Origin of the sequence: Fredinandcohnia onubensis (assembly GCF_002734215.1) — a bacterium.
GTDB classification, from domain to species: domain Bacteria; phylum Bacillota; class Bacilli; order Bacillales; family Bacillaceae_L; genus Ferdinandcohnia; species Ferdinandcohnia onubensis.
On record NZ_NSEB01000007.1, the window covers coordinates 115,343 to 173,013 of the forward strand.

Here is a 57,671-nt window from a genome sequence, read left to right on the forward strand (position 1 = left end):
CAACATTTGCATCAGGGTTATCAACTTTTATTTCTTCGATAAAGTCATAAACAATATTTGCAATTTGTTTACGTTGAACTTCACTACCATATACCGGCGGTTGTGTTGAACCGAATAATGGAGTGTCTCCAGATTTGGAGTTCCAGTGGTTAACAATAACCACTACCTCTTCACCTTTGAAGGTAAATTGTGCTGCTAAAGGTTTACGGCTGTTATCAAATGCTGCATTTGTAGGATCAATTCGTCCAGGGTTACGTGTCAATTTACCATCTTCATAACCAACAGCTGTTGTTGCATCACCAGCCGGAATGTCTTCTGGTAAAGAAACACGTTCTGGATTATATAAGAATCCAACACGGATGTTTGCATTTGGTGCTCCACCATCTTGGTTATTAACAGGATCAATATTTAAATATTGATATTCAGGACCACCCGCAGCAACAATTGCTTGAATCAAACGTTCATAACTTTCGTTAGCGGCTGAATCTCCAGCACTTTGTCCATTGTTATCTTGAACCTCAGTTACCCCGATGATGTCAGGACTCTTCATGTCTTGAACAAAAGCTCTAGCCAATTTTTGAGCTTTATCGGCTGATGTTTCTTTCGTATTATTTGAGAAGTTTTCTAGATTGTAAGAAGCAATTGTTAGTTTATCTTCTTCTTTAACAATCGTTGTTGTCTCAGGTTCTGCATTACCCTTAACATGGTTTGATTGCATGTCTTCTAAATCAACATAAATCTTATAGTTTTGGAAGCCATAGTTTACTACACCTGTGATTGGTCCAGTAAATTTGTCTCCTGTTGCTACCTCGAAATCTCTAGCTGCATTGTTATCGTACATTTTAAACTGGATACGATCCGGATTCGCATTGTCTTCAGTTAGTAATACTCCACCATGAAGGGTATCCGTTTTTCTGTTTTCTAGAACCGTAATCAAATCTCCGTGCTCTTGAGGTGCAACAGCCTTAACTGTTCCAACTTCAACAAGCATTCCTTCTATACTTTCCCAGAAATCAATTGCATCTTCTTCTGGGTCAAACTCACCGAAACTATCATTATCAATAACTTGATTTGGTAGGTTTTCACTCGTAATTTCTACTGGAGTAGGAAGTTCTGCATTGTTTTCAATAACATTTACTAAACCGCCCTGGTCATCACGTGCATTAATTTGTGTAACGGATAAATCTGTCTCTTTTTTTGTGTCATAGTACCCATCGATATAATACTCGTCGACTGTACCAGTTACACTTACTAGATTACCAACTTCCACATTTGCTTGGTTTCCTGTATAAACAACGATCCCTTCAGATGTCTTAGGATTGTTATCCTTTTTGTCATCTGGAGTTTGCATATGGAAGTAGTTACCACTACCTATTTTGTAGGTATATGTTACAATACCCTCAACATTTTCAACTTTTACACCATTTAATGCAGATTCATGAGATTCTCCTTGAATATCATGGATATTGATTTCTTCAGCATCGTATACTGTATAAGTAAATTCTTTTATGTCACTAGTTGTAAAACCATCTTTTACAGCAATGGCTTTAATGGTTACATCTTCATCAACTGTAATTGGTTCACTATATTTTTGACCATTTTCTACTGTTGGTTCAGTACCATCTGTTGTAAAGTAAATCTCTGCATCCGCAGTTGAAGTAGATAACGTTACTTGAGTACCCGCAGGAATTGTACCTGATGGTTGAGATGCTCTAACTGGTTGAACTTTTGAAGCATCTTCTACAATATCAGCTTGTCCACGTGGGATGATTTGCCAATCACTATTAAATTGTTGAACAATTCCAGTGATCGAATCATATGTATTCCCTTGAGTTAATCCTAAGTTATTATTTTCATCGCGAACAATAAATTCGTTCCCGGTTTCATCTACAGCTTTATAGTTTGAAGGATTTCCGGAAACTGTTACATTTTTAACAGTAACTAGTTCTGATTCATTTGCTTCATTTATATCAGCGCCTGTCACAATAGCTGGTTCTGGTACACCAATTTGAGTAGCTTCTCCTACAAGACTTGCATTATTAAGTTGTAAAAGACCATTATAATCACCTAATGTTCCAGTAACAGTAATTTCATCACCCAATTCGACAGCTAGTGAAGTGGGTCTAACAGCAATTCCAGCTGTTTCGTCTTGAATATGGATTGTATTTTTTAATTTTGCTGTCACTGTACCTTTAACAGATACTGACCCATTACCTTGGGTGCGAGCTTCAGCAATTGTGATTACAGTTGGTTGCTCTGGTTCTGGGTCTACATTTCCTTCACCTTTGTGAGAACCTAAAAATGAAAATGTATCCTGGGGATGGTTGTCCCATTCGATAGAAGGATCAAAAGCATCATCATGCACTTTATCCCCAGTGAGGATTGAGTCTTTTCTTACCAGAGTTTGTTCAGAAGTCACTCCGCCCCAATTAGTACCAGGGTCATGTCCTACTTGTCCAAATGAATCAATAATTTCACCATTCTTCTTTAAAACAAGTGAGTCATCTCCATTGAAATTTGCGACACTATGTTTTATATCTGTAACTGCTAATATTTCAGGACCTGCACTAGAATTTGCAATTACATAGACATCGCCACTCATAAGAGTTCCTGCTAGTTTTAAAGTTGTACCAGCTGCACTGGCTCCATTTGAATATAGTTCTAGTGTGTATGTTGATAAGTCAACATCAGCACCAGTCCCATTATAAATCTCAATTGCTTTGTTAAAACCACTACCTTCGATATATTCAGAAATAAATAAATCTTCGGCAGTTACTTCTGCTGCATTAGCAGCAGGTACAAAATTTAATAGAGTAGTAGGCACTATTAAACTAAAAACGAATAATAACGACAGTAGTTTTCTTACTATGCCTTTTTTCACAGTTTTCTCCCCTCACTTAGTAAATTAGTAGAATATGGTACGCCTACAGAATACTGGGAAAGGGGTATTTGGTCAATAAAATTTACGAAAATTAAACAAAAGTATTACAAAATATTAGTATAATACACGAACAATAGGTAAATAGTCATAGTCTAATGTTAATATTTTTTCTTTAGATAAGCACACAACACAAAAAACGACTACAAATGAAAAAAGTAGCCGTTTTTTTTACCATATAAAATGTAAACTCAAAATTTGTTTTACCTTAACCAACTAAATTTTCATATGTTTTTTGCAAATGGCTTTTATCAATCTTTCCCACATGTGTTTTAGGGATCTCCTCCACAAAGATAAACTCTTTTGGTACCTTATATTTGCCTATCTTTTCTTGACAGAACTCTATTAATTCATTTTTTGAAACCTGTTGGTCTGGCATTAAAGAGACCACAGCAATCACCATCTCTCCCCATTTTTGATGAGGTACACCAATAACAGCAACCTCATTAATAGCAGGATGCTTGCTAATGCATTGTTCAACCTCAAGTGGGTACACATTCTCTCCACCTGTGATAATCATTTCTTTCTTACGCCCCACAATATAGTGATAGCCTTCTTCATCACATCTCGCTAAATCCCCTGTGTGCAACCACCCATCTTTGTACACTTCCTTTGTTGCATCCGGATTATTCCAATAATGATGGAATACATGCTTTCCACGAATCAATAGCTCTCCAACTTCACCAGCCTTTGCACCATGTCCTTCAGCTGTCATAATCTTCACTTCATTAAAAAACATGGCCTTTCCAACTGACCCTCTTCGAAACCTTGATATTTTCGGATCAATAAAGAAATTATTTGGCCCCGCCTCTGTTAGACCATAACCTTCTTTAAACGATAATCCCTTTTCTTCAAAGGCCTGATAAATTTCGAGTGGGCAAGGCGCTCCCCCAGATAGAAAGGTATGCATGGTTGGAAATGTCATATTTTTGAAGGATGGGGTGTTAACCATCATATGGTACATCGTTGGAACGAGTAAAACGATTGTACATCCTTCTTGATTAATAAGTTGAATGGCACGTTTAGGCTCAAAGTTTTTTGCTATTACAACCTTGCCCCCCATCATTAAAATAGGAATGGATAACGCATTAAGACCTCCAGTATGGAACATCGGCATATAGGTTAATGTCACATCTTCTGCTGACAAATTCCAGCTCACAATAGTATTTAACCCATTCCACAAAATAGATTGATGAGATAGGACAACTCCTTTCGGTTTTCCTGTTGTTCCACCTGTATAAATGATCGCCAATGGATCTTCTTCTAGAATGCACTCCTCTGGTTCAAATGTGGTACTTACTACATTGACAATCCGATGATATTCATCAGAATCAACTTTTAAGATTTCCCTAGATGCATTCCCCTGCAATAAAGCCTCAAATTGGCTTGAAAATGCAACCAGTTTTGGTGACGAATTTGAAATTATATAATCGATTTCTTCACTCGATAAGCGCCAATTTAACGGCACAAAGATTGCCCCAATTTTTCCACATGCAAATAGCAAATCGAAATAACTAACATCATTCGGAGATATTAGTGCTACACGATCTCCCTTCTTAATGCCAATTGTTTTTAAAAAACAAGCGATACTTTCCGCACGTTTGTTCAGTTCCTGAAAGGTATATCGGCTGCCAGTTTCTCCATCCACGACAGCAATCGAATCAGGTGATAGTCGAGCCCGATTTGCAATCCAATCCAGTTCCCACCTCACAACTATCTCTCCTTACGTCTTCTTAATTCTACTCTTACTATAGAAGACAGGAGTTACATGGTAGTTACATGAGTGAAGTTATGAAAAAAAGAGTGGGGCTCCCACTCTTTTCGTTACATCATAATCCCACCATCAACATGCAAGGTTGTTCCGTTCACATAATCGGCTTCATCGGAGGATAAAAATAAATACGCATTGGCGATATCCGATGGTTTCCCTAGTTTTTGAAGTGGAATCATTTGCTTTAATTGATTGATAACTTTTTCAGGCACGGTTGCAACCATTCCTGTTTCAATAAATCCTGGTACAACTGCATTGACGTTGATTCCTTTTCTGCCGAGCTCTTTTGCCCATGTTTTCGTCATCCCGACCACTGCAGCCTTAGATGCTGCATAATTTGTTTGCCCAACATTTCCATATACCCCCGTTACAGAAGAGGTACTAACAATTTTTCCTTTACCATTTGCAATAAGATGTGGAACCACTGCTTGTGTACAATTGAAAACGCCTGTTAAATTCACATCAATAACCTTTTGAAAGTCCTCCTGAGAAAGCTTTGTCAGCATCGCATCACGAGTAATTCCGGCATTGTTTATTAAAATATCAATCTTTCCAAATCGCTCCATTACTGCAGCAACCATTTGGTCGACACTGTTTCTATCTGCAACATCTACTTGAAAGAACTCAACATCTGCACCTTGTTCTTTTAATTCCTCTGCTCTCTTTGCACCTGTTGTGTCATAGTCTGTTAACGCAACCTTTGCACCTTCTCGGACAAACGTGATAGCAGCCTCTAGCCCAAGTCCGTTAGCTGCTCCTGTGATAATAGCTACCTTGTCTTTTAATCTCATTTTGCAGGCTCCTCTTGCTTCATAAATTTATGCATTTCACTTAACAATAAGTCTAGATTATCGATTAACGGTGAGTGGCCACAATCCTCAAGTTCAACAAATGTGGCGTTATCCCCTAAATCCTCCATAATTTCCTTTGCCATATTTTCTAATACAACATAATCCCTGTCACCACGCATTACTAGCACTGGGATATTAATACGTTCTACCTGTCCTGTCCCCTCCGTTAAGCCATTGTGATGATGACTAATATTAAATGTATTTAATGAAAAATAAACTTCAGCAAGATTTCGCTGTGTTATCATATCCTCCAGATACTCATCATAATGAGCTTCTTCAGGTTGTCTTTTGGTGTAAATGGCAGCATTCCAAATTGCTTTTAATGTGTCTTTATCTCGATTGTTATAGGCGGTTTGGATTGGGATTGTGCGTGCTAAATCTTGATGAATGTCATCCATCGTCTTTAAACGATATGAAAAATCCATCTTCCCATCAGCACTTAAGCCAAAGAACGGAAACCCCCTCGTTGATGCTGATGCCAACAGTACTAACTTCGAGCAAAGTCTAGGATGGTCTGCGGCAAACTGCATTCCTACAGCACCACCAGTTGACCAACCAACCATTATAAAGTCTGACAAGCCTAATACGTCAACGAATAGCTTAATATCATCAGAAAAGTCCTTTATTGACTGAACTTTTTTGTGGTAAGTTGAAATACCAAAGCCTCTCATATCAACTGCATAGACTTTGTAATCGCTATCAAGATTTTCAATAACAACATCCCAGTGCTTTGATGAGGACATGTTCCCGTGAACAAGTAGTACAATTTTATCCCCACCCTCACGTTCCCGATATCCTAACGTTTCTCCATTTGCTAGATTGACAGTTTTCAGTTCGATTGCTGGCATGAACGATCCCCCCATTTTATTGCCGTGGCCCCCCACGCATATCCAATTCCTGCACTCACTAACACAACAAGATCTCCTTCTTTTATTTTACCTTTTTTTTCCGCAATTTCCAAAGAAAGAATTTGATCTATTTGACCGATATGCCCATATTCATTTAAATAGATTGATTGTTCCTCAGATAGGCCTAATTCCTTTAACACGTAATCATGGGCTGATTTCTTCATGTGGAGAATACCTAAATAATTAATATCTTTCTCTGTATATCCACTTTTTTCTACTGCCATTCGAATAACCTTAAGAAAGTTTTGCATGGACTTTTCTTCAAGACGTTGCTTCATCCCTTCTGGATCAAGGACATCCAGCATGTTTAATTTTTGCTCAAGTGCCTCTTTTGTGATTGGATTTTTTGTTCCCCCTGCTACCACAACAACGTCCTCGGAAAATGCACCATCGGTTATAATATGACTATCAAGGACGTGATTTTTTTGTACACCTCTTTGTAAAAGAATGGCACCTCCACCAGCTCCTAGATTATACATAAAGCGCGTTCTCGGATTCTCGTAATCAATGAAATCTACATTACGATAACCACCTGCAAGTAAAACCGTTTTAATAGAGTCATCCGACTTCATCATATTCTTAGCCACTTTTAAAGCCATGATTGTCGTACCACAGCGCATCGCAACGTCAAATCCCCAAGCATTAACCGCACCAAGCTCTTGTTGCATCTTAATCGCAGCTGTCCACAAGGGAAATTCCTTATGTTCTTCGCCGATATAAATGATTAAATCGATATCCAGTGGATCGATCTTTGCTTTGTTTATAGCTTCTCTTGCTGCTTTTATTCCCATTTCACACGTATGGTCATCAGGTCCGGGAATTGGCTTTTTCAATATGCCCAGTTTCTTTTCAACAATTTCCTTGGGTATCCCGCTCATTCGTGAAATGTCTTCTCCAGTTAGAAAATCATTTGGAATGTAAATTCCTGTACTTATAATTCCAACTGATTGCAAAGTCAATGTGAGTCACTCCTCTATTACACGTTTCATGTACTGAACAGCATCATCTAAATCTGTAACAACTACTTCATCTTCCCCTTGAACATGGCTTACCTTTATCCGCCATTGCTTTTTCATTGTCTCACTATCAACATGAATTAAGGCACAACGGACAACGAATGAAGTTATGGTTTGATTCTCATTCATGACCCTCTCTCCTTAGCCAGCTATTTTTTCTTTATCGACGTCTTTCGTTTTATTACTACCTCTTCTTTTATAAAACCACGACTTTACAGTTCCGACGATTCCCATTGGGAAGAACATAACGGCTAAAATATATAAAATGCCAAAGAAGATCATCCATCGTTCAAAAATCCAATGAACCTTTGCAAGTCCTGTTAGCCAATGGTGGGCAAATTCAATTAGTCCCGCTCCAATGATGGCCCCAACAAGCGTCCCTACTCCACCAATGATTGTCATGAGAAGAGCATCCAGTGTCACATCGAGCGCGAATACAGAAGTATTTACAAAACGTAGTGTAAGAACATACATCGAACCAGAAACACTTGCGATAACACCAGCTACAATACTTGCAATGATTTTATAATGAATCACATTGTAGCCTAGTGACTCTGTCCGTGGCTCATTTTCCCGGATAGCTTGGAGAACTCTCCCTAGTGGAGATTCTGTAAATCTCTTTAACACTAAAAAAACAACAATCATAAGGATCAATGTAATAAAATAAAGAGTCATCCGGTCTTTAAAGACATCAGGGATGCGAAAAGTAAATCCGTCATTCCCCCTTGTCAACGACCTCCATTTTTCTGCAGCTACTAAAAACAATCCTGAGAACGCCAACGTCAGCATCGCATAAAAGTGACTCTTTAACCGTAGTGAGAGTAAACCGACAACATAACTTAAAATGGCTGCCAGAATCATTCCAACAATAATCGATAGTAAAAATATAGGAACTGTTGGTTCAAAGCGATCTAAAAGAATTCCTGTCGAATAGGCACCTATTCCAAAAAACATGGCATGCCCGAATGAAACAATCCCTGTAAAACCTAGTAAGATATCATAGCTCATTGCAAAGACAGCAAAAATAAAAATTTGTGTAAATAAAATTAATATACTTCTAGTATCATTGATAAATGGATAGCATAGAAGGAACACAGCTGCTGCAATGTAGATAATATTAGCCTTTGAAGAACCAGTAAGAAGCTTCATTTCCTCACCCCTTTGCACCGAATAATCCTTGTGGTCTAAAAATTAATACAACAGCCATTAGAAGCATATTTACTGCTAGTGATAATTCTGGGACGTAGTAGGCCATGAAGGATCCCGATAACCCTACTAGGATTGCTGCAAACAGGGAGCCTGTAATACTTCCCATACCACCAATAACAACGACAATAAACGCGAGTATTGCAAATTCCATTCCCATCTCTGCATAAATTTGGCCGGAATATGGTCCTAGTAATACACCACCAAGTGCTGCCATAGCTGCACCTACCATAAAGACAAGCATAAAAATCCTTTTAATATTGATTCCAAGTGATTGAACCATTTCTTTGTTAATTACACCGGCACGAACAATTAATCCAATTTTTGTATTTTTAAGGATATAGTAAATGAGGAAGAAAACTAGAAATCCAACCAATATGATAAACAAGCGGTATTTGATTAAAATAACCCCGCCAAACTCCCAGCTCCCGCTTAAATATTCAGGGGTTTTCGCACTCAATTGGTTCGGTCCCCAAACGACCTTCAACATTTCAGAAAGAACGATCATAACCCCTAGCGTAATCAAAATTTGCTGAACATGATTTCCATATACAGGAGTAACAATGAATTTTTCCATAAGTAAACCTAAAATAAGGCCTGTAATCAGGGCAGTCATAATTCCGGCTACAAAGCTTCCAGTTTGCCCATATGACCAAACTCCTGCATATGCTCCCCAGGCAAACAAACCTCCATGTGCAAAGTTTAGGACATCCATAAGACCAAAAATCAAGGTTAACCCTGCCGCAAGTAGGAAAACTAACATACCTGTAGCAAGGCCGTTAATCGTTAAATTGATGATTGCTTCCACAAATTTTTCCTCCTTTCACCCATGAGTCCTACTACGCAATTCCTAAATATTGTTTACGGAGTTTTTCATTTTCTTTTAACTCCTTCATTTCACCACGATGTACGGTCCTTCCATCGTCAATAATGAAAAAGCGATCTCCGATCGTACTTGCCATGATAAAGTTTTGCTCCACGAGCACAATTGTCGTTTTTGACTTCATTTCTTGAATGGATTCCATTACTTTTTCAACAACAATTGGTGCTAGTCCCTTACTTGGTTCGTCAATGAGCAATAAGTCATTGTTATTGACATATGCTCTAGCAATTGAGAGCATTTGTTTTTGTCCACCACTGAGGTTTCCGCCCTTTCTTTTCCAGAACTTCTTCAAATCAGGAAACAGATTTAAAATATAATCTAGACGTTCCTTCGTTTCTTCGTTTTCCTTTTTGATTGCAACTTTCATATTTTCTTCTACAGTCAACTCTCCGAATATCCCTTGGTCCTCAGGGACATAGCCAATGCCTTTTGTGGCAATATGGTAGGTTGCTAGACCTGAAATGTTCTCACCATTAAATACGATTTTTCCTTTAGCCGGTGGATTAAGGCCCATAATCGATCTTAAGGTAGTTGTTTTGCCGGCACCATTTCTGCCTAATAGTACGGTAACCTCTCCTTTTTTAGCCTCAAATGAAACGCCTTGAAGTATATGAAATTGATCTATATAGGTTTCTATTCCCTCTACCTTAAGATGCAGTGTCATCGTACAAACCTCCTAAATACGCTGATTGAACTGTTTCATTGTTCATGATTTCTTCCGGTGTTCCATCAGCAAGCAATCTGCCGTTAAATAAGACCATCACACTATCAGAAAGATCAAGAATCATATCCATTTTGTGTTCAATCAAAATGATGGTACGATTCCCTTCCTCCTTAATTTTCTTGATGACCTCAAGAATTGCAGGAACCTCCTCAAGTGACATTCCAGCAGTTGGCTCATCAAGTAACAGAACCTCAGTCTCCAATGCCAACAACATGGCTATTTCTAACTTGCGTTTTTCACCATGTGCAAGGTTTTTAGCGATTGCATCGGCTTTATTATCAAGAAGAACAAGCGATAAAATCTGTAATGCCTTTTCTTCGAATTGTCGATATTTACGAAAATGCTTAAACATTTGGTAGCGAACACCAGATTCCGATTGAACGGCTAATCGTACGTTTTCTAATACCGTCAGATTTGGAAAAACATTTGTTATTTGAAAGGATCGACCGATTCCTTTACGTGTACGTGCTGTTGGAGATAATTTTGTAATATCTTCTCCTTGTAAGAATACTTGGCCAGCAGTCGGTGTAAGCTGACCACTTAATAAATTGAAAAAAGTTGTTTTGCCTGCACCATTGGGGCCAATAATTGATTTGAAGTGGTTCGGAGGAACTGAAAAATTCACATTATCAACAGCTACATGCCCTCCAAAAGCGATTGTCAGGTCTTTCGTTTCAATAATATTCATCACGAATGTTCACCTCTTTTTTCTAAAAGTAAGCTTCGGTAGTAATCCTACCGAAGCTTATAGTTCAAATTAGTTACGAACTGGTGGAGCTGTTTCCTCTGGGCTTAACTCTCTTATTAAGACTGGAACTGGATAATCTACACCATCAACCTTTTCCAGGCGAATCGCATATAAAGTTTGAAGAGCTTGGTGATCTTCTTCACGGAATGTCATTTTTCCTTTCGGTGTATCAAAGCTCATTCCTTCCATTGCTTCGATTAGCTTATCTGCATTCGTGTCGCCATCTGTCTTCTTAATCGCTTCCACAATTGCTAACGCAGCCGTCATTCCTCCTGGAGTAAATAAGTCAGGAACCTCACCATTGAACTTTTCTTTGTGTTTTTCTACTAACCAATCGTTAATCTCATTCTTTGGAAGCTGATGATAGTAAACGGTGAATCCTTCCATTCCAACTAATGCTTCCATTGTTGCAAGTGCTGGGATATCTGGAGCACCTGTGGAAATTTTAATACCATTTTCTTGGACCTTCATATCTGCGATTTGGTTCCAAGGTGAATTTGCACCTGCCCACACAACAAATAAATAATCAGGTTTTGCTTCAATAATCTTTTGAATATTTGAAGTAAAGTCAGTTGCTGCAGGATCTGCATATTCTTCATGGATAATCTCAGCACCTAAATCTTCAGCGGCTTCCTTAAAGGCTGCAACTCCATCTCGACCGAAAGCATAATCTGGTGCAAGGGTTGCAATTTTAACCCCTTCTTTTGCAATTGCTGCCGCACCTGCAACCGCATCCTGTGATGAATTACGTGCAGTTCTAAATATATACTCATTCCAATCTGCACCTGTAATACTGTCTGCTGCAGCTGGTTCAACAATCATAATCTTTTCATATTCTTCAGCTAATGGAAGAACTGCTAATGTATCTGCTGAACTTGATGATCCAACTAAGAAGTCAACTCCGTCTTCTTCAATTAATTTTGTTGCTTTTTGAATGGCAACTTCTGGTTTTGTCTCTGTATCCTCTACAAAGAATTCGATTTTTTGACCATTTACTTCCATCGTCCCGTCTGTAGCGTACTCGAGGCCGAGTTCAAATCCTTGTGTTGATTGCTTGCCGTAGGATTCAAGCCCACCACTTAGTGAAGCAAGCACACCAATTTTAATTGGATCCTTTGATTCTTCTGCTGGTTTGTCTGAATCACCTGAACTTGGATTCTCTTCTTCTGTAGTTGATGATCCTGAGCTACATGCTGCAGCAATTACCATTAGCATGGCAAGCATGCTTAAAAAAAGCATTTTACGAAATGAGAACTTCTTCATTTTTCCTTCCCCCTTATGTTCGTTGAAACTGTGAAACCTTTGCATTCATCGTACTTGAGGATAGTTACAACTGAGTTACAAAATCAATTTAGAATTTTTCAGACACCCTTCCATTGAATAACAGTAGCAGCCCATGTATAACCCGTTCCGGCACTTACTGCAACCGCAATGTCCCCTTCAGATAATTTACCTTGCTCTTTAGCAAAATGAAGTCCAATACACGGGTCTAGTGCTGACATATGTCCATGATGATCTAAATAAATTGTATTCTCTTCTGGTATTTGTAATGTTTGAAGTAGTTCTCTAAACATGGAGCGTTTCGTATGGAGTGGTAGAAGAACTTTAACATCTTGAGGTGAATAGCCGCTTTTCTGCAATGAATTTCGAATCACTTTTTCGAAATTGGGAATGGATACAGGGTCAAGTCTCTCCTTCATGCTGGATGGATCATGTACATCGATATAATGTTGCCTATTTACTACGGTTTCAATGCTTGGAAAAAGCTTAGAACCTCCAGCAGGTACCCGAACATCCTCATAAAATGAACCATCGGTGATTATCGAGCTTTCCAGAATTTCACTTAAAGTGGAATTTTTCTTAACGAGTACAGCTGCCCCACCATCACCAAAATTAAACATAAACCTGGAACGGGGGTTTTCGTAATCAATGATTTGTGATTCCTTACAACCTCCCACTAGTAAAATATTTTCTATAGTTTTATCAGATGTAAGCATATCCTTTGCCACTTTTAAAGCAATTGGAAAACAAGAGCTCACATTCATTAATTCAAATGCATATGCGTTTTTCGTTCCTAATTCAAATTGAAGCTTTGGAGCACATGACCAGACTAAATAATCCTTATGTGGACTACCAAAATAGATAACAACATCAATTGATAATGGATCTATTTTAGAAAGTAGTTGCTTTGCAGCCTCAATTCCAAGGTCAGTAGCCTGCATTGTATCGTCGGACACATGCTTTTGATACAACCCGAATTTCTCAATGATAACCTGTTCAGGAATTCCGGTTTTTTTACACAATTCCTCTGCTGTTTCAATTCCTTTTGGAAAATATACACTTGTCGCTTCAATTCCAACATTTATCATACTAATCCCCCTTCTGATGGAGCCATCTTAAATGCTGCCCCAGTGAATACAAGTTCCTTTTTTATGAATTAACTAGCTGGTTCTTCTGAATTTTCCCTGTCGCATTCCTTGGTAGTTTTTCGATAAACTCTATTTTTTGGGGAATCTTGTATCTTGCCAAAAATAGTTTGCAATATTCGATAATTTCCTCTTCAGTTAGTAAACTCTCTTTCTTTTTTACAACAAAGGCTACTGGAGTTTCTCCCCATTTCGCATCAACAACTCCTACCACTGCTACCTCTACAACATCTGCTAACTGACCAATTATTTGTTCAAGTTCCAATGGGTAAATGTTTTCTCCACCGGAAATAATCATTTCTTTTTTCCTTCCTACTATATACAAAAATCCCTCTTCATCAACCCTTGCCAAATCTCCTGTATATAGCCATCCATCCTGAAGGGCTTCAGCTGTTGCTACTGGTTTATTCCAGTATTCTTTCATTACATTTGGACCACGGACAATGAGTTCTCCAATGTCTCCCCTTTTAACAATATCCCCCTCTGAATCTATTAATTTATAATCACAAAACATAACAGGCTTTCCAATAGACCCGATCTTCCGTTTAGCATCCTCTTTAGAAAGCATAAATAATGTTGGTGATGTTTCAGTCATCCCAAATCCCTGACCAAACAATAACCCCTTTTCAAAAAAGGCCTGAATTAGTTCATGAGGACATGGTGCACCACCGTTATAAAACCATCGTACAGATTGCAAATTGGTCTTTTCAAATGAAGGACTATGCAAAATGGCCTGATGAATTGTAGGAACACCCATTACAATTGTCACTTGATGCTGCTCAATCATCAATAATGCCTTCTCCGAATCAAATTTCCCCTCAGGTAAAATTATGGTCCCACCAGTAAAGAGTGTCGGAAATGCAAATAAACCAATTCCACCAATATGAAAAAGTGGAAGTAACACAAGTGAACGGTCATTTGATGTGATATCGATTGCAGTACAATTATTGATGGCATTCCAAAACATATTATCCTGTGTTATAACCGCTCCCTTAGGCTTACCGGTTGTTCCCGAAGTATAACAAATAAGAAAGGGAGCGCTTTCATTAATCATTAAAGAAAGGTCTTTATTTCTATCTTCGAGATTCCTTACGCTTTCAATAGTAATTATTTCTTTCAATTTACTTTTCTTCTGTAACGAAATAGCTGTACTTTTAAAGTTATTTTCTAAAAATAGAACCTCTGTCCCACTATCATTTAATTGGTACAAAAGCTCATTTTCCGTTAAACGAATGTTAAGAGGGACAGCGATACATTCTAGTTTTGCTATTGCAAATAATAAAACAATATATTCATATCTATTATGGGATAAAATCGCAATGCGTTCTCCTGCCTTTATAGATAAATCTTGTCTTAAGAAAGTAGCTAACTTGTCTACATCTTGTTTCAAAGCTTTATAGGAGATCTGTTCTTTTTCTGTAATTATGGCTATACGCTCTGGATGTAATTCTGCTCTTTTATCAATCCAAAAAGCAATACCTTGCATAAAGTCTCCTCCTTGTTATTCCTTTTTAAGTCCATCAAATATTAGTGTCATTGCTGCTTCAAACGCCTCCTCTGGGACATCCTGTTGCTCCCAATACACCCATCTCATTCCAAGAAATTGACCAATTGACATTAAGCAATACGCAACCGTTTCTTGATCAATTTCTTTAAATTCTCCAACTTCGATTCCAACAGCAAGACTTTTTAAAAAGCCATTTGCGAGTTTATCATAATACCATCGATAAAGTTCTTTATCGACCACTACCGCTTGTTGAACAATACTATATAAATTTCTACGGCTTTTTACCCAATTAAAGAAAGCCTTGAAACCTTTCCTTTGTGCATCTTCGAAATTTTTGGATTTACTCATTTCTTCTTTTATTGCTAAACGAAGTTCACGACTATATTGTCGAATTAGTTCGTCAAAAATATCTTTTTTAGAGGGAAAATAATTATAAAATGTACCCTGAGCAACGTTTGCTTCTTGGGAAATATTTACAATTGAAGTTTCATAGTATCCCTTTTGTCCAAATACCTCCTCTGCTGCACGTAATAGTTTCTCTCTTGTTTCTAACCCTTTTGGGGTCAATACTTTTTCTTCTGACTTAATTATTTCTGACACCTGAATCACCTCTCAGTTTCTATTATATGTAAATTTTAGAATTTTACAACAACTTTTTTCATAAAAAAATAAACTACTATCCTGTAGTAGTTTATAGGACATTCGATTATCTATTTTTGTGTTTGAAGGACCATTTCGTACATTTGTTTTGTTGGTTGCATTGGATCAACTCCTAGTTCTTCCTCCAATGCCGCAACACATTTTCTATACCACTTGATTGCTTGGGGACGGTTGTTTTTATGATAGTAGCAAAACATCAATAATCGATATGCTTCTTCCCATGTACGATCCTTTGCTAGAATTTGTTCACACCAATAAATGGCTTCTTCAAATTCTTCCGTTTGAACAAAGCCTTGCGCAATGCGTTCAGCACCCCGTAAAAATAATACTTGGAGCCTCTCCCTCTCACCCAAACACCAATCTTCATATCTTCGGTTTGGTAAATAATCACCTTCATAGTATTCTAATGCCCGCCGTAAGCATTTGATAATCTGGTCAGTATCCTTTTCATACAAACCTGCATGGATCCATTCTTCAAATTCGATAATATCTAACTGATAGCCAGCTTCCTGATTCAATCCATAAGATGATCCATTCCGTTGGATAAAAAACGGAGTCGATCTAGCGACACGGTTTGGCTCTAATGCATTGTTTAAGGCATTTAAGGCAACCTTAAAATCTCTCGCTGCTGCTGCTTCTTCATGCTCTGGCCAAAGCATCGCAAATATTTCTTCGCGTGCAATCATTCGATTTCGCATCGTTACAAAAAGCTCAAGCAACTCCTTAGCCTTTCCACGCTGCCAATCAGATTCTTCCACCTCTTGACTGCCAAGCCACACTCGGAATTTACCTAAAGTTTGAATTCGTAATGTGTAACCAGGGTGAGATGTGATATTAGAATATCCTAAATCATTTAGCAATTGATTTACATACGGAAGATGAATTCCTTCCCTCTGAGCTTCCAGTAATAAAGGCACAATATTATATAAATCTAGCGGTCCAAAAGTCGTTCGTTTTGTAAGGATAAAATCATATCCTCCGACCTGCAGTTTTTTGAGAAAGTTCGTAATGAAACCTTTAAAAGCTTCTCGGTTCTTCTGATAAAAATAGAGAAATGCAAACCAAAGCTGCGTTAGTACAATTCCATATTGGTCACCACAATTTGTATACAAAGCCTCGCATCTTGTTAAATATTGTTCAGCTTCCTCCCATTTTTCATTATGAACAGAAGAAATTCCCATGCATAATAAAATTAGTGCTGATAGCCATGCGTCCTTTACCTTTTCTGTCTCATCCAAGGCCCTATTGCCATATTCAATGGCCCGGTCATATAATCCTCGATTTCCATTTAAAAGACATAAGCCCATCAAGGGTTCTGCCTTTCCTCTTGATACATTTATTTCATCCATAATTTCAAGAGCTGTTTCATAGCATTGTGATGCTAATGAAGTATCATATTTATCGAGTAATTGCACCGCATGTCCCATACGCATCCAGCCACAAGCCTCAACAAATGGTGCTTGAAATTGAACTCCTTGCTTTATCCCGGATTCTGCGAGCTCTTTTGCTGCTTGACCATTGCCCATAAAGGCTTCGATTATGGATAACAGTAGATCTGTTTCGCGATGAGATTGTTGTAAATGAATGGTTTTCTGATTTCTTTCAACCACTTTCTTTTGTGAAAGGATTTTTTTCGCTTCTACAAGTTTACCAGTTCGTAAATAAAGCCTAGATTCCAAGTTTCCATCTAATAGTGGAATATTTAGGCTTCTCCCTTTTTCAAACCATTTTTTCGCTTTATTCGCTTGGCCCGCATTCGCAAGGTTTTCAGCCATTAATTGGTATAATTTACTTTTATCCTCATTAGAGGAGGACTCATTTTCTTCAAGAGCCTCAATCGCCTGTAATAAATAGCGCTCAGCTTTACCCGGTTGGATTGTATCAAGATAGATTCTCGCTTGTCCCTCATATGCCTTGCTTAAACTCAGAAGGTCTCTCGCAGACTGTGCCAGGTTTATTGTTTTTATGTAACAAGCCTCAGCCTCTTCATAGGAGCACCGGTACCTCAATGCTTCCCCCTTATATAGCCATAATAGGTAATAATGATTCATAAGAGATTCTGGAATGTTTTTAATCCGGTCCAACAAACCCTCAAGTTGCCCGTTTTGAATCATTTTCTCTCCATAATGGTGGAGAATTTCTGCTATTCTCTCAAAATCTCGAATTGCCTCAAGATGATATATTGCTTGATTAAAATCACCAATTCGTTGATAATATCTTGCAGTTTGAATATGGAGATTATAAAAGTGCAAATCATTCGTCGAGAATAACCTTTGCTCAAGAAACTCCTTAAACAAAGCATGGTAGCGATACTGCCCTTCTCCAATCGAAAGTAAAAATAGATTATGGTCAGAAAGCTCTTTTAACATTTCTGCTGAACTTCGAATTCCTAATACTTCATCACATACTTTTCCATTTACTTCTTCAAAAATGCAGGTGTTCTCTAGAAATTGCTGGATCATTGGAGGTTGTTTCATAAACACTTCCATCGCAAGGAAACGAAATAACTCATCAAGTGATTTTGATTTATTATTGAGAATTGATTCCAATCCACCGTCAGAAGTTAGCTGTTGGCGAATCATGCCAATCGCGATAATCCATCCTTCTGTTAGTGAAAAGATTCTTTCAATATCTTTCTCAGTCATATCCCCTTCGTATAAATCACTTAACAGGACTTCAACCTCATCATACGAAAACATAAGGTCGCGCTGCCGTATCTCTAAGAGTTCTTCTTTCACAATCATCGAAGTCAGAAAAGCCCAGGAAGGTTTTTTCCTACTTGAGATTACAAGATTTAGATTGGGTGGAAAATGTTGAATCAACCATGTCATCCACTGGTCAATTGAAGAAGAATTCTGAATCAAATGGTAATCATCGATGACAAGCATAATATTCGAATCTAGTATGGTAATTTCATTGATAAATAACGAGCAAAGGGTTCGTATTTCTTCATCACGCACATACCGTTCAATATTTTCAACATAAAGCAGGAGTTCTGTTCCAAAACCTTGGTGATTTTTCCGTATAGCATAGACTACATATATTAAAAATGGAATAATGTCATCATCATTTGGTCCTACACTATACCAACACGACAACTTTTTTTGATCACGAATAAAAGATGCCAGTGCAGTTGTTTTACCATATCCTGCTCCAGAATGTAGAATGGTTAGCGGATATCGTGGAATCGTTTTCATTTTTTTCATCAATGTAGGTCTTCTTAATATGGTGTCCTTTAAGTTCGGTGGAGTAATTTTTGTTTGTAGAACTTGTATCTTGGTACCCATCCCAAAACCTCCCCTCTTCTAAAAATTGATAATTTTGGTACTATTTTATCATATCCAAGCTAAAAAAGAACTCGAATTTCGACTGAGTTCTTTGTGATGTTATAGATAATTTATTAAGTTCTTCTTAGTTTAATAGTTCCATTTTGTCGAAAGGCCAGTATTTAATATTAACCTTTCCCACAACTTGTTCCATCTTTACAAAACCAAAATGGCGACTATCCCAACTGTCTATACGATTATCGCCAATAACGAAAATATGATTTTCGGGAACTGTTGATTTTCCTGCCACTTCTTCAAGGGTAAAATCACCGGTTAATTGTCCAACGAATAGTTCCTTTTTAAAAGTATCTAAAAATGGTTCGGAAACACTCTTTCCGTTTACATAAAGTACATCGTCACGATACTCGATTTGATCCCCTGGCAATCCAATAACCCGCTTAACAAAATCTTCTTCTTTATTTTTATGGAATACAACAATATCAAAGCGGTCAAGCTCCCCAATTTTCATCCCAATCTTGTTGACCATTAGGAGGTTTCCATCCTCAAGGGTTGGCATCATTGATTCACCCTCGACTATGTAGTTTGTAAAGAAGAAGGTTCGCAAAAAAACCACAATAACCAAACTGATTCCTAAAGATTTAACAAAAGAAAAATGATGTTTATTCTTTGCTGGGGTTTCCTCCACCAAAACTCCACCCTTCGCTTTAGCATTTTACGCCTCATCTTCCTTAAGACGAGTCGGCTTTACTTTTAACCTTGCTTCTACTCTTTTACCTACAATCCATAGGACAAATATTATAATAACTACAATTATCGTTCGAACTGGTTGTTGAAAAAGAGCTCGTATATCATAGCCTATGAAGCTAATAGTGAATATCATTACTAATTTTCCACTTAAAACTGCTAAAACAAATTGAGGTGTACTTACTCTTGAAAGCCCGGCTACTAGATTAATTGCCGCTGATGGGGTAAATGGAAAACATAATAGGAGGAAAATTGGACCAAATCCGTGCCGTTCAACCCAGTTAATAAGACCTTTCACCTTTTTATGGCGACTGACAAATGAAAAGAATCTTTTTTGACCATACTTACGAACTAGGAAAAAGACAAGGAGAGAACCACCAATTGCCCCTACCCATGAATACAAAAAACCAAGCCAAAGTCCAAATGCATTCGCATTCGCTACGACAAATGCAAAAAGTGGTAGAAACGGGAGAAACGCTTCTAACATTGGAAGAAAAATTCCAGGCAATGGACCAAATGACCGATAATCCTTTAATAATTCTTCAATATTTTTTAGTGTAATGAGTTCTTTAATTGCTTCTATGTCCATAAGAATCTCCTTGTTAACTTACTACCCTTATTGTACACCCAATTGGGCATTACTACCAAAAATAATTTTCACATAGAAAAAGACACTAGCATTAAGGTCTAGTGTCTTTCCAATTCTTATACGAGATATTCTACAAACCAATCTTTTATATGATCAAGGCGGGCCACTCTTAATTTCGGATTTCCGCTTCTAGATAATTCATGGTTAGCACCTGGGAAACGAACAAATTTTGTTGGTTTCTTTTGGTGTTTCAAAGCAACATAGAACTGCTCTGCCTGTTCGATTGGGCAACGGAAATCCCGTTCACCATGGATAATTAATAAAGGAGTTTCTACATTCCCAACATATTTGAGTGGTGAGTGATTCCATAGCTTTTCAGGATCTTCAAGGAAATTCCCTTTTAACTCCCATTCAGTAAAGAAGTATCCAATATCACTTACCCCATAAAAGCTAAGCCAGTTTGAAATCGAACGCTGCGTAACCGCGGCTTTAAATCGATTTGTATGACCTACGATCCAATTCGTCATGAAACCACCATAGCTGCCACCTGTTACACCAAGCTTTGTTTCATCAACAAAGTCAAAATGCTCCACAGCATAATCAGTTGCTGCCATCACATCTAAATAATCCTTGCCGCCATAATCACCTCGAACAGCATCAACAAATTGTTGCCCATAGCCATGACTTCCACGTGGATTTGTAAAGACAACAACAAATCCCTTGCTAGTTAACACTTGAAACTCATGGAAATACGTATTGGCATACATCGCATGAGGACCACCATGTACTTCAATAATTGTTGGATACTTTTTACCTTCTTCATAACCAAACGGCTTCATTACCCAACCATTAATTTCCCAGCCATCTGGAGCATTAAATGTAAAGCTTTGCGCATCTGCTAATTCAATATCCTGTAAAAATACTTCATTTACATTTGTGAGTCGATTTATATCGCCAGTACTTAAATCTAAATAATATAGATTTCCTGGTTCTGTTGGTTTACTGATACCAACAACTGCCTTATGATTTTTTACTGTTAGTGCAAATACATGCTGGTTCTCGAATAAGGACGGATAGATTTCACCCTCAATTGAACCATAATAAACTCCTGTGCTACCATGATTACTTAACAGAAAGTAGAAACTTCTGCTATCTTCATTCCAAATAACACCAGGATTTGAGCCACCTAATTGGAAGTCGGCAGCTACACAATCCCCTACATATGCATCTAACTCACTTGTTAGACAAGAAAGCTCGGCACTTTCATTTGAATATAACCAAATCTTTGGTAACGTAGCCCCCACAAATTCTTGTTCATGTCCAATTAGTGCAATATATTTGCCATCCGGTGACCAAGAAGGGGTACCAAAGTTGCCGGTGCTGTTCGTAATCTTTTGATAACTCTTATCTTGAAGCGACATCACATAGACATCAGAAATCAAGTTATAATCTGAATCCTCACTGATATCTCCTACAAATGTAAGTTTAGATCCATCTGGAGACCAACATCCTGCCGTATAATCATGTTCCCCTGATGTTAATTGTTCCACTTCACCAGTAGCCACATCTACCAATGCAAGATGTTGAATTTTATTATCTAAAAATCCTGCTGCATCAGATTTATAACGAATTCTTTCGACAACCATCGGTTCAAGTTTTTTCTCATCTTCGTCCTTCTTCTTCTTTTCTTTATCCGTAACGCTCTCGTCATGTGCTAATGAAGTAGTAAATAAGATCTTTGAACCATCCGGTGACCAGATCGGATTTCGTGCCCCGTTTGCACAATATGTAATTTGTTTAGGTTCACCACCGTTTGTATGTAAGCAATAGATTTGCTGTTTTCCAGAACGATTCGATACAAATGCAATTGATTCTCCATTCGGGGACCATCGTGGCGACCCGTCTCTCACATCGCCAAAAGTCCATTGAGTAACCTTACCTTCAACAGTGCCAACATATAAATGTGAGTTATACTCGTGCTTATCCTTATTAATTTCAGTCTCCACAAACACGTATTTGCTTCCATCTGGAGAAAACTGTGGATCATTGACTGTTTTTAATTCATATAAATCCTCTGCTACGATGCCTCTGCGTTTTATCTCTGTCATTCTTCTCCCGTCCTTTATTACGAATTGTCAAAGTAGTACCTCTTACATTATGCACTACTATTAAAAGTATTTCGACACTAGAAATAAATTTTCCTTCTCTCTTCTTGATTCTTCTAAAAATATGTTTTATTATATATACAAACATACGTTCTAAAAAAGAGGGATAATCATGACCAGAATACCTGAGGATGACCGAGCTATTTTTGAAAAAGCTGTCTTTTTACCAATGGTTCTTACCATCCTTAATCGTGATCTGACAGCAATAGAAACAGCTGGCTTTAAGTTAAAAAAGCCTTATCTCCATTTACTTGAACATACAATGAAGAAGGTTCAAAAAGACCTCTATACCATTAAACTACAAATGAAAAAGAAAAATATGAAGGTATGGGAAAAACAAAGAGATGAGGCATTCACATTATTTTCATTCATGTATCGAGGCTATGAAGAGGAACATAACTACTTTAACCCACGGATTCGAAATGAAGTTCAACAGTTGCTTGAATCTTATTTCATTGAAAAAAACGACAATGATTAAAAATGAACAAATGTAAGGCTGGGAAAACCAATTCATTATTGGCGATCTGATTGATTTGATATACTTTCATTGTTTTGAGGATTTAGTACAAAATTTATGCGTTTATTTGGTTTGTCCATCCTATTGGTAACAATCGTTCGTAGTTGTGCAGTTCTATGGAGTTGATTTTGGAAGGAGCCTTTCGAGATTTGCAATTTAATGGCTTGCTTATTTGTAAAAATAACAGTTGTGTTCTCATTCACACTATATCTACAATCTAAAACATAGTTATGAGATAGCCATGCGCAGTCTTGCTTTGTTGGCGATGCGGTAGGAAATAAAAAAATCTTATTAGACGCTTCAACAATAATCGGTGCTTTATGGGTCACTCCCATGATTTCACGTGTCCCCTCTTGCCTGCCCTTAAGTGAGCTTCCAAAATAACGGCAGCTTCGGTCGACGATCTCAGTCGGCTTCATGGCTACAACATATTCACCTTCAACTTCCAGTACCCTTGAGCAAGTATTTTTTCCTATTTCAATAGGTAATACTGCCATTGTGTCTGGATTAATTTCATATTCCATCAGATAATTCGTTTGCTTATCCTCCATCTATTCATCCCCTTCAAATTATTATAATATTTTCACTAATGGAAGCACTTTCATATTAGCACTTCTAGGTATTTATAACTATACAGTTCACAAAAAATTCACAAAAAAAAGAGTGGAATTCTTAATCAAATACGCCTTGGCGTATTTGCGTCCGATTTTTTTAGGCCCACACGATGTGGGTCACAAAGGCGTTGCAACAGGATGTTGCGCTCTTAGTCTTTGATCTTACCCTCGAAAGCTTACCTTTGAAAAATCGTGACATCCGCCGGAGGCTTTAACTTATTCAGACGGGGTACCAACCCCGACTGTATATAGTTAAAATGCTCTTTAATAAGAAAAAAACATTTTTAAAAGAAGACCACCCAAGTTTATTTCTATGAATTTTCATTTATTTGCCCAAGCTCTTTTTCGGCTAGATAGGAGTTTGCTTGTTCTAATGTCGTATGCTCATCAACGGAATTACCCGCATAGGCAGATTCAGAAAGAAAAGGATTATTTGTGTCTAGGGCGTTTGACATTCCGAATACCGGATTTAATGGTGTATTCTTTGGGATATCGTGATTTGAACCCTCATTTAAATTATTTTTCATATTTTTCCACCTCCATTATTATCATGCATGTAAATACAAATTATCATTCAAGAAATTAACTTTAGTCAGTTTTTCCTAGACAATTGTAGTATTCCAAATAAATTTTTAAAAACTCTAAAAATTCAGTTGATTTTACGTGTCCACCTAAATATACTATTAAAAAGGATTAGGAGTGAGCTTTCATGAAAAAAAGAAAAACATACTCTGAGATCATGAAGTCACGGGATACGAAAAATTACAAAGCACCAAGGGAATCGGTATTAGACATATATATTCAAATGATCATCGATGAGAGCCTATTAAAACGAAGAAAAGAGCTATTAGAAACGAAGGTTAATGAAGCAATTGATTCAAAAAACGAAGGATTGTTTATGGAAGCTTCAGCAGAGTATCGCAAATTATTTAGCAAAACGTCATAATATACAATTGTAAAGTCCGAAAAAAAAAACTGACTAACAATTTGTTAGCCAGTTTTTTATGAGCCGTATTATTTTGAAAACTGTGCTTCCTCAGTAGAGCCTTTTAAAGCGGTCGTAGAAGATGTTCCTCCTGTAATAACCTGTGCCACTTCATCGAAATATCCTGTTCCTACTTCACGTTGATGTCTTGTAGCTGTGTAACCATGCTTTTCGCTTGCAAATTCAGCCTCCTGAAGTTCTGAATATGCCCCCATTCCTCTTTCTTTATAGCCTCTAGCTAACTCAAACATGCTGTGGTTTAGAGCATGGAATCCAGCCAACGTAACAAATTGGAATTTGTAACCCATTTTTCCGATTTCTTTTTGGAAATTCTCAATGGTCTTTTCATCTAGTTTCTTCTTCCAGTTAAAAGATGGAGAACAATTATAAGCTAATAGCTTACCAGGAAACTTCTCATGAATAGCATCTGCAAAACGTTGTGCTTGTTCTAAGTCTGGCTCAGACGTTTCACACCAAATCAAATCAGCATATGGTGCATATGCCAGACCGCGTGCAATTGCTTGGTCAATACCTGCCTTTGTCCGGAAGAACCCTTCTGGTGTTCGTTCACCTGTAATGAATTCCTGATCAACAGGATCGATATCACTTGTTATTAAGTCTGCAGCGTCAGCATCAGTTCTAGCTACTAAAATCGTTGGAACTCCCATTACGTCAGCAGCTAGTCGAGCGGAAATTAAGTTTCGTACAGCTGTTTGTGTTGGTAATAAAACCTTTCCACCTAAATGGCCACATTTTTTTTCAGACGAAAGTTGGTCTTCAAAATGTACACCAGCAGCACCCGCTTCGACCATGCCTTTCATTAATTCAAATACATTCAACTGTCCTCCAAAGCCTGCCTCTGCATCTGCCACAATAGGAGCAAACCAGTCAGTGTCTCCTTGGCCCTCTAAATGTTGAATCTGATCTGCACGTTGTAGCGCTTGGTTAATACGCTTTACAACACTTGGTACACTGTTGGCTGGATATAGACTTTGGTCAGGATACATGTGCCCCGAGAGGTTCGCATCAGCAGCTACCTGCCACCCACTTAAATAGATTGCCTTTAAACCTGCTTTTACTTGTTGAACAGCTTGATTGCCAGTTAAAGCACCTAGTGCATGAATATAATCCTCTGTATGAAGAAGGTTCCAAAGCTTTTCAGATCCTCTACGCGCCAATGTATGCTCGATATCAATTGAACCACGTAAGCGAATAACATCCTCAGCACTATAAGGTCTTTCAATTCCTCTCCATCTAGAATCCATTTCCCAGCTTTCTTGCAGTTTTTGAACTCTTTCGTTTGTCATTTTAATTTCCTCCTTGTATTCTACTCATTTATTAATCTATAAAATTTCATATCCAGGTAAAGTTAAAAATTCAACAAACTCATCATTCGTCACTAAGTCCTCAAACAGACTAGTTGCATCCGCAAAACGACCTGCTTCAAATGCTTCTGTCCCGATTTCTTGTTTAATGTTTTCAAGCTCTTCTTCTTTCAGTTGATGAACTAGCTCAAGTGTGACCTTTCTTCCATCCGTTAGTATTCCTTTTGGATGGCGGATCCACTGCCAAACCTGAGCTCTAGAGATTTCAGCTGTCGCTGCATCCTCCATGAGATCATGAATCGGTGCGGCACCATGCCCACGAAGCCATGATTCAATGTATTGAATGCCAACATTGATATTCGTACGAACTCCTTGCTCTGTAATAGCTCCTTCTGGAACAGCAATGAGTTCCTCGGCCGTCACTTGAACGTCTTCACGTTTTTTATGAATTTGGTTAGCTCCAAGCATGACTGTATTAAATACTTCCCTAGCAACCGGCACGAGACCTGGATGAGCCACCCATGTGCCGTCATGACCATTGTTCGCTTCACGTTCCTTATCTGCTCTTACTTTATGAAAGGCTTCCTCATTAGCTTTTGTGTTATTTTTTACAGGTATTTGGGCAGCCATCCCACCAATAGCATGAACATTGCGTTTATGGCAGGTCTTAATGACATGCTGTGAATAAGCACTCATAAATGGGGCTGTCATCGTGACCACCGAGCGGTCTGGTAATATCACATCTTCTACATTCCGAAATCTTTTTAAATAACTAAAAATATAATCCCATCTACCACAATTTAGCCCCGCTGAGTGTTCTTTTAGTTCATATAAAATCTCATCCACTTCAAAGGTTGCTAAAATCGTTTCAATTAAAACAGTTGCCTTTATCGTTCCTTGAGAAATTCCAATCTCATTTTGTGCAAAGATAAAAACATCATTCCAGAGTCTTGCTTCAAGATGGCTCTCCATCTTTGGTAAATAATAATATGGACCACTTCCATTCTCGATCAAGTATTTTGCATTATGATAAAAATAAAGTCCAAAATCTAGTAAACTTGCAGATATTCGATTTCCATCAAGTTGTATATGTTTCTCTTCTAAATGCCAGCCACGTGGACGAACAACAAGTGTTGCAGTTACATTGTGAAGCTGATATTTCTTTCCATTTTGATTTTCAAATGTGATGGTCTTTCTTACGGCATCTCTTAGATTTATCTGTCCCTCGATAATGTTATTCCAAGTAGGAGAGGTAGCATCCTCAAAATCAGCCATAAATACTTTTGCCCCTGAATTTAATGCATTAATAATCATTTTTCGATCGACTGGGCCAGTAATTTCAACTCGCCGATCCTCTAGGTCTTTCGGAATCTGCGCAACTGTCCAATCTCCTTTTCGAATATGCTCTGTTTCGGGCAAAAATGTTGGCATCTTTCCATTATCGATTTCGTTTTGTCTTTGCTGTCTCTTTTCTACTAGTTGCTTCCTTCTTTCTCCAAAGTTTCGCTCTAGTTTTTCAATGAAGTTCAATGCCTGGGGTGTCAAAATTTCTTCATACTGCTCATTCATCTTTCCCATGATCTGAATTCCTGAGGTTTGTGTCGTCATTTTGTCCCTAACACCTTCCTTATATTGTTATAATACAGATTATTAATTCTAAAAGTATTATATAACACACTTTTCAAAATTGGAACATTTTTCTGTAAGTTTTTATATAACAATTAAAAAATATTGATTCTGTACTATAACAACACTATAAAAAAAAAGCCTTGTTAACAGAGTGCACTCTGTTAACAAGGCTTTTTAGGTTATTTCTCACTCTTTTCAAATTCGTTCGTATACGTAATTCTTTCAAGCATTGTTGGGTGTCCATATCTGAACATTTTCACTAAGAATGGTGGATTCACTTGACTTAAACCGGCTTTTGATAATTCCTGGAATGACGAAACTGCTGCCTTGTTATCCTCCGTCATTTCAAGTGCGTACAGATCAGCTGACTTTTCCTGGTGTCTTGAAACAGCATTTGAAACTGGGTCAGAAACAAAACTTAAAACAGAGATTAATAATAGAAACACTGGAAGAACGGCAATATCTTTTACACTCGATATCTTAAACATATGGCCCCATTTTCTAACCATAAAGGACATAAGCTTGCTAATAATAAAGAGTCCTATTAAGGTTATAAGCAAATAACCGGCAATGCCAATATAAATATGCTTCATCACGTAATGCCCCATCTCATGGGCCATAATAAATAAGATTTCATCTTCATTCAGACGTTGAAGTGTTGTATCCCATAGCACAATTCGTGAGTTAGAACCTATTCCTGTTACATATGCATTAAGGGCATTTGTTTTTTCAGACATATTTACTTCAAATACATGGTCCGCAGGTATTTCCGCACGATCTGCCATCTCAAGAATTTTTGTTTCTAATTCTTTATTGGTTAATGGAAAAAAGTCGTTGTAAAGTGGGTCTATAATAACTGGTTGTACAAACATGAGAAACATGGAGAATGGGATTGATAGAAGCCATGCATGGAACCACCATCTTTTCTCATTTCTTCGAATCAACCAGAACAAGACGCCCACAATTAAAATCATTAACGCATAATTCACCCAAAAATCAATCAATAAATCCTTCATCCAGCCTTGAGTCGACTGTACAGTGATATTATATGTTTTTGAAACATTGTAGCTAATCCATGATAGTGGAAATGATAAAACTTCAACCAACAAGGAAAGCCAAAATAAATAAATCGCTGTCTGTAGGATTGAAAACTTAGCTGATACTTTTGACCAATCACGGAACTTTGCTGAAATCCCGATTACGAGGACGAGTATATAAATCAGCCATTCAAACGGTACTGACAGGAAAAACAAAAGGTTTCTAATTTGTGAATACTCTTGACTTAATAAAAGCTCACGATCATTCATAAATGTCTGTGGGTCCGCTGGGCTCCCTTTTAGCTGTGCAGGGATGTCCGTATTTGCTCCAAAAAATAAATACCATGCTATAAATAAACCAAAAACGAGATAAATTCCAAGTGACCATCCGATTACTTTTTTCACTATGCTGTCCCCCTTTATGTACAACCCTCTTACTAGTATTTTAGTTTAAAGTAGGGCCAGATAGAACAATGACTTTCCTCATATCTTCATTTTTGACAATATAAGCGTATAAAAAACTCATTGATTTCTAATTCATAATTAGTTATCATGAATGAAATATAATTGAAATTCTGTGATGAAGAGAGTAGTCCTGATGTAACCTAAAGCGAGTTGGGGATGGTGAAAGCCCAATGGTGAAATCAAGATGAACCGCACTTCTGAGAAGCCCACCTGAAATAAGTAGGGTGTGCCGGGGGAACCCGTTACTTATTAAGTTAGGTTCATCGTGAACAATTGGAGTGGTACCGCGGGTAAATCTCGTCTCTTTTATAGAGACGGGATTTTTTTATCTTTAAAGGAGGGTTAGAAAATGAATGTTATACAAGTGTATGCCGAAGCAATATCAAAGCAACTACAAGATGTTTTATCATATGAAGAAGTAATAAAACTTATTGAAAAACCGAAATTTCAGGAACAAGGTGATTTAGCATTTCCTTGTTTTGCCCTTGCAAAGCACTTGCGAAAATCACCTGCTGTTATTGCAATGGAAATGGCACCTTTAATTCAAGGCTCCCTTTTTGAAAAGGTTGTTGCAGAAGGGCCATATATAAACTGTTTTCTAAACAAACAGGAAGTGAGTAAACATATTCTTCATACAATCCTTGCCAAAGAGTCAAATTACGGTAGCCACAACTTTGGTCAAGGAGCGACAATTACCATTGATTTTTCCTCACCAAATATAGCAAAGCCTTTTTCGATGGGGCATTTGCGTTCAACTGTTATCGGTAACGCGCTTGCCAAGATTGTGGAGAAATGCGGCTATCAACCACTTCGAATTAACCATCTTGGAGATTGGGGTACACAATTTGGAAAACTCATTGTTGCATATAAACTTTGGGGTAATGAAGAGGCCGTTAGAACAAACCCAATAACGGAGTTGCTCAAACTTTATGTGCGTTTCCACGACGAAGCCCAGACAAATCCTCAACTTGAAGATGAGGCAAGAATGTGGTTCAAATTGCTTGAAGAAGGAAACGAAGAAGCCTTAAACCTTTGGCGCTGGTTTAGAGAGGAATCATTAAAGGAGTTCTCACGAATTTATTCCCTATTAGATGTTGAATTCGATTCCTATCATGGAGAAGCATTTTATAATGACAAAATGGAAACTACAGTAGCAATGTTAATCGAAAAAAATCTTTTAACTACTTCAGAGGGTGCAGAGGTAGTTGATTTATCTGAACAAAATCTCCCTCCTTGCTTAATTAAAAAATCTGACGGTGCAACCCTCTATGCAACTAGAGATGTTACAGCAGCCATCTATCGGCAGGATCACTACCATTTTGCTAAATCTATCTATGTAGTAGGACATGAGCAAAGCTTACATTTTAAACAAATCTTTCTAGTACTTGAAAAAATGGGTTATCAGTGGGCGAAGGAAATGGTCCATGTTCCATTTGGCTTTATCCTTAAAGGTGGAAAGAAAATGTCAACACGAAAAGGAAAAATAGTTCTGTTAGAAGAGGTTATGAAGGAAGCAATCGAGCTCGCAAAGCAAAACATTGAACAGAAAAATCCAAGTCTCGTAAACAAAGATGAAATCTCGAAAATGGTCGGTTTGGGAGCAATCATCTTCCAGGACTTAAAGAATGAACGACTCAACAATATTGAATTTTCACTAGAGGAAATGCTTAAATTTGAAGGAACTACTGGGCCTTACGTTCAATATACTCATGCAAGAGCTTGCTCTATTTTACGAAAGGCGAAGCTTTCAGGGGAAACAACAAAAGGACTTTCCGATTCGCATAGCTGGTCAGTTGTGAAGCTTCTGATGGATTTCCCGGCAACCATCCAAAGAAGTATGCAGCGGTACGAGCCTTCAGTAATCGCGAAATATGTGATAGAGCTCTCTCAAGAATTCAACAAGTATTATAGCCATGTAAAGGTTCTTCATGTGGATGAAGAAATGAAGGATCGAGTTGCATTGGTCCGCTCTGTTACCATTGTACTGAAAGAAGGATTACGATTGCTAGGAGTAAAAGCACCAGAGGAAATGTAATAGGCCCAGGACGTTGTGTCCCGGGCTCTTATTCTGGATGATACTGATATTTTTTCAGGTCAATTATACCGTTTACAACCTCTATCCCTTCATCCTTGAGAAAGATGACTTGAGCAGCACGTGTTTCCACATCTTCGATTGCAATTTCACCCTTGGAGTTGATGACCCGGAACCAAGGAAGGCTATATTTCTTACTCATCGAATGCAGGATCCGCACAACCTGCCTTGCACCTCTTGGACTTCCAGCATGTTTTGCAATCTGTCCATAAGTCATAACCTTTCCAGACGGTATTTGCTTAATGATTCTAATAACACTTTCGGTAAATGGTTTCATATCAACTTTATCCTAACACTAAAAATAATTATTGTGAGCTCACTAAACTTATTTCCCTTTATAGTTCGGTTTTCTTTTATCATTAAAGGCTGCTAGCGCTTCCACCCTGTCCTCCGTTGGGATGATCACTTCATACGCTTTGCGTTCAATCTTAAAGCCTGTATGTAGGTCAGTGTTTAACCCTTGTTTAATAGCAAATTTAGCTTGCTGTAAGGCAAGAGGACCGTTCTTTAACATATCATTTGCTAGCTTCATGGAAGCTTCCATTAGTTCTTCACGAGGCACAACACTTGATACAATCCCATATTCTTTCGCCTCTTCGGCGCTAATTCGTTTTGCAGTTAAAATTAGCTCCATTGCTTTTGTTTCACCAATAAGGCGTGGAAGTCGTTGCGTTCCCCCGGCTCCAGGAATGATTGCCAGACTTGTTTCTGTCAACCCCATCTGTGTATTTTCAACCGAAATTCGGAAATCACAAGCTAACGCAAGCTCCATCCCACCACCAAATGCATAGCCATTGATTGCAGCAATAGTTGGCTGTGGTAAATCTCCAATACTAGCAAAAACCTGACCTATTTTATATACATTTCTTCTAACCTGTGCTTCATTTAATGTTTTTCGTTCCTTTAAATCTGCACCCACACTAAATGCTTTTTCACCTGTTGCAGTAATGATCACAACGCGGACATCGGCATTTGTACGGATATCCTCGACAACCTCATCAAGTGTTTTAAGCATCTCATAATTAAAACAGTTCAACGCTTCTGGGCGATTCAATGTGACAGTTGCAACGTGATTTTCAACTTGGTATAAAACTGTAGTCATAGTTCCACCTCTTCTATAATTTTAATATCGCTTACATCCTATTTCGCTTCAAACTAAAAAATTCCTTTAACAATTTTTATCAGCGCCGACATACTAAAAAGAACAGGCCGTTTTACCTGTTCGTCTACCTTATTTATTCGTAACTAAATCCTTTAAGGCACGACGGAGAATCTTTCCGGTCGTATTTTTAGGAAGTTCTTCTAGGAATTCTATTTTACTAGGAAGCTTGTATTTAGCTAAATGCTCACGACAATAATCAAGAAGACTCTCTTCTGTTAACTCTTCTTCCTTCTTCACAACGTAACAGACAACTGCCTCACCCAGATTCGGGTCTGGCACACCAAAAACAGCAACTTCAACAACACCAGGATGATTATAAAGGACTTCTTCTACTTCTCTTGGATAAACATTATATCCACCAACATTGATCATATCTTTCTTACGGTCAACGATATAATAATAACCTTCTTCATCCACTTTTGCTAAATCCCCCGTATAAAGCCAGCCATTGCGTAATGTTGCAGCACTTTCTTCAGGCATTTTATAATACCCCTTCATGACATTTGGGCCACGAACTATCAACTCTCCAACCTGACCAACAGGAACTTCCTCACCATTTTCGTCGACAACCTTATTCTCAACATTGACAATGTTTGTCCCAATTGAGCCTGGTTTTCGTGGCCGATCTAATGGATTAAAGCAGGTTACAGGTGATGCTTCAGATAAACCATAACCTTCAGATACAAGAACATTGAACTTCTGCTCAAAGCTCTTTAAAAGGGCAACAGGCATTGCTGCCCCACCTGAAATACATAAGCGTAAAGAGCTTAGATCCTCAGGATTTCCATCAGGATATTGGAGGAGAAAATTATACATCGTTGGTACCCCCGCAAAAACAGTTGCCTGATGCTCACTTGCGATTTGGAATATTTCCTTTGTGCTAAATTTAGGTACAATCAGCATTGTTCCACCGCTCATTAATGGTGCATTTAACGCGACTGTCATGCAGAAAACATGGAACATCGGTAAGGTTGTAATAACCCTATCCTGTTCAGAAATTTTCAGGTATTCCGCAACATCCCTTGCATTGCTGTACAAGTTCATGTGGGTCAACATGGCTCCTTTTGGTTTACCTGTTGTACCTGATGTGTACAGGATTACGGCAACATCCTCATCTTCAAGCGTTGGTCCATCGTATGAAAGTTCACCTGAGCCAACTACCTCTGTAAACGATTTCAATTTTGGGTAGATTGATAGTTTTGTGACATCGACGCCACTATTTGTACCCTGTGGTGTTTCGCTAACAATGAGATGTTCAACTTTCGGAAGGTGTTCATTCATCTTTTCAAAAAGTGGGACAAGCAAGTCTAACGTAATGACAGCCCTTACATCTCCGTTGTTGATAATATATCCGATTTCATCCGGAGTATATATCGGATTAATTGGGATAACTGTTGCCCCTACACGTAGTGCACCGTAAAATCCAATAACAAAATGTGGAGTGTTGCCTAGTACTAGAGCAATGTGATCACCCTTTTTAATTCCCAGCTTCTCCAAGCCATTTGCAAACTTTGTAACTGCACCATCTAATTCAGCATATGTACTTACATTCCCTTGAAAAATATATGCTGGTTTTTCGAAGTATTTCAGCGCTGTTTCTCCTAGTCGTGATGATAGATTCAATTTTCTCCCCCCTCAGTCAATATTATGAATGAATAGTCATTCATTAATTGACAAAAAATAAAATTCTAAATATATTATATTGAAAGAAAGTTTTACTATCAAGATGGTATTGCATATTTTTATAAAAAGCGGACTAAATTGTATGAATCTAATCCGCTTTCGTCATTATTTAATAAATTAAATTGATAAAATCATCTTTCGTAATTTTACCGAAATAATGCTGAATATCAACATCCTCTAATGCTTGTTCCAGCTCCGCTTTTTCATATTTTGTTCCAATTAAACGTTTTTCAATATCTTCTACATCACCCACACCAAAGAAGTCACCAAAAATTTTACAGTTTTCTATCATTCCCTTTTGTACTTCTAGTCGCACATCAATCGAACCTACAGGGAAGCGATGAGTATGCTGGTAATTGAATTTTGGAGATTTTCCGTAGTTCCAATCCCAGTTTTGATAGCGTTCTTTTGAAATTTCATGAATGTTTTCCCAATCCTTGTCTGTTAGTACATATTCAGGTATATCACCATCGGTGTTAAAAATGTAGCGTAGCAGCATTTGTCTAAATTCTTCAATTGTAATTTTTTCATTTAGGAATTCGCTAATATTAGCAACTCTACTTCTTACAGATTTAATTCCCTTCGACTCAATTTTATCCTTTTTCACTTTAAGTGCTGACACTACATGGTCAATTTCCGAATCGAACATTAGTGTTCCGTGGCTGAACATTCTACCCCTTGTTGAAAATTGAGCGTTTCCTGATATTTTTCTTCCTTCCACCTCAATATCATTTCGGCCACTTAACTGAGCATTTACACCAAGTTTATGTAATGCTTCAATTACAGGCTCCGTAAACTTTTTGTAATTGTGGAAGCTTTCTCCGTCGTCCTTCGTAATAAAACTAAAATTTAAATTTCCTAGGTCATGGTAAACAGCTCCACCGCCCGATAAGCGTCTCACTACTTTTATCCCATTGTCTTCTACATACTGTGTATTGATTTCCTCAATTGTGTTTTGATTTTTTCCAATGATTATGGAAGGAGCATTTATATAAAATAATAAGTAGGTCTCATTTATATCTAAATTTTTTAGTGCATACTCCTCAATGGCTAAATTAATTTGTGGATCATGTATCCCTTTATTATCGATAAATAACATCGTATTTCACTCCCAAGTTAGTCCTGATTTTGCTAATTTGATAAGGCCATTAAATTGTGCTGAAGCTTGATTGACAAGGTCTCCATGATTACCGTAATGAGGCAGATGTGTTAACCAAAGTTCGCCTACATTAGCCGCTTTAGCAATCTTACCTACTTCTGTACTATTCATATGACCCATTTTCGAACCATCTTGATCCGCATACAGATTACATTCACAAATAAATAGGTCTGCATCTTGTGTAAACGGAATAAACTCTTCTAGAAAGCTTGAGTCAGCTGAAAATACAACAGTCTGTCCACCTGCTGTAATTCTCATTGCATAGCATACAACTGGATGCTTCGTCTTCATAAATGAAATTAAAAATGGACCAATTTTGATTGTTTCATCTGGATTGTACGCAATCGCTTTTGTATGTCCTTTATGTTCCAATTTTGCAAAGCCTTCTTGATCGGCCGTGTGGCCATATATCGGCAGTTCCTTATGTTGATTATGTATTGCACTTGTTACAAGTCTTGCATACTGCATCGGACCAATATCTGCTATATGGTCATGATGGTAATGAGATAGTATCATCGCATCAAGCTCATCAATTGTTAGATAGTTTTGAAGCTGTGCTAGTACACCACTTCCGCAATCAACGAGTAACCGAAAACCGTCATGCTCAAATAAATAACCAGATGTAGCTTCATTCACTGCTGGAAATCCACCCCAAAATCCAACTACCGTAACCTTCATAGGATCACCTTTCTCTCCCTTAAAATAACAACTCTTCAATGGTTTGCCCTACCCACTACCACTATAATCGATACGCAAAAAAATTTCACTTTTTTAATGAATTGTTACAAAACAGTTATTGACATATTTTCAACTGTTATAGTACACTATAAATAACAAAGAAACGGAGGGGTTGTAAATGTTAGTAAAAAGTACAGAATTTTTTAAGAACCTACCACCCAAAAAATGTGTAGAGTGTGGGCATGATATCGACGAACAGCATGAGTGCTACGGCAACAAATGCGACCACTGTAACGAAATTAAATAACAAAAGGAAGGCCTCGGCCTTCCTTTTCTTTTTACACTAAAGCTGGTGTAGTTTCTTTTAAATATTCCAATACCATGTTAACCGCTTCTTCACCTTGGTCAATACAGTCAGGTAGTCCTAGACCCTCATAAGAGCTTCCAGCTAAAAAGACACCTGGCAGTTGTTCGGCAACATTGTTCTTAACAGATTCAATCCTGTCCTTATGCCCAACTGTGTATTGCGGCATTGCATCTTTCCATCTTGTTACAATAGAAAATTCAGGTTGGTCTGTAATATTCATTGTTTTGTTTAAATCATCAAGAACCACTTTGACAATTTCTTCATCTGATTGATCAACGATTGCTTCGTCTCCCGCTTTACCAACATAGCAACGAAGAAGGACTTTACCTTCAGGGGTCGTATGCGGCCATTTTTTATGGGTCCAAGTAACTGCCGTAATAATATAATCATTATTCCGTGATACAACAAAGCCAGTTCCATCAATATCTTTTTTAATGGCTTCTTCAGGGAAAGCCATTGCTACAGTAGCTACTGATGTAGAAGGCATTTCCTTAAAGGAATCAAAAAATGAGTATTGGTTAAAAATGGATTGGGTCACATGATGTGGTGTGGCAACAACTACACTATCCGCGGTAATCTCTTTTCCGTTGTTCAGTTTAATGACATAATGGCTACTTTGTTTTTCAATACCTTCAACCTTTATCCCCTTAAAAACGGTCCCAGGCTCAAGTTTTTCTTCAATTGCATCAATAAATGACTGTAATCCAGATGTCACAGTTAAGAACTGTCCCTTTGGAGCCGAATTTGTTTCTCCACTTGGCTTTGGTTTTGGTGGTGTTGTTTGCTTCATGCCTAAAATTAAGCTCCGGTATTTCTGCTCAACTTGATAGAATTGAGGGAAAGTCGACATTAGGCTTAGTTGGTCAATATCCCCAGCATATATCCCTGAAAGCAATGGTTCAATAAGGTTTTCAACGACCTCATCGCCCAGTCTTCTTCTAAAAAATTGACCGAGTGACTGGTCACCTTCACCAGGTGTACGAGGTAACACAAAATCCATTGCCGCACGAAGTTTACCGATTGGGGTAAACAAACCTGTAGTGATGAATGGACCAATTTGAGTAGGAATACCCATGATAGACCCACCTGGCATCGGATGGAGCTTTCCGTTCACAAGTACATATGATTTACCAGCAGTATTGTTAACCAATTTATCCCCTAGACCAACCTCATTGACAAGCCGGGAGGCACTCTTTTTCCTAGCTAAAAAAGAATCTGGACCTCTTTCAATGACAAAACCATCTCGTTCGACGGTTTGTACTTTTCCACCAAGTCGATGGCTTGCTTCTAAAAGGGTACATTTTATGTCTACGCCCTTCTCTCTTGCCTCTTTCTGGAGATAATAAGCTACAGTTAAACCAGTAATCCCGCCACCTATTACAACTACCTTTTGATTACTCACTTAACATCGCCTTCTTTACTTTAAAAATTCAATGACCATTTATTTTTTAAGTTCTTTTAAAACCACTGTTGCCAAACAATCGATAAATTCTGGCTTTGAATTTGGCATTTCAGGACGGTAATAGCTTACACCTAGTTCTTCTGTAACAACTTTACATTCGTAATCATTGTCATAGAGAACCTCTAAGTGATCTGCTACAAATCCAACTGGAATATAGACAAAAGCTTTGTAGCCTTTTTCATTGTAAAGGTCTCTCGTTAGGTCCTGAACATCGGGACCCAACCATGGTTCAGGGGTGTTTCCTGCACTTTGCCAGCCTATTTCATAATTCTTGATACCTGCTGCTTCAGCAATTAAATCAGCAGTTTCTTGTAACTGACTTGGATAAGGATCGCCAGCAGCAATAATTTTTTCAGGCAGACTATGTGCTGAAACGATTAATACTGCATTCTCACGTTCTTCTTCTGGCATTGAAGTAAATACTTGCTTCACCTGTTTTGCCCAGTAATCAATAAACTTAGGCTCTTTATACCAACTTTCTACAGACGTAATTGTTGGCCCCCCAAGCTTTTCTGCCTCTTCTTTCGCACGACCATTATAGGCTTTTACACTAAAGGTTGAAAAATGAGGTGCAAGAACTAGACTTACTGCTTCCTCAATTCCATCCTTTTTCATTTGAGCTACTGCATCCTCAATGAATGGCTCGATATGCTTTAAACCTTGATACAATTTAAACTCAATTTCATCTTGTATTTGATTTAAATGCTCTTCAAGTTTTTTCCCTTGTTCAGTAGTAATTTTTGCAAGAGGTGAAATTCCACCAATTGCTTCATAACGACTACGTAGGTCCTCGAGCATTTCCGGTGAGGGCTTACGACCATGACGTATATGTGTATAATATCGTTCGATATCCTCTTCTTTATATGGAGTACCGTATGCCATTACTAGTAATCCCATTTTCTTTTTTGTCATTTAAAACACCTCTAAAGCTAGATTAATTTTTACTTGAATACTCGTGGATAAATGTAGTTAGACGCTTTAGTGTCTCTGGATTAACATCTGGGAAAACACCATGTCCAAGGTTGAATATATAACCCGGTTGTTGCATTCCCTGGTCTAGGATTTCTTTTGCTCTTTCTTCAATGACTTCCCAAGGAGCTAGTAGAATTGCTGGATCAAGATTTCCTTGAACTGCTTTTGTAATTCCAAGCTCTCTTGCTTTCATAATTGGCAAGCGCCAATCAAGTCCTACAACATCTAGCGGTAAGTCATGCCATTCTAATGCTAAATGGCTTGCTCCTACTCCGAACATGATTAATGGCACATTCTCTTCACGAAGTGCAGTAAAGATACGATGCATGACTGGTTTAATGAAATGACGGTAGTCTGCCACATTTAATGCTCCTACCCAAGAGTCAAAAATTTGTACAGCTTTTGCACCTGCAGCTATTTGTGACTTCACATATGTAATTGTCATTTCAGCTAGTTTATCCATTAAGGCAAACCATGCATCAGGTTGTGCGTACATGAAAGCTTTCGTTTTATTATAGTTTTTTGAAGGTCCACCTTCAATCATATAGCTTGCTAGAGTAAATGGTGCTCCTGCAAATCCAATCAATGGAACGGAGAGTTGCTCAGTCGTTAATAGCTTAATTGTATCAAGCACATACGGAACATCTTCTTCAGGATGTATTTCACCAAGTTTCTCAACGTCCTTTACGGAACGGATTGGGTTACTGATGACAGGTCCAACTCCTGCTTTGATTTCAACATCTACTCCAAGTGCTGGAAGTGGAGACATGATGTCTTTATAGAGAATTGCTGCGTCCACATCATATTGCTCAACTGGAAGTCTTGTCACATATGCACATAACTCAGGCTGATGTGTAATTTCAAACAGTCCGTATTTTTCTTTGATTTTTCGGTATTCAGGCTGTGATCGTCCCGCTTGGCGCATATACCAAACAGGTACATGTTCCGTTTTTTCACCCCTTGCCGCTCTTAATAATGTATCATTAAAACCCTTTTGCATATGTATTTACCTTCCTTTCAACATCTTCACACAATAGTCTTTATAATAGCATAAGTAAGTATTAACTTAATCAAATACGCCTTGGCGTAATTGCGCCCAGATTTTTTCGAGCCTGCTCGAAAAGCTACCTTTGAAAATCTGTTGCATCCGCCGGAGGCTTTAACTTTATTTAGCCTAGGGTTGAACTCCTAGTTGAATTAATTACTCTAATTACATTCATAACCCACTTATTGAACTACTACTAAATAAAGTTAATAGAACATTTCATATCCTCACTTTATCACTATAATTGTTTCTACTATCCTTGTATACAAAACCGGGGCAAATGTCAAAAATTTGACGAACATTCACAGATAAAGGGTGGTGAAAGTAAACACCACCCTTTTACATGATTCATTTACTAGAGAATAAGGTAGGCTTAACAGCTTGAGATTTTGTTCCTTCTTCTTTCGTCTGGGAGTTAAAAGGGACTATAAAATAAGATGGTATCGAAAATATATTTACATTTTCAATCTCAAAGTCCCCACTCCCTCTAACAGAACCCACATATTTTACAGACTTTGAATTCTCCTCATATATTCGATATTCAACCCGTTCATCTGCTGCAGGTGTCCATTTTAGGGAAACCGTAAATAATCCAAGTGGTTTAAAGGTTAAGCTAGCTTTAACATCATCAATTTCCGCGAGCCGTATCGGTGGCTCAAGTTCCTCTACATCCTTTGGAGCCGAAAAAGCAGTTACTTTCTTCAGTTCAGATTGATCGAGAATCTTTTTAAAGAGTTTGGTTGGAGATGCACTTCCACCTTTTAAATAATGAGTGGCATCTGTAGAATCATAGCCCATCCAAATTGCACCTACTACTGATGGTGTGAATCCGACAAACCAAGCATCCTTTATTCCATTTTCTACACCAGGTAAATTGGTTGTCCCAGTTTTCCCTGCAAGTGCCCCCGGATAAGTTCCCACCTTTGCAGTACCATTATCGACAACGCCTTCAAGCATTCTTGTCATATACCAAGCCGTTTGTTTTGAAAAAGCTTCAGTCTCATGTGTCGATGCCTCTCCAATCACTTTTCCTTCACGGTTTACTATTTTGCTAATAACATGTGGTTCAATCACTTTTCCATCACGTGCAAAGGCGCGATAGGCTTTTGCCATTGCAATAGGAGAAATGCCTTCTTTAAGTCCACCTAAAGCGATTGATAAGCCTTGGTCTGGAATTGTGATACCTGCTTTGGTTAAATATTTTTTAGCTGTATCAATACCAACTCTATCAAGCATCCAAACAGCTGGAGCATTTGATGACTCAACTAAAGCATCATACATTGAAATTTCACCTTTATAAATACCTGAATAATTGCTTGGTTCATATTCACCATAGGTTAATTTTTTATCAACCAACATGGAATAGGGTTCAAATTCATCTTCTTCCAATGCCGGTCCGTAAACTGCCAACGGTTTAATCGTTGATCCAGGTTGTCGTTTAATTACAACACGATTAATGCCTCGACTTACATAATGCCTACCACCAATACTAGCTAAAACGCCACCTGTATCATTATCTAATAGTACAAAAGCACCTTCTACATTTTCATCAACACCCGGAAAGTTTTTTTGATCCTTAAATAGCTCGAAAGCTGTTTTTTGAATCTCCAAGTGAAGAGGAACAGTAATTGTATATCCACCTCTAAGCAATTCTTCATTTGATAATTGATAGCGTGTCTTCGCTTCATCAAATACCATATCGATATAGGTTACTAATGCTGGGTCCCGCTCTACCTCATGGACATTTAGTGAAAGAGTCTTTCCTTGGACTCTAACAGCTTCCTCTGGCTGTAAAAACCCTCTTTTCTCCATTAAGTTAATGACCAAGTCCCGTCTTTGTTTACTTTTTTCAGGATTTAAGATGGGTGAATAAGTTGATGGTGCTTTCGGTATTGCTGCAAGTAGCGCACCTTCTTCAACCGATAATTCACTTACATTTTTATTAAAATAAAATTTTGATGCAGATTGAATTCCGTATGCACCGTGACCAAAATAAATTTGATTTAAATACATTTCTAAGAGCTCTTGCTTACTGTACTCTTCTTCTAAATTAATGGCTATAATCAATTCTTTCGTTTTACGCAAGAATGTTTTTTCATTTGTTAGGAAGACATTCTTAGCGAGCTGCTGTGTAATCGTACTTCCACCTTCTACCTTTCCACCAGCAATAATATCTTTGTATATGGCTCTTGCAATTGCTTGAAGATCGATACCATGATGCTGATAAAACCGAGTATCTTCTACTGCAACAAATGCCTGCTGTACATATTCCGGAATTTCCTTAATCGGTACAATATCCCGATTCTCATAATATAATTTCGTAATAAACTGTCCATCTTCATCAACCAGTTTTGTTGCTGAATTCATAACAAGTTTTTTGTCATCAATGACATAGTCACCTGCATATATGATAAGCAAATACCCACACAATCCAAGGACAAACGAACCGATAATAATAAACAATGAGAGAAATAATTTTCTTTTCATACTGTGACCTCCTTGGAATAAAGAATTTACGGCATTCAAACATTTTTCACGTTTAGTTGGTTATGTTATCTTTTAGTATAACTGTAAAAGTTTCTCACTATGTATGCCCTATTAATAAAGGAGGAGTTACATGAACTTTTATATGGCGTTCGGTACAATTGATTTTTTGAAAAAACTCCTGGAAAAGCACAAAAAAGAAAACATGACTGCGTTTTATAATAATGAAACAGCAATTCTGCTCCATGAAACAACGAAGAAATCCATTTTTGCCGCACCACGAAAATATGAAGTTCTCACTGCTACAGGAGACATTGAGCGTGGGAAATTTTCTGCCTTCACATATATCCCGGTAACAGAGGAAGGTAAACCGTTATTTGAATACAATATCACCCAAATGAGTTCTGTGTTTCAGAACACTTCAGGATTTATTGCCTTTCGCGCACTAAGGCCAATAAAAAGTGATACTTTTGTAGTTGTAAGCTTTTGGGAAAAAGAATCCTTTTATTTAGATTGGACACGCTCGGAAGGTTTTGAACTGCTTGAACAAGTTATTGAAAAAACGAAAGCCGGCTTAAACCAAATAGTCTTTTCTGGCCCTGTTTATACAAAAACTTTTCACTCATTAACAGATGATTAAAATTTGTGTGCACTTCTCACACCTAATCCCCAGCTACATATTCTGTAATACAAACATAGGTTAACGTGTAGTTACCTCTGCTTGAATTCGGAATTAGCGAATGGGGGTTTAACAATGTTAGTGGAATTAACCGCCCTGCATTGGATATATGTTTCGTTTATCCTCTTAATCATTGGTTTTATGGTGATGAGGAGGGACACTTCACTTATTTGTATTTTCGGTATCTTTCTTCTCGCCATTACAGCAACTGGTTCAATAAGTGCTTCCGTAAGTGGTGTCTTTAATAGCTTTATTTATGCAATAACCGAGTTACTCTCAACGATACTCGTCATATCGATTATTGTTTCGATGAGTAAAGCATTAACGGTGACGGGCATCAATGATATCATGATTGCTCCTTTTGCAAAACTTATCCGTTCCCCAGCTCTTGCTTATTGGACAATTGGTATTGTCATGATGGTAATATCATGGTTTTTCTGGCCATCCCCAGCAGTGGCCCTTATTGGTGCGGTACTTTTACCGGTAGCAATGAGAGTAGGTTTGCCCGCTTTGGGTGTCGCAATGGCAATGAATTTGTTCGGTCACGGAATTGCATTGTCAAGTGATTTTATCATTCAAGCCGCCCCTAAGCTTACAGCAGATGCTGCTGGTCTTGAAGTTATGGAGGTTGTAAAAGCAAGTATCCCTTTAGTTTTTGTGATGGGGATTGTAACAACAGTTGTAGCCTATTTCTTACTCCGTCGCGATATGCGAAAAGGAACTCTTTCTGTAGATGGTAATTCTGACTATTCAAATCCGTTGACACAGGATCTTTCAGAAAAAGAGGAAGAACGTTTAAGAAGCTTACTTTCTACAACCGCAAAACGTCTCTTTGCCATTTTAATCCCTATCCTTTTTGCCCTAGATGTTGTTGCCATGTCTGTCTTAAATCTTTCCGGCGGAGACGCAACAGCACTTGTTGGTGGAACCTCTATCTTTATTCTTCTACTAATCTCACTTGTTGCTCATAAAAATGCTGGATTAGAAAAAACAACAACCTATTTAATTGAAGGCTTTCAATTTGGATTCAAAGTATTTGGTCCGGTCATTCCAATCGCCGCGTTTTTCTATCTTGGGGACTCTGGTTTTGTTAAAATCATTGGCGACTTCTTACCAGAGCATTCACAGGGAATTGTGAATGACCTTGGAGTTAGTCTTGCATCTGTCGTACCATTAAACGCCCCCGTCGGCGCGGTTACCTTAACCATTGTCGGTGCTATTACAGGGTTAGATGGTTCAGGCTTTTCAGGAATTTCGTTAGCTGGCTCACTTGCTGCATTATTCTCATCCGCTCTCGGGGCTGGTGCTGCGACATTAACCGCACTTGGTCAAATTGCCGCAATTTGGGTCGGTGGCGGAACCCTCGTTCCATGGGCACTCATCCCTGCTGCTGCAATATGCGGTGTCGACCCATTTGAACTTGCTAGGAAGAACTTACTTCCGGTAACAATTGGATTGGTAATAACAACAATTGTAGCGATGTTTTTAATCTAATCAATCATTAAAGAAGCTCTTACAGGATAAGGGCTTCTTTTTTACTTTTTATAAAATAGTAATTTATAAAAGTTTCAATAAATTAAATGTTATGAATCTACGCCATTTTTCGATATAATACTAGTAGATTCTACATTTTCTTCCTATATTAATGTCATCGGAGAGAGACACATGTTAAAGCTTTTTAACATTACCTTACAAACTAAAATTATCACATTAATTCTTACTTTAATTGTGTTTGTGACATCAGTCTTAACAGGGATGTTTATTTATTATGAAGCAAAAGAAACCAATGAAGAAATGCAAAAGCTTTCTTTACAGGCATCACGTACACTTTCATTAATACCGGCCTTGAAAGATGGTTCTCATGAAGATTTACAATCTGGTTCGATGGAAGCAATTACACAGCAAATCAGCAACCAAGTTGGAGCTAATTTTATTTTTATCGAATATAAGGATGGGCTAAACTTCTCTTATCCCGATGTTAGTATCGACCATTCAGCCTTTGATGACGAAAACTATAAAGCGATTGTGTTTGGCAGCTTTTACACAGTCGAAACAGATAATGAACTAGGGAATATTTTGTGGGGAAAGGCACCGATTATTTCAGGAGAATCTGGACAACAAATCATTGGTGTTGTAAGTGTCGGTTATTTAAAAAATGAAATAAAACAAAATATCAATCAGAAGTTACTTAAAACGTTATTTATTGCGATTATCGTTTTAATCGTTGGCTTATTTGGTGGGGTTCTATTAGCAAGGAGTATTCGCAATGACATAATGGGACTTGAACCACATGAAATTGCTTCCTTATATCGAGAAAGGAATGCAATCTTAAAATCTGTAAAAGAAGGAATTATTGCAATTGATAATAAGGGATATATTACATTACTTAATAAATCTGCAAAACAAATGCTTGGAATTTCAAAAGATAGCATTAATAAACCAATTGCTGAGCTTCTGCCAAACACCAGAATGCTCCGGGTATTAGATACAAATATGGTTGAGACCGATGATGAAATGATTATCAATAATCGTGTGTTAATTGTGAACCGTATGCCTATTATTGAGAATGGTAAAACAGTTGGAGTCGTTTCTAGTTTTAGAGATAAAACAGAAATTAAGAAAATGGTCGATACCTTAACAGAGATAAAAAACTACTCCGAGGATTTGAGGGCACAGACTCATGAATTCACAAATAAATTATATGTTTTATCCGGATTACTGCAGTTAAAACAGTATGAACAAGCAATTGCTATGATTCAGGAAGAAACAAATCAACTAAACTTTCAAAACGATATATTGTTTAATCAAATTAAAGATCCTAAGCTCCAAGCTATTATACTTGGAAAGGTAGGAAAGGCATCGGAAAAGAAGGTTAGTTTGATAATCGATGAAAATAGCTATTTATCCAAATTACCGGACCATATCTCAATTACGGATTGTATCATCATAATTGGAAATCTGATTGACAATGCAATTGACGAAGTGATGCAAGACGAAGGTGAAGTAACATTTTTCGTAACCGACATCGGAAACGATATTGTCTTCGAAGTTAGTGATAATGGTAACGGGATTCCAACCGAAAAAATGTCCCTTCTCTTTGAAAAAGGAGTATCCTCTAAAGGTGAAGAAAACAGGGGCTTTGGACTGTGGAATGTGAAGACCGTTGTCGATAAGTTAAATGGGTCAATCGAAATATCAAAAGGAAAGAATGGCGGAGCAATTTTTACGGTTTTTCTACCGATAAAAAGTCAGATTGATAAGGAGGAAGACTGATGATAAATGTACTTATTGCTGAGGATGACTTTAGGGTAGCCTCGATTCATGAACAATTCTTACAAAGAATTGAAGCTGTGAACCTGATGGGTAAATCCTCAAACGCAAAGGAAACCCTTGATTTGTTAAACCAACATCAAAATATAGACTTGCTTTTATTAGATGTTTATATGCCCGATAAAATGGGTACTGAAATTTTGCCGATCATTCGAAATCTGCATCCTGATGTAGACATCATTATGATAACTGCCGCGACGGAAAAGAAACATTTAGAAGAATCGCTCCGTGGCGGAGTTTTTCATTACCTGATAAAACCGGTAACATTTGAAAAATTTACGGAAACGATAGAAAAATATATCGAAAAGAAAGAACTATTAAACAGCAGGAATGAAGTCGATCAGACGATTGTAGACCACTATTTCGGGGGCAAACAAATTCAGCCTGTCGAAAAGAAAATACATTATCCAAAAGGTATTGACCCCCTTTCCCTTGAAAAAGTACGAGATATTATCAACCGCTTGGATACAGGAATTACTGCTGAAGAAATGGGTGAACGCATGGGAGCATCCAGAACAACCGCAAGACGTTACTTAGAATACCTAGCATCAACTAATGAGGTAATTGCCGAACTTGAATATGGGATTGTCGGTAGGCCAGAACGTAAATATTCAAAACAAAGATGATCATAAAAGGTTAAGCATCTTGAATCTCTTTCAAGATGCTTTTCCATGAACAAAATGAACTAAAAGAATTTATCGAATTTTATATTACTTATTTTGAAAACGGTTACAAATTTGTGTCTGAACTTTTAAAATAGTTTTAAGAGTTATATTAGAACAACTAAGAATTTTAACTACTATGAGGGGTGTTTAAAAGGTCAAGTAAACGAATCAATAATAAAAAAAGATTTAGAGAAAGGAAGGTTATAAAAATGGGGGCAACTAGATTAATTCTACCGATTATTTCAATTCTAATTAGCATTTTCTACTTTATTTCAACTCTTAATCTACCTAAAGCCAAATTGGGAGACCCAAATGGTCCACTCTATTTTCCAATGATGGTTAGTATTTTTCTATTTATTGTGAGTGTTATTTATCTCATAAAAGAACTTAAAAATCACTATCCCAAAAATGATGAAATCAAGTTATTGTTTAAGGGCAGAGTTCCCTTTCTAATCATTTCTACATTGGTATTATCATTGATTTACACGCTCATTTTTGAAAGAGTAGGATTCTTAATTTCAACAATGCTGTTCATGGCAGCTGTTTTATTCATCGTTAATGGTAAAGAAAAATGGAAGGTTAATATTAGTGTAGCTGTTTTATTTAGTTTGGGATCATGGTACGCCTTTTCTCAACTTCTAGCCGTCAGCTTACCATAGATTAAGGGGGGATAACATGGATATCCAAGGAATTCTTGAAGGATTTGCAACGGTACTTAGACCGGAAAATATACTATTTGTCGTATTCGGAGGATTTTTAGGAACCATTGTTGGGATGCTTCCAGGTTTAGGACCGGCAACAGCAATTGCGGTTTTAATCCCAGTTACATTCGGAATGGATCCAACAAGTGCATTAATTTTAATGGCAACAATTTACTATGGTGCCATGTATGGTGGATCTTTAAGTTCAATCTTGATTAACACTCCTGGTGACGGATCAGCTGTTGCCGCTACATTTGATGGTTACCAAATGGCAAAAGCAGGTCGTGCTGGCCCAGCGATTGCGATTACGGCAATCGGTTCACTCATCGGTGGTTTTGTCGCAGTTATTGGTTTTATGTTTTTAGCAAAGCCACTATCTAATTTCGCTCTACAGTTTGGTCCAGCGGAATACTTTTTACTTATGCTTTTCACTTTATCAGCTGTCGTTTCCTTATCAATTGGAAATATGACTAAAGGATTCATTTCAATGGGACTTGGATTAGTACTAGCTACAGTTGGTATCGACCTTCAGACAGGAGTACACCGTTTTACATTTGGAAATGTTCATTTAAGTGATGGAATCAACTTCTTAGTTATTATTATTGGTATCTATGCAGTTGGAGAAATTCTCTATAACTACTTAACAATTGATAGACCAATTGGTAAGAAGAATAAACTTGGACGAGTTTGGATTACAAAGGATGACTGGAAACGTTCAAAATGGCCAATGTTCCGTAGTTCGCCACTAGGCTTCATTGTTGGTATTCTACCTGGTGCCGGTGGCGCGATTGCTTCATTAATGGCATACAGTACGGAAAAACAACTTTCGAAGCGTCCTGAAGAGTTCGGTAAAGGGGCAATTGAAGGATTAGCCGCACCCGAAACGGCTAACAACTCAGCAGCGGTTGGTGCTTTCGTTCCACTATTAACTATGGGTATCCCAGGTTCTGGAACAACAGCCGTAATGCTAGGAGCTCTTGTCATGCTAGGTGTAAAACCGGGTCCACTTCTATTCGAAAGTGATCCAAATATGGTATGGAGTTTAATCGATAGTCTATTCTTGGGTAATATTTTCTTATTCTTAATTAACGTATTAATGGTTGGTGTTTTTGTAAAAATCTTAGATGTTCCGGCAAAGGTCTTATACCCAATTATTTTAGTCCTTGCATTTATCGGTGCATACACAATGAACTACACAATATTAGACTTCTATATTTTAATTATTTTCGGTGTCATCGGTTTATTCTTGAAGCTCTACGACTTCCCAATTGCTCCAATGATTTTAGCATTAATTGTTGGAAGCGATATGGAACAAAACTTCAGAAAAAGCCTTGTAGCTGGTCATGGTAATTTAGATATCTTTGTTAGTTCACCTATTTCAATTACACTATTAATCTTGACACTTTTATCACTAACATATCCATTATTCGTGAACAGAAGAAAAAAGAAAAAGACAGATCTAAACGAAAATACCTCCCTTTAGAATGAATAATCGATTAAATTGTAGATTAAAACCCTTAGTACTCTTACTAAGGGTTTTAATCGTTTATGAAAGATTTTCAAGTACGGTATGTAAAATACCACCGTTTTGATAATATTCAATTTCCACTACACTATCTAAACGTACAGTAGCGGTGAATTCAATTTGTTCTAATTGGTCTTCTTTCCTTGCAATCACTTGAACCTTTTGTCCTGGTTTGATTTCACCGTTTAGACCTTTTATTTCAAAGTCCTCTCTACCATCTAATTGTAAGGTATCGGCGTTCTCACCTTCATTAAATTGAAGTGGCAATACTCCCATCCCTACTAGATTGCTACGATGAATGCGCTCGAAGCTCTCGGCTAGGACTACTTTAACACCTAATAACGCCGTTCCTTTTGCAGCCCAATCACGTGAACTTCCTGTGCCATACTCTTTACCTGCAATGATAAGAAGGTTTTGATTTCCCTCCTTATATTTCACTGCTGCATCATAAACTGGCATGATTTCACCAGTTGGCAAATACTTCGTAAAGCCTCCTTCTATTCCATTAGCTAATTTATTACGAATTCGGATATTCGCAAATGTCCCCCTAACCATTACATGATGATTTCCTCTTCTTGAACCATATGCATTGAATTCCCGAACTGGAATACCTTTATCTGTTAGGAATATACCGGCTGGGCTTTTTACTGGAATTTGCCCAACTGGAGAAATATGATCTGTTGTAATCGAGTCACCTAACATTAATAAGGCCCTCATGTTTTTAAAATCTGAGTCTGTCTTGACTGTTGAATGCTCTTCAAGGAAATACGGCGCTTCCTGTATATAGGATGACTGATCATCCCATTTATAAAGCATCCCTTCAGAAGATTCAATCGACGACCATGCCTCATTTTCAAAAATATGTTCATACTCCTCTTTAAATAGCTCTTTCGTAATAGTAGAACGGATCACTTCATTTATTTCTTCTGTAGATGGCCAAATATCTTTTAAATATACTGGATTTCCTTTGTTTCCGAAACCAAGTGGTTCTGAGTACATATCTAATTGAACTGAACCCGCTAGAGCATACGCAACCACCAATGGCGGCGAACTTAAGTAATTTGCTTTTATAAGTGGATGTACCCGTCCTTCAAAGTTTCGATTTCCACTTAAAACAGAAGCGACAAGTAGATTATTCTTTTTAATTGCCTCCTCGACAGATTCAAGAAGGGATCCACTATTTCCGCAGCATGTTGCACAACCATAACCATCAATATAAAATCCAATCTCTTCTAATGCCTTTAGTAAACCAGATGCTTCAAGGTATTTTGTAACTACACGTGAGCCTGGTGTTAAACTTGTTTTTACAAACTCAGGCTTCTTAAGGCCAAGTTCCAATGCCTTTTTGGCCACTAAGCCTGCTGCTACCATCACACTTGGATTCGAGGTGTTTGTACAGCTTGTAATGGCTGCGAGTACGAGGGAACCAGTACTGATCACACTACCGTCCTTTAACTCAACTTTCTTAGTTAGCTCTGCTTCATCTAAGCCATACCCGCCACTTGCAACCGCCTGTGTTACGACTCTAGAAAACTCATCCTTCATCGAGCGCAATTCAATACTATCCTGTGGTCTTTTTGGACCCGCAACTGTTGGTTTAATTGTTGATAAATCCAGCTCTAGTGTTTCAGTAAACTTCGGGTTAGGGGTATCATCTGTTCTAAATAAACCTTGGGCCTCATAATATGCCTTTATCAATGATCGGTTTTCTCCACGTCCTGTTAGCTCGAGATAATCTAATGTCACTTCATCAATCGGAAAATAACCCATAGTCGCTCCATATTCAGGAGCCATATTGGCAATTGTTGCTCGGTCAGTTAAAGAAATACTGGATAATCCTTTGCCAAAAAACTCAACAAACTTGCCTACTACTCCTTTTTTTCGAAGTGAATTTGTAATCGTTAATGCAAGATCTGTTGCCGTAACACCTTCTTGAAGCTTACCTGTCAGCTTTATTCCTACTACCTCAGGAATCACGAAATAAAGTGGTTGTCCAAGCATGGCTGCTTCTGCTTCGATTCCACCAACACCCCATCCTATTGTTCCAAGTCCATTAATCATCGGTGTATGGGAATCTGTACCTACAAGAGAATCTGGATAGACAATGTTTTCTCCATTTTCATTTTTTGTGACAATCGAAGTAGCCAAATACTCTAAATTAACCTGGTGCACAATACCGTTTGAAGGTGGTACTGCCCTAAAATTAGAAAAGCTATTTTGCGCCCACCTAACAAAGCGATATCTTTCTAAATTTCGTTCGTATTCAAGATTAAGATTATTAGACAAAGATTCTTGGTTTCCAAAATAATCCACAATCATTGAATGGTCAATTACTAAATCTACTGGAATTTGGGGATTTATGCGTGATACATCTCCACCTTTTCGTTTCACAGCATCTCTCATGGCAGCTAAATCCACGATGGCAGGAATTCCTGTAAAGTCTTGAAAGACAATTCTAGCTGGCTTGAATGGAACTTCTTTTTTCTCCCATTGTGTCTTCTCCCAGTTTGCAAGTTGTTCAATATGTGAGGTGGTGATTTGCTTTCCATCTAGATGGCGAACAGCAGCCTCTAGCAGCATTTTAATTGAATTAGGAAGTGATGAAATCGGATACCCATTCGTTTCTAGATCTTTTATTCTATAATATTGATATTCTTTTCCATCTACATATAATGTTCTTTTTAATGTAGATCGAGAATCAGTTACACTCATGGTTTCGCCTCCCTTGTTGTTGTAAACATTGAAAAAATAGTCTAGTTGATGTCAATCAGCTAGATATTATGATAAACACTATATTTTAGGAATATATAAATCACCTTTTATAATTCTTCGGGCTGTTCTGTCTAAGCCAACAGAAGCAACATCAGCCTGCTCCTCGGTTAAAGCAACGCGTACCTCAGCGATACCCTCTGGATGACCGATTCGAATCATTTGTTCAACACTTCCATCTTTCTTTCTAGAGTATTGATTTGGAACTGTTCCCTCAAGCAATGCAGTTGCAGCTAAGTTATATAACCCACTCCCTGCAAAAGTACGATGAAATTTCTTCATCGAAACCATTTTTGCAACAATATCAATATCGTTCGCTTTAATATGCTTACCCGCTGAAGTCACATAATCATGTGGACTAGCAACTACAGCAATTTTCGGTATGGAGGGAATGTTTTTTGCTTCACCTTCGTTTTTTGCGATACCGCCGGCAACTGCCATTTTCAAACGAATTTCCTCTAGTTCAGACAATAATTCATGATCCGCTCCTACAACATGATTTAGCTCAGAACCTGCTATCCCAAAATCACTTGCAGCTACATACACAAATGGGTTAACAATATCGATAAATGATGCTTCATAGCTTCTTTTACTAGTAGCAATCGTTGTTTTTAGACCAATCGGAATTGTTTTCCCAGTCTTTCCCCCTCCAGGCGAGAGAATATTGACCATGATCTTTGCTCCTGGGGTAACAATTCCTGGCATCAAATAATCTCCTGATACCTTTGCTTTGCCGTTTGATAGTGGAACTCTCATTTTTATCATTTTATTTATATTCTTATTAAAAGCTGATACAGAAACAAAATCATCGTTTGAGCTCGTTGAAACAAGGCCTTCATCTACTGCGAATGCTCCTATAGCCGCCATTAGATTTCCACAAGTGCCTTTATCGTCAACAACTGACTCTCCAATTCCAATTTGATAGAATGTATAATCAAGGTCCGCACCTTCTACAGTTGGCTCTGAAATAACCATGATTTTACTTGTGTGAGATGTACCGCTTCCTAGGCCATTTACTTGTGAGGGATTGTATGCATCAATTCCTTCTAAAAAAATTCTGTGCTTCAATTCGTTATTTGTTGGTAAATCTTTTTCATGAAAAAAGATACCTCTACTTGTGCCACCTCTATAAACAACACAACGCACTGAGAATTGAGACATTATTCTTCCTCCTTACTTCATTTCAGGAACAATCGTTTTGGCTATTTCTTGATCTAGATCCTCATAGTCATGAAGTTTAATGGTTTCATATAGTTCTTTACGTGTTTGCATCTTATCTAACACATCACGCTGCGTCCCTTTCTCGAACACTTCAGAGAATACAATTTCATATGCTTTCGCTGCCGCTCTCAAAGAAGTCACCGGGTAAATGACCATGGAGTAGCCAAATGATTCAAATTCCTCTGCTGTAAAGTATGGAGTTTTTCCGAATTCGGTCATGTTTGCTAATAAAGGAACTTCGAATTCTTTGCTGAAAGCCCTAAAGTCTTCTTCTGTAATTAAGGCTTCTGGGAAAATAGCATCAGCGCCTGCTTCAACATATTTTTTTAGTCTCTGAACAGCAGCCTCTCTACCTTCAACAGCAAGTGCATCTGTTCTTGCAACTACAACTAGTGAAGGCGCAACTTCTTTAATGATTTTAATTTTTTGTGCCATTTCATCTGCTGTGACCAACTTTTTCCCATTTAAATGACCACATTTTTTCGGTAAATCCTGATCCTCAATTTGAACGGCAGCCACACCAGCTTCAACCATTTCTTTAGCCGTTCTGGCAACATTCAAGATTCCGCCAAAGCCCGTGTCAATATCAGCTAATAAAGGCAAATTAGATGCACGGATAATTTCACGTGCTCTTTCGGCAACCTCTTGTGAATGTAGCACACCTAAATCTGGTAGTCCTCTACTTGCCGTATATGCACCACCAGATAAGTACAATGCTTTAAAACCAACCTTTTTCGCCATTAAGGCAGCCATACCGTCATGTGTACCCATAATTTTCAAGATTGGTCCAGCCGTAATATAATTTATAAATTCCTTTGCTAATTCTTTTTGACTCTTTTGTTGTTCAACAAGCCATGTCATGATATTCCCTCTTTCTATTTATTTTTCTAATTATGTCAAAGTCATGAAAGAACGAAGGACCCTATAATAAATAGGGCCCCTTCTTTCTTTAGTCAACTAATCCAGATTCACTAATTAAATCTTTATACATTGTCGTTTGTTCCTCTAGGAATTTAGCTGTTTCACTACTATTCTTGTAAAGTGAAGACCAGTCATTATTTTTCACTAGGTCTTTCCAAGCATCGGTTTCAACCATTTCACCGATTACTTTATCCCAGTAAGCAATTTCTTCTTCCGTCATATCTTTTGGTCCCATGATCCCTCTCCAGTGAGGGAATACCATATCTACACCTTGTTCCTTCCATGTAGGAACATCCTCTAAACCTTCTATTCTTTCATCAGAAGAAACGCTAATTACTCTGAAGTTACCTGCAATGTGCTGATCCTTAGACTCAGAAACTGCCATTGTGGCAACATCTACGTGGCCACCTAAAAGAGCAGTTACTACATCTCCGCCACTCTCATAAATCATGAAATTTAATTTAGATACGTCAACACCGTATGTTTTTGCAGCTTGTACAAATGATAGGTGATCGTTGTTACCTAACCCTGGCGCAACTGCAATAGTTAAAGAGCCTGGATCCTTTTTCAATTGTTCCATAACATCTTTTGCAGTTTTGAACTCGGAATCATTTCCAACTGCAATTGAAATCCACTCAGTTGTTAAAATGGCTAGTGGAGTAAAATCTTCATAAGTTAATTCACTTTGGCCTAGTAAGTTATTTGTAATAAGAAGACTTGAGTTAATAGATAGATAGTGTGCATCTTTTGTAGAAAGATATTGCCAACCTACTTCTCCACTTCCCCCTGGTTTATTAACAACATTAATATTTTGGTCTACAATGCTTTCATCCTTAAGAATCTTTTGGATTGCTCTAGCAGTTGCATCCCAACCTCCCCCTGGAGTTGCTGGCGCTACAAACTCAATATTCCCCGTTGGAAATGATTCTTTATCACCTGATGCACCAGAAGAACATGCTGCAACAAATAGTAAAGATAAAATGGCTATAAACGAAATAACTTTTTTCATTTTCCCACCCCTTTTTTTAATTTTCACAACCTTATAATACTTTCAATACATAAAAATGTAATCGTTTTCAAATTAAAAGAAATTAACAACAATAACCTTATTTTGTTCATAAAGTTCACGATATTTACAAATCCCGCAAGTCTAAAGATGATATGAATGAAACGAATGCGTTAATGACATTTACCTCTAGTGATTCATTATGGTATAGCATCCATGTATTACGAATTAATGGATTATTTTCTTTATCCGTGATATACACTTTATGAATATCTTCATTTCCTTTTAAAATCATGCCCGGCATTATTGCATACCCTAGTCCATTTACAACCATTTCTTTACAAGTATCAACTTGGTCTACCTCCATCGTAACCATAGGAGGTCTTGTAAAATTCTCAATCCACCAATGATCAATTATAGATTTTAGTAGATTGTCCGTTTTATAATCAATTCGAGGGAGATTAGGCAAATTGCTGATATCAATTTCCTCCATTGAGGCTACACATAGCTGGTCCTCAAATAATAAGTGTTTTTGCTCAATCCATGTGTATTCCCCGCGAACAAAAGCGATATGAATATCCTTTTTATAGAGTGAATGAAAAAGATCTCGACTCCATCCTGTCGTTACTTTGAACTCTACATTTGGATAGTTGTCCTTAAATGCCCTTAATAATTGAGGGAGTTTATATTTGGTGAAAAAACTGGATACTCCCAAATTAATCGTTCCAACAACCTTACTTTCCATATTAGTCAAATGATCCTTTATTTGTCTTAATTTTAGGATCATTTCCTCCGCACTTTTCGCCAAGTACTCACCTTGTGGAGTAAACTGGACACCTCGTCGGTCCCTATTAATTATTTTGATCCCAAATTCTTTTTCAATTTGTTTGATCCGATTTGTTAGGGCCGGTTGTGAGATGAATAATTGTTTACCTGTTCTTGTAATATTCTTGTTTTCAAAGAGAACCTTTAGAATTTCCCAATCCTGACTTCGCATTTCATTCCCTCCTTTTGCACATTAGATATTCATAAATCTTATGACGATTAATTCAAATACAATATTTTACTTATATCTATCAATATACTATATTTATCATTACAAAATAAGAAATTTTTTGGTGAGGGAAAAACATGATTCTTTGGATAGTCATCATCATCTGCACTGGTTTTCAAACAATCTTAAATACAACAAGACCGATCATCACGTTATATGCCTCTGAAATGGGGGCAAATACATTTGATATTGGAATTCTTACAGCAGCATATGCTTTTTTTCCACTAATCTTCGCCATCCATGCGGGAAGAATCGCCGATAAAATCGGAGACCGATTACCTGTATTTCTTGGTTTAGTCGGAATATCACTGGGAATGGTCATTCCTTATTATTTTCCTTCAATGGCAAGCTTGTTTATCTCACAATTAATTGTCGGTACAGCTGCTGTTTTTATCACAGTTTCTTTACAAAACATACTCGGAAATATTGCATCCGAGGAAAAACGTGATCAATATTACAGTCTATTCGGAATTGCGACCGCGATGGGAGCGATGATTGGTCCGATAATCGGGGGATATTTAGGAGAACACATATCTTATTCTTCTGTATTCCTTGCTTCGATTTTCATTAATATCATACCAATTTTGATTTCCTTTTTTATTCCTGTCCTAAGGAAGCAAAAAGCTAAGCAAAAAATGAGCATAGGTGCCTCAGTTGGATTATTAAAAATGCCTTTATTAAGAAAAGCATTAATATCAAGTGCGCTTGTCCTATATTCAAAGGATATCTTCGTTGCTTATTTTCCACTGTTCGCAAAGCAGTATGGGATTTCCACCTCAACAATTGGCTGGATTATTTCAATACAGGGGTTAGCGATTATTCTCGTTCGGTTCTTATTACCTGCATTAACAGAAAAACTTGGAAGAGACAAAGTTTTAATTGCATCCGTTTTTATGGCAGGTATCTCATTTTTATTAATTCCGTTTACTGGAAATGTGATTTTATTAAGTGCGCTAAGTGCTCTAATGGGACTTGGACTCGGTTGTGGTCAGCCTCTTTCAATGACCACTACCTATAATGCATCACCAAAATCAAGAACAGGTGAAGTTCTGGGTTTACGACTTGCCTCTAATCGTTTGTCACAATTAATAGCCCCTGTCTTTTTTGGATTAGTTGGATCCTGGGCTGGTATTTTTTCCGTATTTTTTATTAGTGGGACATTTTTAATTGGTGGATTATTTGCTATTAAACCCGAAAAGAAAAGAAAATTAGCTTCATAGTAAAGGAAAGCCTACAGCTTCAGAAAATTGCTGTAGGCTTTGTTCGTTTATAGGATGTTCAAAAAGTCGGGCGAAAATGACACATCGATTTTCTGTGTTGGCTTGCTTCTCCGTTCCTCAAGTATTAATTGCATACGCTCCGGTACTCAAAGCTGGACCGCCTTGAACTTTCGACGCACAGGATGTGCTAGTGTCGACAATGCCACAGGACGTGGCGTTTTTGTCGACGCGGTCCTTTTCAACCTCCTTTTGAACTCGCATTTATAGTTTAAAGGATACAAATTTCAATTCTGTCATTTCTTCTGTGGAATATTTGATACCTTCTTTTCCAACGCCACTGTTTTTAACTCCACCATATGGCATATTATCAACTCTAAAGGTTGGAATATCATTAATGATGACTCCCCCTACCTCTAATCGGTCAGCAGCCTCAAATGCTTTTTGAATATTTGTTGTATATACTCCTGCCTGTAGCCCATAT

Annotated in this window: 49 protein-coding genes and 1 other annotated feature (2 of these 50 running past the window's edge); of the genes, 11 read left to right on the forward strand and 38 right to left on the reverse strand. The window is 37.7% G+C overall.

The features are described 5' to 3' along the window. From CKK03_RS23985 to CKK03_RS09765, 18 genes are all read right to left on the reverse strand, one after another. Positions 1-2,881, reverse strand: the beginning of a protein-coding gene (locus tag CKK03_RS23985) for a 5'-nucleotidase C-terminal domain-containing protein (RefSeq protein ID WP_245864080.1). It extends 4,142 nt beyond the left edge of the window; only the first 2,881 of its 7,023 coding nucleotides appear in the window; it begins with the start codon at positions 2,879-2,881; its stop codon lies off the left edge, out of view. Positions 2,882-3,146: 265 nt separating this feature from the next. Next, complete coding sequence (locus tag CKK03_RS09685; RefSeq protein WP_099362384.1) at positions 3,147-4,649, reverse strand: acyl-CoA synthetase; 1,503 nt, start codon at positions 4,647-4,649, stop codon at positions 3,147-3,149. 113 nt (positions 4,650-4,762) lie between these two features. Then, on the reverse strand, positions 4,763-5,500 hold the full coding sequence (gene fabG, locus CKK03_RS09690) for a 3-oxoacyl-ACP reductase FabG (protein ID WP_099362385.1): 738 nt from the start codon (positions 5,498-5,500) through the stop codon (positions 4,763-4,765). After that, positions 5,497-6,408, reverse strand: a complete 912-nt coding sequence (gene phaZ, locus CKK03_RS09695) for an intracellular short-chain-length polyhydroxyalkanoate depolymerase (RefSeq protein WP_099362386.1) — start codon at positions 6,406-6,408, stop codon at positions 5,497-5,499. Before phaZ ends, fabG begins: the two co-directional genes overlap by 4 nt. Continuing rightward, positions 6,390-7,421: a 3-oxoacyl-ACP synthase gene (locus CKK03_RS09700; protein WP_099362610.1), complete on the reverse strand. Its 1,032-nt coding sequence runs from the start codon at positions 7,419-7,421 to the stop codon at positions 6,390-6,392. Before CKK03_RS09700 ends, phaZ begins: the two co-directional genes overlap by 19 nt. A gap of 12 nt (positions 7,422-7,433) precedes the next feature. Continuing rightward, complete coding sequence (locus CKK03_RS09705) at positions 7,434-7,613, reverse strand: hypothetical protein (RefSeq protein ID WP_099362387.1); 180 nt, start codon at positions 7,611-7,613, stop codon at positions 7,434-7,436. Positions 7,614-7,625: 12 nt separating this feature from the next. Continuing rightward, on the reverse strand, positions 7,626-8,633 hold the full coding sequence (locus CKK03_RS09710; RefSeq protein ID WP_099362388.1) for a branched-chain amino acid ABC transporter permease: 1,008 nt from the start codon (positions 8,631-8,633) through the stop codon (positions 7,626-7,628). Between the two features lie 4 nt (positions 8,634-8,637). Beyond that, positions 8,638-9,498, reverse strand: a complete 861-nt coding sequence (locus tag CKK03_RS09715; RefSeq protein WP_099362389.1) for a branched-chain amino acid ABC transporter permease — start codon at positions 9,496-9,498, stop codon at positions 8,638-8,640. A gap of 31 nt (positions 9,499-9,529) precedes the next feature. Next, positions 9,530-10,237, reverse strand: coding sequence for an ABC transporter ATP-binding protein (locus CKK03_RS09720; protein WP_099362390.1), 708 nt, complete (start codon positions 10,235-10,237; stop codon positions 9,530-9,532). Then, entirely contained in the window at positions 10,221-10,988 is a 768-nt protein-coding gene (locus CKK03_RS09725) for an ABC transporter ATP-binding protein (protein ID WP_099362391.1), read from the reverse strand. Before CKK03_RS09725 ends, CKK03_RS09720 begins: the two co-directional genes overlap by 17 nt. A gap of 66 nt (positions 10,989-11,054) precedes the next feature. Then, entirely contained in the window at positions 11,055-12,308 is a 1,254-nt protein-coding gene (locus CKK03_RS09730; RefSeq protein WP_099362392.1) for a substrate-binding domain-containing protein, read from the reverse strand. 98 nt (positions 12,309-12,406) lie between these two features. Further along, the gene (locus CKK03_RS09735; protein WP_099362611.1) at positions 12,407-13,411 is read right to left on the reverse strand and encodes a 3-oxoacyl-ACP synthase; all 1,005 of its coding nucleotides are present in this window, start codon (positions 13,409-13,411) and stop codon (positions 12,407-12,409) included. A gap of 64 nt (positions 13,412-13,475) precedes the next feature. Next, positions 13,476-14,957, reverse strand: coding sequence for an o-succinylbenzoate--CoA ligase (locus tag CKK03_RS09740; protein ID WP_099362393.1), 1,482 nt, complete (start codon positions 14,955-14,957; stop codon positions 13,476-13,478). A 15-nt stretch (positions 14,958-14,972) separates the two neighbouring features. Continuing rightward, positions 14,973-15,578 carry a TetR/AcrR family transcriptional regulator gene (locus CKK03_RS09745; protein WP_099362394.1) on the reverse strand — a complete coding sequence of 202 codons (606 nt, stop codon included), beginning with the start codon at positions 15,576-15,578 and terminating at the stop codon, positions 14,973-14,975. Between the two features lie 110 nt (positions 15,579-15,688). Continuing rightward, positions 15,689-18,925 carry an AfsR/SARP family transcriptional regulator gene (locus CKK03_RS09750; RefSeq protein WP_099362395.1) on the reverse strand — a complete coding sequence of 1,079 codons (3,237 nt, stop codon included), beginning with the start codon at positions 18,923-18,925 and terminating at the stop codon, positions 15,689-15,691. A 124-nt stretch (positions 18,926-19,049) separates the two neighbouring features. Beyond that, positions 19,050-19,610 carry a signal peptidase I gene (gene lepB, locus CKK03_RS09755; protein ID WP_099362396.1) on the reverse strand — a complete coding sequence of 187 codons (561 nt, stop codon included), beginning with the start codon at positions 19,608-19,610 and terminating at the stop codon, positions 19,050-19,052. 27 nt (positions 19,611-19,637) lie between these two features. Then, positions 19,638-20,258 (reverse strand): TVP38/TMEM64 family protein, encoded by a 621-nt coding sequence (locus tag CKK03_RS09760; RefSeq protein ID WP_099362397.1) that lies wholly within the window; start codon positions 20,256-20,258, stop codon positions 19,638-19,640. A gap of 116 nt (positions 20,259-20,374) precedes the next feature. Beyond that, positions 20,375-22,366, reverse strand: a complete 1,992-nt coding sequence (locus CKK03_RS09765; protein WP_099362398.1) for a S9 family peptidase — start codon at positions 22,364-22,366, stop codon at positions 20,375-20,377. A 169-nt stretch (positions 22,367-22,535) separates the two neighbouring features. On the opposite strand from CKK03_RS09765, the gene CKK03_RS09770 reads away from it, so the two are divergent. Continuing rightward, positions 22,536-22,901, forward strand: coding sequence for a YhjD family protein (locus CKK03_RS09770; protein ID WP_099362399.1), 366 nt, complete (start codon positions 22,536-22,538; stop codon positions 22,899-22,901). Between the two features lie 35 nt (positions 22,902-22,936). Here CKK03_RS09770 and CKK03_RS09775 read toward each other — a convergent pair whose 3' ends face one another. Both CKK03_RS09775 and CKK03_RS09780 read right to left on the reverse strand, forming a co-directional pair. After that, entirely contained in the window at positions 22,937-23,491 is a 555-nt protein-coding gene (locus CKK03_RS09775) for a competence protein ComK (RefSeq protein WP_099362400.1), read from the reverse strand. A gap of 374 nt (positions 23,492-23,865) precedes the next feature. Further along, positions 23,866-24,081, reverse strand: a complete 216-nt coding sequence (locus CKK03_RS09780; RefSeq protein ID WP_099362401.1) for a hypothetical protein — start codon at positions 24,079-24,081, stop codon at positions 23,866-23,868. Positions 24,082-24,263: 182 nt separating this feature from the next. On the opposite strand from CKK03_RS09780, the gene CKK03_RS09785 reads away from it, so the two are divergent. Further along, positions 24,264-24,500: an IDEAL domain-containing protein gene (locus tag CKK03_RS09785; RefSeq protein ID WP_099362402.1), complete on the forward strand. Its 237-nt coding sequence runs from the start codon at positions 24,264-24,266 to the stop codon at positions 24,498-24,500. A 68-nt stretch (positions 24,501-24,568) separates the two neighbouring features. Here the strand turns inward: CKK03_RS09785 and aceA are convergent, their stop codons facing one another. The 3 genes from aceA to CKK03_RS09800 all read right to left on the reverse strand — a co-directional run bounded on the left by aceA (position 24,569) and on the right by CKK03_RS09800 (position 28,935). Beyond that, positions 24,569-25,846, reverse strand: coding sequence for an isocitrate lyase (gene aceA, locus CKK03_RS09790; protein WP_099362403.1), 1,278 nt, complete (start codon positions 25,844-25,846; stop codon positions 24,569-24,571). A gap of 36 nt (positions 25,847-25,882) precedes the next feature. Next, positions 25,883-27,472: a malate synthase A gene (aceB, locus tag CKK03_RS09795; protein ID WP_099362404.1), complete on the reverse strand. Its 1,590-nt coding sequence runs from the start codon at positions 27,470-27,472 to the stop codon at positions 25,883-25,885. 200 nt (positions 27,473-27,672) lie between these two features. Then, positions 27,673-28,935 (reverse strand): M48 family metallopeptidase, encoded by a 1,263-nt coding sequence (locus tag CKK03_RS09800; RefSeq protein ID WP_099362405.1) that lies wholly within the window; start codon positions 28,933-28,935, stop codon positions 27,673-27,675. Positions 28,936-29,098: 163 nt separating this feature from the next. Further along, positions 29,099-29,303: a binding site (T-box leader), on the forward strand. Between the two features lie 41 nt (positions 29,304-29,344). Here CKK03_RS09800 and argS point away from each other — a divergent pair. Beyond that, positions 29,345-31,030: an arginine--tRNA ligase gene (gene argS / locus CKK03_RS09805; RefSeq protein WP_099362406.1), complete on the forward strand. Its 1,686-nt coding sequence runs from the start codon at positions 29,345-29,347 to the stop codon at positions 31,028-31,030. A 28-nt stretch (positions 31,031-31,058) separates the two neighbouring features. Here the strand turns inward: argS and CKK03_RS09810 are convergent, their stop codons facing one another. The 5 genes from CKK03_RS09810 to CKK03_RS09830 all read right to left on the reverse strand — a co-directional run bounded on the left by CKK03_RS09810 (position 31,059) and on the right by CKK03_RS09830 (position 35,769). Next, positions 31,059-31,364: an MGMT family protein gene (locus CKK03_RS09810; protein WP_099362407.1), complete on the reverse strand. Its 306-nt coding sequence runs from the start codon at positions 31,362-31,364 to the stop codon at positions 31,059-31,061. A 48-nt stretch (positions 31,365-31,412) separates the two neighbouring features. After that, positions 31,413-32,189 carry an enoyl-CoA hydratase gene (locus CKK03_RS09815; protein ID WP_099362408.1) on the reverse strand — a complete coding sequence of 259 codons (777 nt, stop codon included), beginning with the start codon at positions 32,187-32,189 and terminating at the stop codon, positions 31,413-31,415. Positions 32,190-32,318: 129 nt separating this feature from the next. Further along, on the reverse strand, positions 32,319-33,872 hold the full coding sequence (locus tag CKK03_RS09820) for a fatty acid--CoA ligase family protein (RefSeq protein WP_099362409.1): 1,554 nt from the start codon (positions 33,870-33,872) through the stop codon (positions 32,319-32,321). A 169-nt stretch (positions 33,873-34,041) separates the two neighbouring features. Then, positions 34,042-35,031 (reverse strand): lipoate--protein ligase, encoded by a 990-nt coding sequence (gene lplA, locus CKK03_RS09825; RefSeq protein WP_099362410.1) that lies wholly within the window; start codon positions 35,029-35,031, stop codon positions 34,042-34,044. Positions 35,032-35,037: 6 nt separating this feature from the next. Beyond that, positions 35,038-35,769: an MBL fold metallo-hydrolase gene (locus CKK03_RS09830; protein WP_099362411.1), complete on the reverse strand. Its 732-nt coding sequence runs from the start codon at positions 35,767-35,769 to the stop codon at positions 35,038-35,040. A gap of 178 nt (positions 35,770-35,947) precedes the next feature. On the opposite strand from CKK03_RS09830, the gene yhfH reads away from it, so the two are divergent. Beyond that, the gene (yhfH, locus tag CKK03_RS09835; protein WP_010283487.1) at positions 35,948-36,076 is read left to right on the forward strand and encodes a protein YhfH; all 129 of its coding nucleotides are present in this window, start codon (positions 35,948-35,950) and stop codon (positions 36,074-36,076) included. A gap of 31 nt (positions 36,077-36,107) precedes the next feature. Here yhfH and hemY read toward each other — a convergent pair whose 3' ends face one another. From hemY to CKK03_RS09855, 4 genes are all read right to left on the reverse strand, one after another. Then, the gene (gene hemY, locus CKK03_RS09840; RefSeq protein ID WP_099362412.1) at positions 36,108-37,538 is read right to left on the reverse strand and encodes a protoporphyrinogen oxidase; all 1,431 of its coding nucleotides are present in this window, start codon (positions 37,536-37,538) and stop codon (positions 36,108-36,110) included. A gap of 39 nt (positions 37,539-37,577) precedes the next feature. Continuing rightward, positions 37,578-38,510, reverse strand: a complete 933-nt coding sequence (gene hemH, locus CKK03_RS09845) for a ferrochelatase (protein ID WP_099362413.1) — start codon at positions 38,508-38,510, stop codon at positions 37,578-37,580. A gap of 22 nt (positions 38,511-38,532) precedes the next feature. Further along, a complete protein-coding gene (hemE, locus tag CKK03_RS09850; RefSeq protein ID WP_099362414.1) occupies positions 38,533-39,570 on the reverse strand; it encodes a uroporphyrinogen decarboxylase in 1,038 nt (345 codons plus the stop codon). A 393-nt stretch (positions 39,571-39,963) separates the two neighbouring features. Further along, positions 39,964-42,102 (reverse strand): transglycosylase domain-containing protein, encoded by a 2,139-nt coding sequence (locus CKK03_RS09855; protein WP_099362415.1) that lies wholly within the window; start codon positions 42,100-42,102, stop codon positions 39,964-39,966. A gap of 130 nt (positions 42,103-42,232) precedes the next feature. On the opposite strand from CKK03_RS09855, the gene CKK03_RS09860 reads away from it, so the two are divergent. From CKK03_RS09860 to CKK03_RS09885, 6 genes are all read left to right on the forward strand, one after another. Then, entirely contained in the window at positions 42,233-42,739 is a 507-nt protein-coding gene (locus CKK03_RS09860) for an antibiotic biosynthesis monooxygenase family protein (RefSeq protein WP_099362416.1), read from the forward strand. A 114-nt stretch (positions 42,740-42,853) separates the two neighbouring features. Beyond that, complete coding sequence (locus tag CKK03_RS09865) at positions 42,854-44,272, forward strand: hypothetical protein (protein ID WP_099362417.1); 1,419 nt, start codon at positions 42,854-42,856, stop codon at positions 44,270-44,272. 171 nt (positions 44,273-44,443) lie between these two features. Beyond that, a complete protein-coding gene (locus tag CKK03_RS09870; RefSeq protein ID WP_099362418.1) occupies positions 44,444-46,051 on the forward strand; it encodes an ATP-binding protein in 1,608 nt (535 codons plus the stop codon). Beyond that, complete coding sequence (locus CKK03_RS09875) at positions 46,051-46,734, forward strand: response regulator (protein ID WP_099362419.1); 684 nt, start codon at positions 46,051-46,053, stop codon at positions 46,732-46,734. The genes CKK03_RS09870 and CKK03_RS09875 overlap by 1 nt, the downstream gene beginning before the upstream one ends. Positions 46,735-46,982: 248 nt before the next feature. Further along, positions 46,983-47,432, forward strand: coding sequence for a tripartite tricarboxylate transporter TctB family protein (locus CKK03_RS09880; RefSeq protein WP_099362420.1), 450 nt, complete (start codon positions 46,983-46,985; stop codon positions 47,430-47,432). A 16-nt stretch (positions 47,433-47,448) separates the two neighbouring features. After that, positions 47,449-48,957, forward strand: a complete 1,509-nt coding sequence (locus CKK03_RS09885; RefSeq protein WP_099362421.1) for a tripartite tricarboxylate transporter permease — start codon at positions 47,449-47,451, stop codon at positions 48,955-48,957. A 63-nt stretch (positions 48,958-49,020) separates the two neighbouring features. On the opposite strand, the gene acnA is transcribed toward CKK03_RS09885, so the two are convergent. The 5 genes from acnA to CKK03_RS09910 all read right to left on the reverse strand — a co-directional run bounded on the left by acnA (position 49,021) and on the right by CKK03_RS09910 (position 55,913). After that, complete coding sequence (gene acnA, locus CKK03_RS09890; protein WP_099362422.1) at positions 49,021-51,711, reverse strand: aconitate hydratase AcnA; 2,691 nt, start codon at positions 51,709-51,711, stop codon at positions 49,021-49,023. Positions 51,712-51,789: 78 nt separating this feature from the next. Then, positions 51,790-52,929 carry a PrpF domain-containing protein gene (locus CKK03_RS09895; protein ID WP_099362423.1) on the reverse strand — a complete coding sequence of 380 codons (1,140 nt, stop codon included), beginning with the start codon at positions 52,927-52,929 and terminating at the stop codon, positions 51,790-51,792. Between the two features lie 12 nt (positions 52,930-52,941). Further along, a complete protein-coding gene (gene prpB, locus CKK03_RS09900; RefSeq protein WP_099362424.1) occupies positions 52,942-53,850 on the reverse strand; it encodes a methylisocitrate lyase in 909 nt (302 codons plus the stop codon). 88 nt (positions 53,851-53,938) lie between these two features. Further along, positions 53,939-54,919, reverse strand: coding sequence for a tripartite tricarboxylate transporter substrate binding protein (locus CKK03_RS09905; protein WP_099362425.1), 981 nt, complete (start codon positions 54,917-54,919; stop codon positions 53,939-53,941). Positions 54,920-55,043: 124 nt separating this feature from the next. Further along, entirely contained in the window at positions 55,044-55,913 is an 870-nt protein-coding gene (locus CKK03_RS09910; RefSeq protein WP_099362426.1) for a LysR family transcriptional regulator, read from the reverse strand. Positions 55,914-56,047: 134 nt separating this feature from the next. On the opposite strand from CKK03_RS09910, the gene CKK03_RS09915 reads away from it, so the two are divergent. Then, the gene (locus tag CKK03_RS09915; RefSeq protein ID WP_099362427.1) at positions 56,048-57,190 is read left to right on the forward strand and encodes an MFS transporter; all 1,143 of its coding nucleotides are present in this window, start codon (positions 56,048-56,050) and stop codon (positions 57,188-57,190) included. A gap of 261 nt (positions 57,191-57,451) precedes the next feature. On the opposite strand, the gene CKK03_RS09920 is transcribed toward CKK03_RS09915, so the two are convergent. After that, positions 57,452-57,671, reverse strand: the end of a protein-coding gene (locus CKK03_RS09920) for an aldehyde dehydrogenase family protein (protein ID WP_099362428.1). 1,202 nt of this gene lie beyond the right edge of the window; the window shows 220 of its 1,422 coding nt (coding positions 1,203-1,422); its start codon lies beyond the right edge, outside the window; its stop codon occupies positions 57,452-57,454.

Excerpts from the sequence above, each read along its gene's own strand:
- fabG (WP_099362385.1), bottom strand. The coding sequence starts at position 5,500 with ATGAGATTAAAAGACAAGGTAGCTATTATCACAGGAGCAGCTAACGGA.
- phaZ (WP_099362386.1), bottom strand. The coding sequence starts at position 6,408 with ATGCCAGCAATCGAACTGAAAACTGTCAATCTAGCAAATGGAGAAACG.
- CKK03_RS09705 (WP_099362387.1), bottom strand. The coding sequence starts at position 7,613 with ATGAATGAGAATCAAACCATAACTTCATTCGTTGTCCGTTGTGCCTTA.
- CKK03_RS09710 (WP_099362388.1), bottom strand. The coding sequence starts at position 8,633 with ATGAAGCTTCTTACTGGTTCTTCAAAGGCTAATATTATCTACATTGCA.
- CKK03_RS09720 (WP_099362390.1), bottom strand. The coding sequence starts at position 10,237 with ATGACACTGCATCTTAAGGTAGAGGGAATAGAAACCTATATAGATCAA.
- CKK03_RS09730 (WP_099362392.1), bottom strand. The coding sequence starts at position 12,308 with ATGAAGAAGTTCTCATTTCGTAAAATGCTTTTTTTAAGCATGCTTGCC.
- CKK03_RS09740 (WP_099362393.1), bottom strand. The coding sequence starts at position 14,957 with ATGCAAGGTATTGCTTTTTGGATTGATAAAAGAGCAGAATTACATCCA.
- CKK03_RS09750 (WP_099362395.1), bottom strand. The coding sequence starts at position 18,925 with ATGGGTACCAAGATACAAGTTCTACAAACAAAAATTACTCCACCGAAC.
- CKK03_RS09760 (WP_099362397.1), bottom strand. The coding sequence starts at position 20,258 with ATGGACATAGAAGCAATTAAAGAACTCATTACACTAAAAAATATTGAA.
- CKK03_RS09765 (WP_099362398.1), bottom strand. The coding sequence starts at position 22,366 with ATGACAGAGATAAAACGCAGAGGCATCGTAGCAGAGGATTTATATGAA.
- CKK03_RS09770 (WP_099362399.1), top strand. The coding sequence starts at position 22,536 with ATGACCAGAATACCTGAGGATGACCGAGCTATTTTTGAAAAAGCTGTC.
- CKK03_RS09775 (WP_099362400.1), bottom strand. The coding sequence starts at position 23,491 with ATGGAGGATAAGCAAACGAATTATCTGATGGAATATGAAATTAATCCA.
- CKK03_RS09780 (WP_099362401.1), bottom strand. The coding sequence starts at position 24,081 with ATGAAAAATAATTTAAATGAGGGTTCAAATCACGATATCCCAAAGAAT.
- CKK03_RS09785 (WP_099362402.1), top strand. The coding sequence starts at position 24,264 with ATGAAAAAAAGAAAAACATACTCTGAGATCATGAAGTCACGGGATACG.
- aceA (WP_099362403.1), bottom strand. The coding sequence starts at position 25,846 with ATGACAAACGAAAGAGTTCAAAAACTGCAAGAAAGCTGGGAAATGGAT.
- aceB (WP_099362404.1), bottom strand. The coding sequence starts at position 27,472 with ATGACGACACAAACCTCAGGAATTCAGATCATGGGAAAGATGAATGAG.
- argS (WP_099362406.1), top strand. The coding sequence starts at position 29,345 with ATGAATGTTATACAAGTGTATGCCGAAGCAATATCAAAGCAACTACAA.
- CKK03_RS09810 (WP_099362407.1), bottom strand. The coding sequence starts at position 31,364 with ATGAAACCATTTACCGAAAGTGTTATTAGAATCATTAAGCAAATACCG.
- CKK03_RS09815 (WP_099362408.1), bottom strand. The coding sequence starts at position 32,189 with ATGACTACAGTTTTATACCAAGTTGAAAATCACGTTGCAACTGTCACA.
- lplA (WP_099362410.1), bottom strand. The coding sequence starts at position 35,031 with ATGTTATTTATCGATAATAAAGGGATACATGATCCACAAATTAATTTA.
- CKK03_RS09830 (WP_099362411.1), bottom strand. The coding sequence starts at position 35,769 with ATGAAGGTTACGGTAGTTGGATTTTGGGGTGGATTTCCAGCAGTGAAT.
- yhfH (WP_010283487.1), top strand. The coding sequence starts at position 35,948 with ATGTTAGTAAAAAGTACAGAATTTTTTAAGAACCTACCACCCAAAAAA.
- hemH (WP_099362413.1), bottom strand. The coding sequence starts at position 38,510 with ATGACAAAAAAGAAAATGGGATTACTAGTAATGGCATACGGTACTCCA.
- hemE (WP_099362414.1), bottom strand. The coding sequence starts at position 39,570 with ATGCAAAAGGGTTTTAATGATACATTATTAAGAGCGGCAAGGGGTGAA.
- CKK03_RS09855 (WP_099362415.1), bottom strand. The coding sequence starts at position 42,102 with ATGAAAAGAAAATTATTTCTCTCATTGTTTATTATTATCGGTTCGTTT.
- CKK03_RS09860 (WP_099362416.1), top strand. The coding sequence starts at position 42,233 with ATGAACTTTTATATGGCGTTCGGTACAATTGATTTTTTGAAAAAACTC.
- CKK03_RS09865 (WP_099362417.1), top strand. The coding sequence starts at position 42,854 with ATGTTAGTGGAATTAACCGCCCTGCATTGGATATATGTTTCGTTTATC.
- CKK03_RS09870 (WP_099362418.1), top strand. The coding sequence starts at position 44,444 with ATGTTAAAGCTTTTTAACATTACCTTACAAACTAAAATTATCACATTA.
- CKK03_RS09875 (WP_099362419.1), top strand. The coding sequence starts at position 46,051 with ATGATAAATGTACTTATTGCTGAGGATGACTTTAGGGTAGCCTCGATT.
- CKK03_RS09880 (WP_099362420.1), top strand. The coding sequence starts at position 46,983 with ATGGGGGCAACTAGATTAATTCTACCGATTATTTCAATTCTAATTAGC.
- CKK03_RS09885 (WP_099362421.1), top strand. The coding sequence starts at position 47,449 with ATGGATATCCAAGGAATTCTTGAAGGATTTGCAACGGTACTTAGACCG.
- acnA (WP_099362422.1), bottom strand. The coding sequence starts at position 51,711 with ATGAGTGTAACTGATTCTCGATCTACATTAAAAAGAACATTATATGTA.
- CKK03_RS09895 (WP_099362423.1), bottom strand. The coding sequence starts at position 52,929 with ATGTCTCAATTCTCAGTGCGTTGTGTTGTTTATAGAGGTGGCACAAGT.
- prpB (WP_099362424.1), bottom strand. The coding sequence starts at position 53,850 with ATGACATGGCTTGTTGAACAACAAAAGAGTCAAAAAGAATTAGCAAAG.
- CKK03_RS09905 (WP_099362425.1), bottom strand. The coding sequence starts at position 54,919 with ATGAAAAAAGTTATTTCGTTTATAGCCATTTTATCTTTACTATTTGTT.
- CKK03_RS09910 (WP_099362426.1), bottom strand. The coding sequence starts at position 55,913 with ATGCGAAGTCAGGATTGGGAAATTCTAAAGGTTCTCTTTGAAAACAAG.
- CKK03_RS09915 (WP_099362427.1), top strand. The coding sequence starts at position 56,048 with ATGATTCTTTGGATAGTCATCATCATCTGCACTGGTTTTCAAACAATC.